Here is a 56256-nt window from a genome sequence, read left to right as displayed (position 1 = left end):
GTGTGGGAACGCTCCACCGGCCGGCCCGTCCACAACGCGATCGTGTGGCAGGACACCCGCACCGATCGCCTGGTCGAGCAGCTCGCCGGCGACGCGGGCGTGGACCGGTATCGCAAGGCCACGGGCCTGCCGCTGTCGACGTACTTCGCGGGCCCGAAGGTGCGGTGGATCCTCGACAACGTCGAGGGCGCCCGGGAGAAGGCGGAGGCCGGCGAGCTCGCGTTCGGGACGGTGGACAGCTGGATCCTGTGGAACCTCACCGGCGGCACCGGCGCGGGCAACCGGCAGCCGGGAGTGCATCTCACCGACGTCACCAACGCCTCTCGCACGATGCTCATGAATCTCGAGACGCTGCAATGGGATCCGGACATCTGCGCGGACTTCGGGATCCCGATGTCGATGCTGCCGGAGATCCGCAGCTCGTCGGAGATCTACGGGTACGCCCGCGAACGCGGGCCGCTCGCCGGCGTCCCGGTGGCGGGCATCCTCGGCGACCAGCAGGCCGCGACGTTCGGCCAGGCGTGCCTGTCGCCGGGCGAGGCGAAGAACACCTACGGGACCGGGAACTTCCTGCTCCTCAACACCGGGACGACGCCGGTCCGGAGCGAGCACGGGCTGCTGACCACCGTCTGCTACCGCGTCGGCGACGCCCCGGCGGTGTATGCCCTCGAGGGTTCGATCGCGGTCACGGGGTCGCTCGTGCAGTGGATGCGCGACAATCTCGGGCTCATCCGCACGGCCGCGGAGATCGAGGATCTCGCCGCGACCGTCCCCGACAACGGCGGCGCGTACTTCGTGCCGGCGTTCTCCGGCCTGTTCGCGCCGCGGTGGCGCCCCGACGCGCGCGGCGTGATCGCCGGGCTCACCCGCTTCGTCAACCGGGGGCACCTGGCGCGCGCCGCGCTCGAGGCGACCGCCTACCAGACCCGCGAGGTGATCGAGGCGATGCACGCCGACTCCGGCGTCGAGTTGCACACCCTGAAGGTGGACGGCGGGATGGTCGTCAACGAAACCCTGATGCAGTTCCAATCGGACATCCTCGGCGCCCCGGTGGTCCGGCCCGTGGTCGCCGAGACCACCGCGCTCGGCGCGGCCTACGCGGCGGGCCTGGCGGTCGGCTTCTGGGACGGCGAGGACGACATCCGGCGCAACTGGGCGGCCGGCCGCACCTGGGAACCGAAGATGGACGCCGCCGAGCGGGAGCGGCTCTACGCCGAGTGGAACAAGGCGGTCGAGCGGACCTACGGCTGGGCCTGAGCCGCGTTACGCACGGGCCGTCCTGTGCTGCAGGGCGCGCACGGCGCGGCCGAGCCGGCGCGCCGCCTCGGCGAGGTCGGCCTCCCCGGCGGTGGCGAAGCACAGCCGTGCAGTGCGACCGTGGTCCCCGGACACCGCGAAGGCGGTCCCCGGCACGAACGCGACACCGTGCTCGGCCGCGACGGGCAGCAACTCGGCCGTGTCGAGCTCACCGGCGAACCGCACCCAGGTGAACATGCCGCCGCGCACGGCGGAGGAGACGACCGCGTCGCCGAACTCCGCGGCGAGGGCGGTCGACAGCGCCGTGGCCCGGGCGCCGTAGGTGCCCCGGAGCCGGTCGAGATGCCCGGCGTACCAGGGCCCGTCGGCGAGGAGCGCGGCGGCGATCGCCTGGGTCAGGGACGAGCCGCACAGATCGGCGCCCTGTTTCAGCAGCTCCACGGCCGCGCACAGCCGCCGGTCGCCGTGCAGCCAGCCCACCCGTAATGCCGGGGCGAGGGTCTTCGAGGCACTCGAGAGCCGGACGACGCGGTCCGACCAGGACGCGACGGGCGCCGGAGGTGCCTGTCCGAACCACAGCTCGCCGTACGGATCGTCCTCGACGACGCGGAATCCGTACCGGTCGGCGAGGGCCGCGAGGTGCCGGCGCCGAGCCGCGGACAACACGACCCCGCGCGGGTTGTGGAGCGTGGCGACGGTGTGCACGAGCACCGGCCACTCCCCCGCCGCCAGGAGGCGTTCGAGCGCCTCCGTGTCCATGCCGTCGTCGTCGAGCGGTACCGGGACCACGCGGGCCTCGGCGGCGTGGAAGACCTGCAGCGCACCGGTGTACGCGGGCTCCTCGACGATCACCGTGTCACCCGGGTCGAGCAGCACCTGAGCGAGCAGGCTCAGCGCCTGCTGGGAGCCGTGGGTGACGACGACCTCGTCCGGGTGGACGGCGCGTCCGAGCCGCTCGCCCTCCCGCGCGGCGAGCACGGCGCGCAGGTCGCCGCGACCGGAGGTCGCGGCGTACTGGGCGGCAGCCGGGTCACGGAGCACGGTGGCGGCCGCGTCGGCGATCTCCGCGGTGGGCAGCAGCTCGGGCGCGGGGAGCCCGCCGGCGAGGCTGAGGACGTCCGGTCGGGCGGTCAGGGCGAGCAGATCACGGATGGCGGAGCTGCGCAGGCCGCGCAACCTGCGGGCGGTGCGGATACTGCCCTCGACGGACACGGGAACTCCTGGACGGGTTGAGAGAAGACCTCTTTCGTCCCGGGTCCGCGGTCGGCGCGAGGCTGTCGATGACGGACCGGATCCGGTCCTCGCCCCACCGTAGCACCACCTGCCCATAGCGTGGAATGCGGATCCCACACTATGGAACCCTGATCCGGTGGGGCGAAGCCGGCGCGGGAGCCGCGGCGCGCCGGCCTCGGGGAACCTTCATCCCGAAACGTGCTCACCCGGCAGGGGGTGCAGCACCCGCGTACGCATCGCATCGGCAGCGACGTCACGCGGGTCGGTGAGGTAGTACTCCCGGAACGGCCCCTCGGCCGCGAGACCGCGCTCGTCGAGCCACCCGAACAGTGCGTGGTAGGCGACCGGCAGCAGCGCGACCGGACCGACGAAGTCCACGCCCGCGAAAGTCCCGCCCGGCAGCGTCGTCGTGGCAGTTTCCGCACGTCCGAGCGGGGACCGCAACTCGAGACCGACGCCGAACTGCACCACGCCGTCGAGGGTGGCCGGGTACTGCCCCACCACCGGCGCGTCGGTGGGCAGCCCGGCGCTCGACGCGTCGGCCAGCAGCGCCGTCACGAGGTTCGTCACATCCGAATCCAGAGATTCGGCGGTCGATTCCCCATTGCGCCACAAGACCGTTCGATCCTCGATCCAGTGCCGGCGCACGGCGAGGCCGCCGGCTTCGGCCTCGGCGAGGGAGGCGACGAGGGCGAGCGCCCGGTGCTTACGGGCGGCCTCGCGCTCGATCCGTTCCCGCTCCGCGGCGAGGACGACCTCGGTGTGTCCGGGGTCCTGCAGGAGGAGACGGATCGCGGGGACGGATACCTCGGCTCTGCGCAATACCGCGATGCGCAGAGCCGAGGCGAGCTGCTCGCGCGAGTAGTACCGGTATCCGGTACGCGGATCGACCCGGCCTGGAGCGAGCAGCCGTTCGCGGTCGTAGTGGCGCAGCGTCCTGACGCTCAGCCGGGACATCCGCGCGAACTCGCCGATGCTCAGCCATCCGTCGGCCGGGCTCACCCGGTCACCACCGCCCCGCTTCCGGCAACCTCCGGCGCGTACGGGATCACCGTGATGACGTCGACGAGCAGGCCGTCGGGATCGACGGTCATGAAGTGCCGCTGCCCGAAGTCCTCGTCGCGCAGTTCCAACGCGACCGGGAGTGCGAGGTCGCCGGCGCGCGCATACACGGCGTCCACGTCGTCGACCTCCACCGAGATCAGCACGCCGGCGGGAGCGGAGAGGTGGGGTCGGGGAATCGTCTCGTGGCCGCGTGCCACGAGACCGAGCTGCACGGTCTCGTCGGTCGCCGCCTGCAGCTGCGCATACCAGCCGCTGTCGAAAACCACACGCAGACCGAGCAGCCCGGCATAGAAGTCGCGGCTGCGGGCGACGTCGTGAGCGGGGACCACGGGGAAGATGCTGTTCGTTCGCATGCGTCCACCGTCGACCCTCCCCCAGCGAGAGAGTCAAGAACGTCGACGCCGGTCATCCCGCTCAGTCCAGGTGGTCGTCGTGCCGCATCAGCTGGCGCGCCGCCTCGGTGATCGACCCGGTCAGCGACGGGTACACCGAGAAGGTGTGGGCGAGATCGTCGACGCTGAGATTGTTCTGCACCGCGATCGCGATGGGCAGGATCAGCTCCGAGGCGGTGGGGGCGACCACCACGCCACCGATCACGACGCCGGTGGCGGGACGGCAGAAGATCTTCACGAAGCCGCGGCGCAGCCCCGACATCTTCGCACGGGGATTGGTGTGCAGCGGCAGCATCACGGTGCGGGCCGGCACCTCGCCGTTGTCGATCGCGGCCTGGCTGACGCCGACCGTGGCGATCTCGGGCCGCGTGAACACCGCCGAGGCGACGGTCTTGAGCCGGATCGGGCTCACCCCCTCGCCGAGGGCGTGGTACATCGCGATGCGGCCCTGCATCGCGGCCACCGACGCCAGCGGCAGCAGCCCGGTGCAGTCGCCGGCGGCGTAGATTCCCGAGACGGACGTGCGCGAGACCCGGTCGACCTGGAGGTAACCGCCCCGGTCGAGTTGCAGGCCGACCTTCTCGAGCCCGAGGTCGGAGGTGTTCGGCACCGAGCCGACCGTCATCAGGGCATGGCTGCCCTCGACGATGCGCCCGTCGGCCAGCTTGACCCGGATCCCGTTCGCGGTGCGCTCGACGGCGTCGGCACGGGCGTGCTTGACCAGGTTCACGCCCCGCTCGGCGAAGGCGTCCTCGAGCACGAGGGCGGCGTCCTCGTCCTCGTGCGGCAGCACCCGGTCGCGGCTCGAGACCAGCGTCACCTGGACACCGACCTCCGTGTAGGCGGAGACGAATTCGGCGCCGGTGACACCGGAACCGACGACCACGAGGTGCTCGGGCAGCGCGTCGAGGTCGTAGAGCTGACGCCAGTTGAGGATGCGGTCGCCGTCCGGCTCCGCGCCGGGCAGCACCCGCGGGCTCGCGCCGGTCGCGATGAGCACGACGTCGGCGTCGAGGATCCGCTCCTCGCCCGTGAAGAGGTTGGCGCGCACCTGGTGCGCCGCCATCCCGACCTGGCTGTCGATGAGCTCGCCGCGGCCGCTGAGCAACTGCACGCCGGCCGCCTCGAGCTTGGTGCGGATGTCCGCGGACTGCGCGCGGGCGAGGCTCTTGACCCGGGCGTTGACCTCGGGCAGCGCCACCCCGGAGCTTTCGAGCTGGACGCCGAGGTCGGCGGCTCGGCGCATGTCGGTGCGGATGCCGGTGGACGCGATGAACGTCTTGGACGGCACGCAGTCGAAGAGCACGCAGGCACCGCCGACCCCGTCCGAATCGATCAGTGACACGGTCGCGCCGTACTGAGCCGCCACCAGCGCCGCCTCGTAGCCCGCAGGGCCGCCGCCGATGATCACGATCCGGGTCATTGTTCTCCTCTGTATCGATTCCGAGATGGTCCTCGGTCCGGGTGTGCGGGCGCCGGGGTTGCCGAACGTCCGCAGACACGCTATGCCACCGGCCCCGTCCTGCGCACGCGGACTCGGCCACGCAGCGGCCAGCGCCCCGTGTCCTGCGCCGGACGGTCAGCCATTAGCCTGTACCCCGTGCCGATCTACGCCGCCTACGGCTCCAACATGCATCCCGAGCAGATGCTGCAGCGCTGCCCGCATTCGCCGATGGCCGGAACCGGCTGGCTCCACGGCTGGCGGCTGACGTTCAGCGGCGGCGACATCGGCTGGGAGGGTGCGCTCGCCACCGTCGTCGAGGATCCCGACTCGAAGGTGTTCGTGGTGCTGTACGACGTACCCGACGAGGACGAACGCAGCCTCGACCGGTGGGAGGGCTCCGAACTCGGCATCCACCGCAAGATCCGGCTGCGCGTGGACACCGACGACGGTCCCGTGCTCGCCTGGCTGTACGTCCTCGACGCGTACGAGGGCGGCCTGCCGTCGGCCCGCTACCTGGGCGTGATGGCCGACGCCGCCGAGATCGCGGGAGCCCCCGCCGACTACGTGCGCGACCTGCGCACCCGCAACAGCCGCAACGTCGGGCCGGGCCGGCCCGACAGCTTCTAGTCCCCGGCCGGCCGGTCCGGGTAGAACGGCACGGGGACGCCGACCCGCAGCGTCACCGGATCCCCGGCCTGCACGTCGTGCGACGCGGCCCGCTGCGCCCGGATCGTCTGCCCGGCGCCGGTCACCCGCACCTCCGTCAGTGCCCCGCCGAAGGCGATGTCGAGCACGGTGAACTTCGACGGCTCGTCGGCCGCGGCGACCTGCACCTGTTCCGGGCGCACGAGCACGTGACCCTTGCCGTGGGCCGGGGCGGCGAGCGGGACCGCACCGATCACCGTGTGCGCGCGGTCGCCGTCCGCATCGGCGTCGAGCACGACCGAATCCCCCACGAATGCGCCCACCTCGAGCGTCGCGGGCCACCGATAGACCTCCTCCGGGGTGCCCACCTGGGCGACACGCCCGCCGAGCATCACCGCGACCGTGTCCGCGATGGCCAGGGCCTCGGCCTGGTCGTGGGTGACCAGCACGGAGGCGACCTCCTGGTCCCGCAGCAGGGCGCGGACCTCGGCGCGCAGACTGGCCCGCAGCCCGGCGTCGAGGGCGCTGAACGGCTCGTCGAGCAGTACGACGGACGGGTTCGGGGCCAGCGCCCGCGCCAGCGCGATGCGCTGCTGCTGGCCGCCGGACAACTGCGACGGCTTGCGCTGACCGGTGCCGGCCAGGCCGACCAGGTCGAGCAGTTCCGCCACGCGGCGGTGCCGGACGGACTTCTGCCGCACCATCGATCGCCACGTCGGCTGCACCAGCCCGTAGCCGACGTTGCGCGCCACGCTCAGATGCGGGAAGAGCGCACCCTCCTGCGGCACCAGCCCCACCCCCCGGCGCTCCGGCGGCAGAGCCGTGAGGTCGCGTCCGTCCGCGACGACGCGCCCCGCGCTCGCCGGGTGCAGACCCGCGACGACGCGCAGCAGCGTGGTCTTGCCCCCGCCCGAGGGCCCGAGTACGGCCAGCAACGCGCCTCGCTCCACCGTCAGCGAGACGTCGCTGACGACCTCGGTCCGCCCGTACCGGGCGCATACGCCCTCGATGGAGAGCCCGCTCATTCCTCACCGCCACTTTCCGCATCGACCCGGCCCCGCAACAGTCGGCCCAGCACCAGCGACGGCAGCGCGGCGATGAGCACCAGGATCGCGGCGTACGGGGCCGCCGAACCGTATTCGAGGGTCTCGGTGTACTTCCACATCCGTGACGCCAGGGTGTCCTCCCCGATCGGCACGAGCAACAACGTCGCGGGCAGTTCCTTCGCGATGGTGAGGAACGCCAGCGCCGCGCCCGCCACGACACCGGGCGCGGCCAGCGGGATCATCACCCGGACGCCGGTCCGCAGCCGTCCGCTGCCGAGGGTCGCGGACGCGTCCTCGAGGCCGAGCGGGATCGAGGCGACGGCCGCGCGGATCGACCCGACGGCGAGCGGCAGGAACAACACCGCGTAGCCGATCACGAGCATCGGGGTGTGCTGGTACCACTGCGGCAGCAGCCGGATACCGAAGAAGACCAGAGCCAGACCCACGGTGATGCCGGGCAGCGCGAACCCGACGTAGGAGGCGCTCTCGGTGAACCGCGCCACCGGCGAGGTCGAACGCGCCGCCAGGGTGCCCACCGGCAGGGCCAGCGCCGTCGTCAGCAACGCCCCCAGGGCCGCCACCCACAGCGTGTACGTCGTCGCCGTCCAGATCCCCGCCCAGTCGATCGCCGCCTGCTGCGAGAACCACAACCAGCGCGCAAGTCCGGCCAGCGGCACGCCGACGCTCACCACCAGCACGACGGCGAGGAACGCCAGGGCTGTCCACCGCTGCCCGCCCAGCGGCACGGCCGCGGCGGCTCGTGGGGCGCCGGAACCGACGCGCGCGGTGGCCCCGCGGCGCACCCGGCGCTCGGAGACCGTCAGCGCGACGGCGAGAACGACGAGCACCAAGCCGAACACCGCGGCCGGGGTGCGGTCGAGCAGCCCCCGGTAGCTGCCGTAGATGGCGAGGGTGAAGGCCTCGTACCGCATCAGCGCGACGGCGCCGAAGTCGCTGAGGGTGTACAGCGCCACCAGCAGGCCGCCGGCCGCCGCGGTCGGCCACACCTGACGCAGGGTCACGGTGAGCGTGGTGCGCAGCCGGGACCGGCCGAGGGTGCGGGCCACCTCCTCGAGTCCCGGATCGACCGAGGCCAGCGCGGCGGACACCGGCAGGTACACGTACGGGAAGCTCGCCGCGGTGAGGACCAGCGCGGCCCCCGCGAAACCCGCGAGGCCGGGGAACTGGGCGATGTAGACGAAGCCGGACACGTACGACGGGATGGCGAGCGGAACACTCAGCGCCAGGGCGAACCACCGCCGGCCGGGCAGGTCGGTGCGTGCCGTGAGCCACGCGGCGGTGACGCCGATCACGAGGCAGGCGACGGTGACGGTGAGCGCGAGAATGCCGCTGCGCCACACCAGATCGAGGGTGCGCTGCCGGAACACCAGCGACCACACGCGGTCGGGGCCGTCTGCGAACGCACGCATGACCAGGTGTGCCACCGGGGCGAGCGCGAACACCGAGACACCCAGCGCAGCCAGCGTGAGAACGGGCCGGCTGCGCCGGGTGGGACGGAGAGCGGCGAGCTGGATCAGATGAATCCCAGCTCCTGCAGCAACGCCTGGGTCTGCTCGAGCGAGGCGAGTTCGGCGAGTTCGATGTCGGAGTTGCCGATCTCCGACAGCGGACGCAGCTGGTCCTTGGTCTCGACGCCCTCGACGACCGGGTACTCGGCCGTCTCGTCGGCGAAGTAGGCCTGGGCCTCGGGCGAGAGCAGCGCGGCGACGAACTGCTCCGCCTGCTCCTTCTGGTCCGTGGTCTTCAGCACGCCGGCCCCGGCGATGTTCACCAGCGCGCCCGGATCACCGGCCTGGAAGTAGTAGACCTGCACGTTCAGGTTCTCGGCACCGCGCTCGTCCGCGAGGCCGTACCAGTAGTAGTGGTTGGTCAGGCCGAGGGTGACCTGGCCGGTGTCCACACCCTCCATCAGCGGGCCGTTGCCCTCGAAGGCCACCGGCTCGTTGGCCTTGAAGGCCTCGAGCCAGGCGCGGGCCCCGTCCTCGCCGCGCGCGACGCGCAGCCCGGTGACGAACGCCTGGAACGACGCGTTGGTCGGGGCGAAGCCGATCTGGCCCTTCCACTTCGGGTCCAGCAGGCCGTCGATGCCGGTGGGCAGATCCTGCGGCTGCACCTTCTCGTCGTTGTAGACGAGCACGCGGGCGCGCGCGGAGGTCGCCACCCAGGTGCCGTCGGCGGCGCGGTAGTCGGCGGGAACCAGCTCGGTCACCGACGCCGGCAGCGTCTCGAGCAGCCCCGCCTGGTCCAGCAGGCCGAGCGCACCGGCGTCCTGGGTGAACACCACGTCGGCCGGCGAGGAGCCGCCCTCCTCGACCAGCTTTCCGGTGATCTCGGGGGTGCTGCCGTAGACGACGTCGACCTCGAAGCCGAGGGTGCCCTCGAGCTGGTCGATCAGCGGCCCGACCAGGTTCTCGCTGCGCCCGGAGTACAGGGTGAGCGCACCGGTGGAACCGCCCTCGGACTCACCCGATCCCGAGTCGCTGCCGCACGCGGCCAACACGGCGGCGACGACCCCGGCCGACAGTACGGCGACAGCTCTGCGTCGAAAATGCATCCGGACCTCCTGGCGTGAGCGACGACTCACAGGCAACGTACAGGTTGTGCAAGCCTAACCTGATCCCAGGACCAGGTTCGTCATCACCCGTAGGCCGACGGCCAGGGCCCGCTCGTCGAGATCGAAGTCGGGCTGGTGGATGTCGAGCTTCGGCCCGGTCCCCCGCCACACACCCAGCCGGGCCATCGCCCCCGGAACCTGCTCGAGGTACCAGGAGAAGTCCTCCCCACCCCCGGACTGCGGGGTGTCCGCCAGCGCGTCCGGGTCGATCGCGCGCACCGCGTCCTCGACCATCCGGGCCGACACCTCGTCGTTGACGACGGGCGGCACACCGCGCCGGTAGTCCAGCTCGTAGCTCAGGCCGGTCGGCGCGAGCAGACCGTGCACGATCTCGCGCACCATCGGCTCGAGCAGCTCCCACGTCTCGTGGTCGCCGGTGCGGACGGTGCCGGTCAGCATGCCGGTGCGGGGAATCGCATTCGCGGCCTTGCCCGCCGTCACCGCGCCCCACACCATCACCGTGCTCGTGCGCGGGTCGATGCGCCGGCTGAGCATGCCCGGCAGCCCGGTGATCACGGTGCCGAGCCCGTACACCAGATCGCCCGTCAGGTGCGGGCGGGAGGTGTGCCCGCCCGGCGAGTCGAGGACCAGCTCGACCGTGTCGGCGGCCGAGGTGATCGCCCCGACCCGCACCCCGACCCGGCCCGCCTCGAGCCGCGGATCGCAGTGCAACGCGAAGATCCGGGCCACCCCCTCGAGCGCGCCCGCGGCGACCACGTCGAGCGCGCCGCCCGGCATCACCTCTTCGGCCGGCTGGAAGATCAGCCGCACACCCACCGGCAGCTCGGGCACCGAGTGCAGCGCCAGCGCCGTGCCGAGCAGGACGGTGGTGTGTGCGTCGTGCCCGCAGGCGTGTGTCACGCCCGGCACGGTGGAGGCGAACGGCAGGCCCGTCAGCTCCTGCATGGGCAACGCGTCCATGTCGGCACGCAGGGCGATCCGCGGACCCTCGGGGCCGAGATCGCAGATCAGGCCCGTGCCGCGCGGCAGCACCTTCGGTTCGAGCCCGGCGGCGGCGAGCGTGCTCCCGACGAACTCGGTGGTGGCGTACTCCTGACGGGCCAGTTCGGGATTGGCGTGGATGTGCCGGCGCCACGCCGACAGGTCGTCGGTGTGCTCGCCCAGCCACTTCTCGATGTACGGGTTCATCGGCGCGCCACGTTCTCGAGCAGCCGTGCACGCTGCGTGGGATCGGTCGCCGCCCGGGCCGCCGTCGCGGCGAGCGCGCGGGCGCCGTCGAGGACGGCGAGGTCCGCCGAGGCGGTGACGCACGCGGCGGCGAACGCCGCCTGGTGGGTCACCGCCCCACCCGAGTCGAGACCGATCACCGGGTGGATACCCGGCACCACGTTCGTCACGTTTCCCATGTCCGTGCTGCCCAGCGGGCGCGATCCTTCCTCCTCGACGGGCAGCGGCGTGCGCCCGAGACCGATGATCTCCTCACGATAAGCCCGGACCAGCCACGGGTCGGGAGTCAGTTCGGTATAGGTCGGCGACACGGTGCGGATCTCGTGCGTGCAGCCGGCGGCGAGAGCCCCGGCGGCGAAGCAGTTCCCGGCGCGCTCGGACAGGTCGGCGAGGGAGTCCGCGGTCGTCGCCCGCAGGTAGTACAGCAGTTCGGTGTGCGCGGGCACGATGTTCGGGGCGGTGCCGCCGTCGCTGACGATGCCGTGGATCTGCTGGCCGGGCAGCAGATGCTGACGCAGCAGGCCGACGGCGACCTGCGCGACGGTCGCGGCGTCGGCGGCGTTGCGGCCGTATTCGGGGGCGGCGGAGGCGTGCGCCTCGCGACCGGTGTAGGTGACGGCGATGTCGGCGAGGGCCAGCGACGTCGCCCCGGTGATGTCGAACGGGCCCGGGTGCACCATCAGGGCCATGCCGACGTCGGCGAACACGCCGCGCTCGAGCATGAGCACCTTGCCGCCGCCGGTCTCCTCGGCGGGCGTGCCGATGACGCGGACGGTGATGCCGAGGGCGTCGGCGACCGCGGCGAGACCCAGGCCCGCGCCGGCGGCGGCGGCGGCGATGATGTTGTGCCCGCACGCGTGCCCGATGCCGGGCAGGGCGTCGTATTCGGCGCAGATGCCGACGACGAGTTCCCCGCTGCCGAACCGGGCGTCGAACGCGGTGGGCAGATCGGCGATCCCGGTGCGGACCTCGAATCCGCCGCCGCGCAGCAGTTCGACGATCTTCGCGGCGCTGCGGTGTTCGTCGAAGGCCAGCTCCGGCTCGGCGTGGATCGAATGCGACAGGGCGATCAGGCCGTCCGACGCAGCCTCGATCGCCCTGTCCGCATCGCTCGTCACCCGCTCAGTCTGGCACGGGCGGAACGAGGGCACCTCACCCGAGGCGGAAGTTCGACTCGTCCGTCTTCGTCTCGAGCGCCGCGATCAGCGGCGCGTGCAGACCGCGCTTGATGCCCGCCAGGTTGGCGCCCCGGGTGCCGGTCAGGGCGGCGGCCCGCTCGACGGCGGCGGCCAGCACGGTGTCGCCGTCGACGGCGCGATCGACGATGCCCGCCGCGAGGGCGTCACCACCGCCGAACCGGCGGCCGGTCGTGGTCGCCTCGACCGCGGCCTGGATCGGCAGCCGCTCGCGCAGCAGTGCGGACATGCCCACGGTGAACGGCATGTTCAGCGACACCTCGGGCAGGCACCAGAAGCCGCGGTCGGCCCGCATCACGCGGAAGTCGTGGGTCAGCGCGAGCATCGCACCGGCACCGAACGCATGGCCCTGCACCGCCGCGACGGTGGCCGCGGGGAAGGTGAGGATCCGCCCGTACAACTCGTGGACGGAATCGAGGTAACCCGGCAGCCCGGGGAGGTTCCCGAAGATCCAGTCGGTGTCGAGGCCGTTGCTCCAGAACTTCCCGGTGGCCGCGGTGACGAGCGCCGCGGGGCCGTCGTGCGCGACGACCTCGTCGAGCAGCGCGTGGACGGCGGAGAGCCAGTCGGGGTGGAAGCGGTTCTCGGTGTCGCCGCCGGAGCGGTCGCCGAGGTGGAGGACGAAGACGTCGCCGTCGCGTTCGAGGTATGGCATGCGGAGAGGATAGCGCCAGAACCTACCGGTGAGTAACAACACGGTTGGCGCTAGGGTCGACCGACATGGGAGCACCCGACGCCATCGCCGATCCCCCTGCCGAGGCCGCCCGCGCCGCCGCGGCACTCGCCGAGCGCACCGGCGTGCCCGAGCACTCCGTCGCGGTGGTGCTCGGCTCCGGCTGGCGCGCCGCGGTGGAGCGCTTCGGCACGGCGGTCGCCGACGTTCCGATGAGCGAACTGCCGGGATTCGCCCCGCCCACCGCCGAAGGACATTCGGGCACCGTGCATTCGGTGCGGGTCGGCGAGACCCCGGTGCTGCTCCTCGCGGGCCGCACCCACGCCTACGAAGGGCACGACCTGAGCCGCGTCGTGCATCCGGTGCGCACCGCCGTCGCCGCCGGCGCGCGCACCGTCGTGCTCACCAACGCCGCCGGCGGCATCCGGCCCGATCACGCGGTCGGTCAGCCGGTCCTGATCTCGGACCACCTCAACCTCACCGGGCGCTCGCCGCTCGTCGGCGCCCAGTTCGTCGACCTCGTCGACGCCTACTGCCCGAGGTTGCGCGCCCTCGCCCGCGAGATCGACCCCACCCTCGGCGAGGGCGTGTACGCCGGCCTGCCCGGCCCGCACTACGAGACCCCCGCCGAGATCCGCATGTTGCGCACCCTCGGCGCGGACCTGGTGGGCATGTCCACCGTCCACGAGACCATCGCCGCGCGTGCCGCCGGCGCCCGGGTCCTCGGCATCTCCCTGGTCACCAACGCCGCGGCGGGGATCACCGGCGAGCACCTCGACCACCACGAGGTCCTTGCGGCGGGACGGGCCGCCGCCACCCGCATGGGCGACCTGCTGCGTGAGCTGGCGGGCCGGCTGTGACCCTGCGCTTCGGCACCGCCGGGCTGCGCGGCCCCGTCGGCGACGGCCCGGACTGCATGAACGAGGACGTGGTCGTCCGCACCACCGCGGGCCTGGCCCGCTGGCTCGACGCGCGCGGCTCCGGCGGCGGCACCGTGGTCGTCGGCCGCGACGCGCGCACCGGATCGGCCGAGTTCTTCGCCGCCGCCACAGAGGTTCTCGCGGCCGCCGGTTTCGACGTCGTGGCGTTGCCGCGCCCGCTCCCGACCCCGGTGACGGCGTACGCCGTGCGGACGCTCGACGCGGTCGCGGGTGTGCAGATCACCGCGTCGCACAACCCGGCCACGGACAACGGCTACAAGGTCTACACCCGCGGCGGCGCACAACTGGTCGAGCCGGACGACCGGGAGATCGAGGCGGCGATCGACGCCGTCGGCGACGCGGCGTCGGTGCCGCGCGTCACCGTCGCACCCGCGGGGGACGAACTGGTGGCACGGTATCTCGCGCGCGTCGCGTCGCTGCCGCGCTCCGCGGCGCGGGAACTCCGCGTCGCACTGACGCCGCTGCACGGCGTCGGCGGGGAGACCGCGGTGGCAGCCCTGCGCGCGGCCGGCTTCGGCGACGTGCATGTCGTCGACGCACAGTTCGCGCCCGACCCGCGCTTTCCCACCGTCGAGTTCCCCAACCCGGAGGAGCCGGGGTCCGCCGACGCCCTGCTCGCGCTCGCTGCCGAGGTCGGCGCCGACATCGCCGTCGCCCTCGATCCCGATGCCGACCGGTGTGCCGTGGGCGTCCCCACGCCCGACGGCTGGCGGATGCTGCGTGGCGACGAGACCGGGGTGCTGCTGGGCGACCGGATTCTCGCGGGGGCCCCGCGCGGTGCACTGGTGGCGACGACGATCGTCTCCTCGTCCCTGCTCGGCAAGCTCGCCGCCGCGCGGGGCGCCCGCTACGCGCAGACCCTCACGGGCTTCAAGTGGCTCGCCCGCGCGGGCGACGGGCTGGTGTACGCGTACGAAGAGGCCCTCGGACACTGCGTCGACCCGGATGCGGTGCGCGACAAGGACGGCATCGCCACGGCGATCGTCGTCGCGGACTACGCCGCGGAGCTGAAGGCCCGGCGGCGCACGCTCGTCGACGCTCTCGACGCCCTGTACCGCGAATTCGGGCTGCATCTCGGCGATCAGGTCTCGATCCGGGTGACCGACCTCGCGCGGATCGGGGCGATCATGAGCCGGCTGCGGTCCGCGCTGCCGGCCGAACTCGCCGGGGAGCCGGTCACGGCCACCGACCTCGCGACGGCGGCCGGCCCGCTGCGCACGGACGCGGTGGTACTCGAGGGGGCGTCGGTGCGCGTCGTGGTGCGGCCCTCGGGCACCGAGCCGAAGCTCAAGTGCTATCTCGAGGCGGTCGCCCCGGACGGTGACCGCGGCGGCGCGACGGCGCGCCTACGGGCGTTGCGCGCGTGGGCATCCGCGCTGAGCGACGGGTAACCACGCACGTCGGTGCCGGCGGTGCCCGCGTGTCGCGGTCACAGCCGGCACCGGAGCGACGACGATTCTCAAAGGCGGTGCGGCACCCCGTATGTGATGACGGTGTCGTTGTTCGAGGTGACAGCCCTGGCGTACGGGCGGATCGTGACCGGGCCGAGCGCTCCCGAGACCGAGCCGTGGACTCCCGCGAGCCGGACGGTCGCCGCCCTGCCGTCGAACTCCATGTCCTGGACGAATGCCACGTCGGTGATGCCGCCGGGCGCAAGATCGACCTCGATCTCCTGGGAGGGGATGATCGAACCGCCGATCGTCGCGCCGGTGCTCGCGTCGAGCCCGAGCGCGAACTCGGGGGCGAGCTCGACGCCGATGCCGAACTCGTTGCCAACCTCCCAGTCGAGGCTGGGGGTGTTGATGTGCACGATGGCACCGTTGAGGGCGACGGGATAGCCGATCTGGTATCCGATGGTCAGTTTGGTGTCCTGGAAGGAATCCGCGTCCGGCCCGGTGATGTTGACCGATACGACCTCGTCGTGGAAGAACTCGAAGCTGACGGGCGAGCTGTCGAGCGGCGGATAGGACTGGATCGACGTGTCGGCCTGGAGCACTTCGATGGCGTTGTTGTTGCCGAGGGGCAGCGTCCGGGCATTGTCGACAGCGGCTCCGGCACTGCCGGACCCCACCACCATGCCCAGCACTGCGGCCGCACCGAGTGCGGTGGCCCGGGCGCACTGTCGAAACCTGTTGCCGGAGAAGGTGTTGATCATCGAGCGGACCTCATTTTCGTGGACGGTCGAGGGCAGTGGACGAACCAACCGATCTCGGCGAGCGTAACCACAGAAGCCCCGTCCGGAAGGCGAGTTGATCATCTTCGCCGAAACGAGACGGAATCGGCCGGACACACCGCCGCTCCGGACCGGACCCCCTCACGTCCGGCACCGCGACCGGAATCTCTTCCTGTCCTGCGGTTTCGCGGGTTCCGGGCCGGATGCCGGCGAGGCGCGCAATGCCGCGGAGCCGACCCGCACCAGATCCCAAAAGAAACTCTATTGTAATCCTGTCACACAACAGACAAAGAGGACATACAAGACTATCTCGGCGCCGATGCGGATCGCTGGTGCGGCGCAAGCGGATCCGCGAGCCGCCTCAGCGAGGTCCGAACTGGCGGTCGCCGGCGTCCCCGAGTCCCGGGACGATGTACCTGTCCTCGTTGAGTCCCTCGTCGATCGTCGCGGTCACCAACCGGACCGGATGACCGGAGTCGGCGAGCGCCGCCACCCCCTCCGGGGCCGCGACCACGCACACCGCGGTGACGTCGGTTGCTCCGCGCGTGACCAGCAGCTCGATCGTGTGGACCATGGAGCCGCCGGTGGCGAGCATCGGGTCGAGCACGTAGACCGGCAGGCCGGACAGGTCGTCCGGGAGCGACTCGAGGTACGGCACCGGCTCGAACGTCTTCTCGTCCCGGGCCAACCCCACGAAGCCCACGCGCGCCTGCGGGATCAGCGCGTGCGCCTGCTCCACCATGCCGAGCCCCGCGCGCAGCACCGGCACCAGCAGCGGGGGCTGCTGCAGGCGCACACCGGTCGTGCTCGCGACGGGCGTGCGCACCTCGAACTGCTCCACCGGGGCGTCCCGGATCGCCTCGTAGATCAGCATCTGGGTAAGCCGGCGCAGCGCGTACCGGAAGGCGGCGCTGTCGCTGCGCTCGTCACGCAGGGTCGTGAGGAGAGCGGCGGCGAGCGGATGGTCGACGACGAGCGAATCCATGCCGGAAGGATAGAACGCGGCCACCGTGTGCCTGCCGCCGAGTGGGGCCGCGGACCACCCGCCCTCGGGCGGCGATCGACGGTCCGTGCCTGCCGGGTTCTCCGTCGCGGTTCTCCGTCTCGGCGCGAAGCCCACCGCAGGTGTGCCATCGTGACAGTCGGGCGTGCGGGGAGACGGGACGGGTGCGCATGTGGGAATTCGTCGACGAGCGGAAGGCGCAGATCGCCTTCAGCGCCTACCAGCACGTGAGCCTGGTCGTGCAGGCCGTCCTCCTCGCCACGATCGTCGCCGTCGTGATCGCGGTGATCGTCACGCGCGTCCCGCGGCTCGAACCGGTGGCGAACGCGCTCAGCGCCATCGGTCTGACGATCCCGTCGTTCGCCCTGCTCGGCATCCTGATCCCGCTCGTCGGAATCGGCGTCACCCCGGCTTTCATCGCCGTGGCGTTCTACGCGGCGCTGCCCGTGCTGCGTAATGCGGTCGTCGGCCTGCAGGGCGTCGACCGGGCGCTCGTCGAGTCGGCGCGAGGCCTCGGCATGGGCGAGGTCGGCACCCTCACCCGCGTACGGCTCCCCCTGGCCTGGCCGGTCATCCTCGCCGGGGTACGGGTCTCCACCCAGATGTCCATGGGGGTCGCCGCCATCGCCGCCTACGTCCTCGGCCCCGGCCTGGGCTCGTTCATCTTCACGGGCCTGTCCCAGATCGGTGGCGCCAACGCCCTGAATTCCGCGCTCGTGGGCACGGTGGGCGTGGTCGTGCTCGCCCTCGCTCTCGACGCACTGCTCCTCGCGATCGGCAAGGTCACCGTCTCGAAGGGAATCCGAGCCCGATGAACACGCCAGCACATTCCGCCGGGGGCATCAGCGGCACCGACATCGACCTGGTCGACGTGGTGAAGACCTTCCCCGGTCAGGCCCGGCCCGCCGTCGACGGACTGAGCCTGCACATCCCGGCGGGCGAGATCGTGATGTTCGTCGGTCCGTCCGGTTGCGGCAAGACCACGTCGCTGAAGATGATCAACCGGCTCGTCGAACCCACCTCCGGCACCATCCTGATCGGGGGTGAGGACGTCCGTTCCGCGGACGTCGACGACCTGCGCCGGCGGATCGGGTACGTGATCCAGGGCGGCAGCCTCTTCCCGCACATGACGGTCGCCCAGAACATCTCGATCGTGCCCCGGCTGCTGGGCTGGGACAAGCGACGGACCGCGGACCGGGTCGTGGAGCTGCTCGAACTGGTCAACCTGGATCCCGGCAAGTACTGCGACCGGTACCCGCGGGAGCTCTCCGGCGGCCAGCAGCAGCGGGTCGGCGTCGCGCGGGGCCTGGCCGCCGACCCGCCCGTGGTGCTGATGGACGAGCCGTTCGGGGCGGTCGATCCGATCACCCGGCACCGGCTGCAGGACGAGCTGCTGCGCATCCACGAGGAACTGCGCAAGACGATCGTGTGCGTCACCCACGACATCGACGAGGCCGTGAAGCTGGGCAACCGCATCCTGATCATGGAGGAGGGCGCGCACGTCGCCCAGTACGACACCCCCGAGGTGATCCTCTCGGCACCGGCGAACCGGTTCGTCGAGAAGTTCGTCGGCGCCGGGTCCACCCTCAAGCAGCTGTCCCTCAGCCGGGTCGACGACCTCGACCTCGCCGACGGCACCACCGCCACCGTGGGAAGCCCCGCCGCCGAGGCTGTCTCCCGCGCCGCGGCGAACGACGACGACACCGTCGTGGTCCTCGACCAGCGACGGCGGCCGGTGGCGTGGCTGTGGGTGCACGAGCTCGAGGGCGCCGAGTCCGTCCCGGCCGGCGAACCGCAAGGCGTGATCACGCTCGATCGGCACGCCACGTTGAACGATGCGCTCGACGCGATGCTCACCTCGGCGCACGGGGCCGCGATCGTGACCGGCCGGCACGACGAATTCCTCGGATTGGTGAACTTCGAGTCCGTCACCAACCGGATCCGCCCCACCGGTCCACGCTCGGCGGGGCCCGGCGCCGACGACACCGGGAGCCGCATATGAGCCTCGACGCCGAGCCGGCCGCGCCGTCGCGCGCCGCGGGAACCGGGACACGCTCGCGCGACGCCGGCGCGGGGCGTGAGAACACGGGGCTGCTCGTCGTCATCCCCGTCCTGGTGGCGGTGGTGTTCGCCGCGTGGGCACTGTGGCGGGGCAACGCCGACCTCGACTCGATCGAGGCCCGGCAACTCGACTGGACCACGATCACGACCCTGCTCTGGCAACACGTCGGGCTCACCGTGGTCTCGGCGATCCTCGTCGTGGCGGTGGCCGTCCCGCTCGGCATCGCCCTGACCCGGCCGAGGTCACGCGCACTCGCACCCGTGGCGGTGGGGATCGCCAACGCGGGCCAGGCGGCCCCGGCCATCGGCCTGATCGTGTTGCTCGCGATCTGGCTCGGCTTCGGATTCGGAACGGCGGTCGTCGCCCTGACCCTGTACGCCGTCCTTCCGGTGCTGCGGAACACGATCACCGGGATCGAGGGCATCGACCCCACGCTCGTCGAGGCCGGCCGCGGAATCGGCATGTCCGGCGCCGGGGTGCTGCTGCGCGTCGAACTGCCGCTCGCCGTACCGGTGATCATGACCGGCGTGCGCACCGCCCTCGTCCTGCTCGTGGGCACCGCCACCTTGGCCACGTTCATCAACGCCGGCGGCCTCGGTTCCCTCATCGTCACCGGCATCACCCTCTTCCGGTATCCGGTGCTCGTCAGCGGGGCCCTGCTCGTGGCGCTGCTCGCCCTGCTCATCGACTGGGCGGGCCGGGTCCTCGAACTCACGGTGCAACCGAAGGGGCTGCGCCGGTGACCCGGATCCTGCTGCCCCGCATCGTCGGATCCCTGCTCGTCGCGGCGACCCTGACCGCCTGCGGACTCGGAACCGCCGGCGGCTTCGTCCCCACCGGCGAGCTCGCCGGTCCCCTGCAGTCCGTCCAACGGCTCGACGGGGCGAGCGTCGCGGTCGGGTCGAAGAACTTCTCGGAAGGAGTCCTGCTCGGGAAGATGGCGGTGATCCTTCTGCGCTCGGCCGGTGCGGACGTCACGGATCTGACCAACATCCCCGGCAGCGCCAGTTCCCGCCAGGCGCAGCTCGAGGGACAGGTCGACCTCCAGTGGGAGTACACCGGAACGGCCTGGATCGCCTACCTCGGACACGAGGAGGCCATCCCGGACGAGCAGGCCCAGTACCAGGCCGTGCGCGACGAGGACCTGCGCGAGAACGATCTGGCGTGGCTGCCGCCCGCCCCCATGAACAACACCTACGGCTTCGCGGCCACCAGCCGCAACGCCCAGCGCCTCGGCGTGGACTCGCTCTCCGACATCGCGAACATCCCGGTCGCCGAACGCACCTTCTGCGTGGAATCCGAGTTCGCCAACCGCAACGACGGCCTGCAGCCGATGCTCGAGACGTACGGGATCCCCCTCGGCTCCGGGGTCCCGCGGGAGAACATCAAGACCCTGGACACCGGGGCGATCTACGAGGCGACGGCCCGGGGCGAATGCAACTTCGGGGAGGTGTTCACCACGGACGGACGGATCGAGGCGCTCGATCTCGCGGTGCTCGAGGACGACCGCACGTTCTTCCCCATCTACAACGTGGCCGTCGTCGTCCGCGAGGAGACCCTCACCGAGAATCCGCAGATCGCCGACCTGTTCGCACCCGTCACCCGGGAGCTGACCGACGAGACCCTCATCGAGCTGAACGGGCAGATCGACGTCGACGGCCGGGAGCCGGCCGAGGTGGCCTACGACTGGCTCGTGGAGAAGGGCTTCATCGAGTAGGACGGGGTGTGCGTGATGGCCGAACGCGCCGAGGCGGCGCCGCGCCTCACCGGCCGGATCCTCCTGACCGTTCTCGGTCCCGCGATCGCCTACGCGATCGCGGCCGTCGACCCGCTGATGCTGACCCTCAATCTGTCCACCGTGGGCCGCGGTCTCGACGTTCCCGCCGACCGGATCGGGATGCTCGCCGCCGCCTCCACCCTCATGGTGGCCGCATCCGTCCTCGCGGTCGGGACTCTCGGCGACCGGTTCGGGCTCGCGCGCATGCTCGTGTGGGCCCTCGTCGCCAACATCGCCGTCGGGTTGCTGTCGTCGCTGGCGCCGAACTATCCGGTGCTGCTGCTGATGCGCTTCCTGGACGGCCTGGCGCTGACCGCGCTGCTGGGACTGTCGCTGGCGCTCGTCACCGCCTCCGTTCCGGCCGAACTGCGGTCGACGGCTCTCGGCGTCCTCATGGCCGTCGACACGGTCCTGTACGGCATCACTCCGGCGGTCGGCGGGTGGGTCGTGGAGACGTTCGGCTGGCGATCGCTGTTCCTCGTCACCCCGCCGCTCGCGCTGCTCGCGCTGACACTGATCGTCCGGTTCGTCGACGAACCACCGCGCCGGGCCGCGGGCGGAGTCGACGTCCTCGGTGTGAGTCTGTTCGGGGTGGCGCTGCTCGGCCTGGTGGCGGGGATCGGAGCGGTGCCCGACGGGCTCACCGAACCGCGCGCCTGGGTGCCTCTGAGCGTCAGCGTCGCCGCCGCCGCGACGTTCGTGTGGCACGAACGCAGGACGCCGGAGCCGGCCCTGAACCTGTCGCTGTTCGGGCGCCGCGCCTTCGTCCTCGCGGTGCTCGCGGTCCTGACCGTGAACCTGCTCGCGGCCGGTCTGGGAACCGTGCTCGGCCAGCTCGGCGACTACGTGCTGGGCATGTCCTCGCAGGCCGTCGGACTGCTGTACCTTCCCGGCACGCTCGTGATCGCCGCGGCGAGCGTGCTGGCCGGCCGGATGATCGCCGCGCACACCGCGCGCCCGGTGCTGGTGACCGGACTGTTGGTCATCGTGCTGAGCGGCCTCGTGACGGCGGCGACGGTCGCCCCGACGATGACGGTCGCGGCGCTCGTCGTGGCGACGTGGACCAGCAATCTGGGCGGATTCGTGGCCGGAACCGCGACCGCCGACACGATCCTCTCGCAGGCCGAGACCGGCAACACCGGGTCGATCGCCGCCGTCCAGCCGGCGTTCGGAATGATGGGCTACGCCCTCGGCCCGACCGTCTACATCCTGCTGCTCGACGCGTTCTACCGGCGAGAAGTGCTCGAGGACGCCGAAACTCGCGGCATCTCGGTCCAGGAGGCGGAGCAGGCCGAGCACGCCGTCACGTTGACGATGTCCCACAGCGGCGGCCCCACCGGGTACGACCCCAACCTGGTGCAGCTCGCCCACGGGCTGACCCTCGGCGTCGACTTCACCGAGGGCGTCGCGACCACCATGCTGATCGTCTCGGCGCTGCCGCTCGTCGTCGCGGTGCTGGTCTTCTTCCTCATGCCGCGACGACCCGACGGCGCCGGCGCGCGCACGCCGTGACGGCGGATCCGCCACTGCCGTGCGCGGATTCGTGCGCCCGGTTCCGGGGCCGGTGCTCCTCGCGGCCGGCCCCGACGGTTGCGGTGTCCCTCCGGAACGGGTTCAGTGCACCAGCTTCAGCCCGATCACGCCCCCGACGATCATGCCCAGGAACACGACTTTCGACGCCGACACCGCCTCCTCGCCCGTGGCCATCGCGAACGCCACGGTGAGCACCGCACCGATCCCCACCCACACCGCGTAGGACGTCCCCACCGGCAGCCGGCGCATGGCATACGCCAGTCCCGCCATGCTCGCGACCAACGCCGCGACGAACACCACCGACGGGCCGAGCCGGCTGAGTCCCCGGGACCGATCCAACGCGGTGGCCCACACCGCCTCCAGCACCCCGGACACCACCAGAACCAACCACGACATCACAGCCTCCGACGGGCCGTCTTGTCGCACACCGGGTACGGCGCCCCTCGTCCGGGAGCCCGGTGAGGCAGGCTCGCGTCCACGGTCCCACACCCCGTGACGGGGAACAAGTTCGCCCTCTGCGTGGCGGGACAGCGGGACGCGCTCGCCCGTGGCGTCCGTACCGCGGGGCCGCAGGGAACCGGGCCGCCGCCCGCTGCGTCCAAGCGGTGGAAGGACGATCCGTTTCCACGGAGGGGAGCAGGCCGAATGGACGCAGGCACCGGCAACGGCAACGGCAACCACGAGGTGGTACGCGCCCGGCCCGGGACGATCGCGGCGTTCGGGCACACCGCCGCGGCCCTGGGCGAGCGGCTGCACGACGCCGCCGCCGACGCACGCGCGGCCGATCCGGCACCGCTCGCGACGGTGTTCGGCCCGGTCGGCGCCGAGTTCCTCGCCGCGTTCGCGGCCACCCACCGCGGCCACGGAGCGGAACTGACCCGTCTCGGTGACACCTTCGACGCCATGGGCGCGATCGCGGGTGCCACCGCGGCCGCCTACGAACGCGTCGTCGCCGCCCAGGCGGCACGGCTGAACGCCGCCGGGGCCCCGCGGTGACCGCGGCGCCGGGGGCGGATCTGCTCACCGCTCCCCTGGCCGAGCTGTTGTCGGCGTTCGGCGCCGGAGCGGTCGGCACCGACCCGGCCGCCGTGCTGCGGTCGTGCGCCGAACTGGTCGACGGCGTGCACTCGGTGGGCCGGGTTGCGCTGGGCGAACTCGCGTGGGACTGGGCGGGGGCCGCGGCGGAGACGGCCGTGCGCAGCGGCGAGCGGGCGCTCGCCGACCTCGTCGCCGCCGCCGACCGCGGGACGGCCATCGCCGACGTCGCGGCGGACGCGACCACGACCGTCCTGACCGGTGCAGCCGAAATCGCCCGGCTGATCGAATCGTTCACGACGCTGGCCGAGCGCTCCGCTCCCCTGGCGGCGCTACCGCAGGGGCAGATGATGTTGCTGGTCGCGGCGATCGAGCACATCGCGGCCGGGCTCGACGTGCTTACCCGGGTCACCTCGTCGCTCGCCGAGCAGACGACCAGGATGGCGGAGCTGATGCCCTCGGAGCCCGCACCGGCAGCACCGACGGCCGGCGATCCGGCCGCCTCACCGGCCGGCGAGCTGCGGGCCTTCGGCGGCAACGGCACCGAGGTGCGGCTGCCCGACGGCAGCGTTGCCGTGGCACCCAATCGGGCGGCGGCCGAGGCGGTGCGTCACGCGCTCTCCCAGCAGGGCACGCCCTACGTGTGGGGTGGCACCGCACCGGGGCAGGGCCTCGACTGCAGCGGCCTGACCCAGTGGGCGTACGGGCAGGCCGGGGTGCAGATTCCGCGCCTTGCGCAGGAGCAGGACGTCGGCACCCCCGTCGAGGCGAGCGCGGTGCAGCCCGGCGACCTCGCGGTGTGGGACGGGCACGTCGCGATGATCGTCGGAAACGGCCTCATGGTCGAGGCCGGCGACCCGGTGCAGCTGTCGCCGATCCGGACCACGAACAGCGGGATGGGGTTCCAGGGCTTCTTCCGTCCCACCGGCCCCACCGGCTAGGCCGGGAACCGAGGGGCGCGGCGTCGCGTCCAACCCGGTATGGACACCGCGGAGACGACCATCACGACGGCGACCGCCCGGAACCGGTCCGGCACCGTCTCGGTGCGCACCACCGAACAGGGCCTGCCCGTCGACCTGCACATCGATCAGAGCGAACTACGTTACGGGGCAGCACAACTGGCCGAACAGATCGTGTCGCTGTGCCGTCGCGCGACACTCGAGGCCGCCGCGCTGCACCGAGAGGAGCTGGCGGGCAGGGGAATGCCGGAGGGACTGCTGAACCGGCTGGGACTGCCCACCCACGACGACGTGCAGCGCGCACGCCGCGACGACGCGCGGACGGCCGGCTCTCCGTCGGCGACCGGGTGGTGAGCGCGATGTCGGCGAGCGATCAGCGGATCACGGAGATCGTGGACGGTGTGCGCACGCGGCTCGGGGCCCTGCAGGACTGTGTGGCCGCACTCGGCGTGGTGTCGGGCGCCGCGACGAGCCCGGACGGCCTCGTGCGGGCCGAGGTGGACGGCAACGGCGCCCTGACCCGGCTGTGGCTCGACGAGGCGCTGAGCGGGCTCCACGCGCGCGACGTGGCGGCATCGATCCTGGCCACGACGCACGAGGCGGCACGGGCCGCCGCCGCCGAACGAGCTCGTCTGCTCGGGGAACTCCGCGGTGCACTCGGGTGACGGTCGTCTCATCGGCGCCCAGCTATGTCTTCGGCCGGGACATGGCTAGGCTTGGCGACCATGGCTGGAGACATCGTCCCGATCGAGCTCGGTCTCACCGACGGCGACGTCGTGACCCTCTGGGCGCCGCGGTGGCGCGAGGGCGACGACGAATGGGAGGCGTTCCTCGGCCACGGTGACGATCTGTACGCGTTCGGTGCGGTGGCCGAGCTCGTCGCGTTCGTCCGCTCCGGCGCCGACAACGACCTCGTCGAGCATCCGGCCTGGCCGGTGGTCGCGAAACTCTCCGCGGAGGAGTTCGAGCCGGACGAGAGCCATTCGTACGACCTGATCGGCGTGCCGGAACTGGTGGCGGACGACGCGGACCCGGAGTCCGTCGCCGAACTGCAGAACACGTTCGACATCGTCTCCGTCCTCGGCGACGTGTGCGAGCTCGAGTCGGTGACGAAGTTCTTCGAACGGGCGGAGATCGAGGCGCTGCTGAGCCACGGTGTCGCGGCGTTCGAGGGCCGCGAGGGCGGGGAGCTGTGGAACCGGGTCGGCTCCGCCGTCGCCGAGGACTGGGACGGGGTGATCGACGCGCTCGACGCCGTCGTGACGTCCCCCGAGGTCGACGCCGGGCTCGTCGCCGAGGCCGAGGCGGAACTCGTCGCGGCCGAGGAGAACATCGTCGAGGCCGAGGACGCCGCCGAGGAGGCGGAGGACGAGGAATACGAGTTCGTCGACGGGGACGAGAACGAGGACACGAGCTTCTGGACGGCGGTCGGAATCGACCCGGTCAAGATCATCGCCTCCGACGGCACGTGGTTCACCCTGCGCTGCTACCTCGACGACGACGCGCTGTTCCTCGGCCGCGACGGGACGATCCTCGTGTTCCCCACGGAGCGGGCGCTGGCGCGCTACCTGGCCGACCACCACGACCACGATCTGGCGGCGCTCAGCACCTACGACGACATCCGGCACGCGGCGACGGACGGTTCCCTCGAGGTCGAGGTGACGGACGAGAACGTGTACGTGCTGCCCGGGATCGCGGACGACATCGAGCACGGTACGGAGGCGGTGGACGCCGATCAGTTGGATCTGGCGGTCGAACTGTTCACCGACGCCGCGAACTACGCCGAGGACGACAGCACCGACGCCGCGCTGGCCGGGTCGACGGAGCTGGGCTGGTTCGTCAACTACGTGCTCGAGCCGGATCCGACGCGGCTCGCGCCCAGCGCGCCGTTCACCGCGGAGGCCGAGGCGTGGCGGGCTCTCGAGCGGGAGTTCGAGACCCGGCTGCACAAGCACTGATCGTCCGGCGGAGCACCCGCCCGACCACCGGCGGGGCGAACAGCGTCCCGGGCGGATCCACCATCGCCGCGACGCGGAAGAATGCGCGGACCACCTCGGGATCCTGCGCGGCGGCGGCGTGGACGAGCGGCAGGTAGCGGTTGGCCAGGCGCACTTTCGCGCTGCGCCGGCCCTCGACCTGCGGCCAGGCGAGGTCGCCGCCGGTGGCCATGTCCCAGGGCACGTCGACGACCTTCGCCATATCCCGGAACCATCGATGCGGGTCCGGCTCCCGGCCGCCCTTCAGGTGTTCGGCGAGCAGCCCGGCTTCGAACGCCGCGATGCTCATTCCCTGCGCGTAGATCGGGTTGAAACTGCATGCGGCGTCGCCGGTCACCAGCAGTCCCTCCGGCAGCCGCCGGCACCGTTCGTAGCGCTGCCGCCGACTCGCCGGAAAGTGGTACGACCGGGGCGCGTCGAGCGGCTCGGCGTCCCGGATCGCGTCGTACACGTCCGGGCGGGGCAGGGACCGCAGGAAGTCCACCCAGCCGTCCGGCGAGGACGGGGGCCGGTGCCCGAGCATGCCCACCGCCGTCACGAGGCAGCGACCGTTCTCGATCGCCTGGATGGCGGCACCGCGCGGGTACAGCGGCGACGGCGCGAGCAGAATCCCCAGGTCGCCGCCCATGAGTGCCGGATCGGAGGCGTAGGTGCGCGTGACGTACGTGAGGTCGACGCGCACCTCCTCCCGCTCGGGCGGGTGGTATCCGAGCCGCTCGAGCCACGCCGGGGTTCGCGAACCACGGCCGGTGGCGTCGACGACGAGATCGGCGTCGAGAACCTCCTCGACGCTGCCGTCCGCCCGGCGGAGCACGCGCACGCCGGTGACCTTTCGGCCGTCCCGGCTCACGGTCAATCCCAGCGCGTCGCAACGATCGACGATCCGCACTCCGGGACGTGCGGCGACGCGGGACCGCACCCGATGTTCGAGATTCGGCCGGCTCGCGCTCACCGCCGTCAGGTCGCTCTCCGCCTGCCGGAGGCGGTGGCCACCGAGATACCAGCGCACGTCGCCGCACTGGTCCACCATCGGTGCACCGTCGCCGGCGAGATCGGCGGTGAGCCCGGGCAGCAGTTCCTCCATCGCGCGCATCCCGCCGGCCACCAGCACATGGATGTGCCGACCCTGCGGTACGCAGCGCCGTGCCGCGGCACCGTCCGGCAGTCTGTCGTGATCGATCACCACCACGTCCGAGTACGCATCCGACAACACCCGCGCGGCGAGCAGACCGGCCGTTCCCGCGCCGAGGACCACGGCGCGATCACCGATACGTGTCACCATTTCCGGCACCTCCTCGTTCGAGTGCGAGAAGCATGCGTCCGGAATCTGCTCGGTCACCAGTCCGTTCGGTGCTCGGTTGTGCTCACTGCCGGCGGCCGTACACCTCCTGGTCCCACAGCCACGACACGATCCGCTCCACCCCGGTGGCCAGGTGCCTCCGATAGGTGCTGAACGGCAGTCCGAGCGCTGCCGCGGGCGACTCCTGGGTCGCCGCCGGCCGCAGATACGTCCGGTCCACGGCCCGCAGCAGTTTGTCGTCGCGGGGATGGTCGGCGAGGGTGGCGACCGCGTCGCGCAGCACCTGCTCGAGCAGCGCGACGTCGGGTTCACCGGCGCCGGCCCGGTCGTGGAGCACCCGGGTGCGCAGCAGGGGATTGCGGGCGAGCAGAGCGTGCTGCCGCAGGTCGTGCAGGCCCTGCTTGACCGACTGCGCGAACTCGGGTTGGGAGAGTACGAGCAGCACGGGTGCGCTGGGCACCGGCGGCGACGGACCGCGGGCCAGCGCCCGTTCCGTCACCCGTTCGAGCCAGGCGCCGACCGGGACGCGCCGGAAATCGTGGGCGAACAGGCCGAATCGGCGGGGACCGACGACGAAGTCGCCGCCGTCGACCCGTGGGAGGTCGGCGACGGCGAAGTAGTCGTCCCACCGGTCCGGCTCGGCCAGGACGAGCACGTCGTAGGCGAGGCCCCGGGTGGTGAGGTATCGCTGCATCGTGAGGATCGGGACCGCGTTGAGCGTCGGCGAGGGATCCTGGTACGTCTCCCGGTCCACGACGAATCGGGTCTGGGTGACGACGTCGCCCTCGCGCACCGGCGTGCCTCGCCGCGCGGCCCGCCATGCCGCCGCGGCCCCGGGGTCGCGGTCCCGGTCCTCTTCGGAGGCGCGGGTGAGGTCCAGCAGCCCGATCACTCCGCGGACGGTTCCGTCCGGGCAGCGCAGAACGAAGAAGCCGTCCGGTTGCCGGTCGAGCCACCGCTGCGCGAGCCGGGCGGACTCGGCTCCCTCCGCGGTCCGGATCAGCTCGACGACCGCCGCGTGCTCGGCGGCGGTGGCGGGTTCCGGATAGTACCGGCCCCAGCTCTCCCACTGCACCGGCGAGAGCACGCCGGCGAGGTGACGGAACACGAACTTCAGGTCGAAGATCGCCTGCTGTTGCCGTCGGCCGGTCGCCGAGTCGAGGGTTCGGTGGATGTGCCGCCACACCCGGCGGAAGACGTCGGCATAGCTGTCGGCGTCCCGCCACCACAGGTCGGCGTCGATGACGTCCCGGGCCAGGTCGTGGGGATGCAGGCCGTCGGCCCCGGTCTCGACGAACGAGAGGCCCCGAAGCCACCGGAATGCGTCGTGGGCGCAGTCGTCGCCGGTGCCCAGCGCGTCCCGCAGGAGCGATTCGGTGGTCACGCGTGCGAGTGCGCACACTTCCAGGGCCCGGCGATGCACGGTGCCCGGTTCCTCGTCGACGAACCGGCGCAGCAGCGTCCCCACGAGGTCGGGACTCAGCGGATCCGCGTCGGCACGTCCGCCGCGGAGCACCGCGTCGGCGAGCAACGACAGCGCCAGCGGATGGCCGTGTGCCACGCGGCAGAGGCGGTCGTGCAGGTCGTCCCGGACCCCGACGGCGCGCAGGTAGTCGACGCTCTCCCGGGGTGCGAGATTGCGCATCGACACCACCCGCAGCAGATCGCCCCATGCGAGGTCCGAGCGCCACTGCGGCGACGGCGGACTCCGCCCCGCGATCACGGTCACCGCGCTGTCCGGCAACCGCGGCAACAGATCCCGGCGGATCCAGCCGTCGATCGGTGCGAGTGCCTCGTACGTGTCGATCACCATCACCAGCCGTTGCCCGGAGGCGGTGGCGATTCGATCCGCGTCCAGGTCGAGATGCTCCGCCAACGAGGCGAGCACGGCGGCCGGGGCGGGAACGAGGTCCCGCCCGTCGAGACGCACGAGGACCGAACCGGCCCCGACGGCGAGATCGGCCACCTCGTCGAGCAGGCTCGTCTTACCGATCCCTCCGGGCCCGTACAGGTACAGCACCGAGAACGGGGGCCGGGGCGAGTCGAGGGCGGCACGTACGAGTTCGAGCTCGGCCGAACGACCGACGAACCGGCGCCGCCGGCGCGCGGCGAGCACGTCGCCGAGAGTTGCCGAGGGCGGGACGCGATCGCCCATACCTCGACCCTACGAGGTGAGGTCCGCCGAGGGTACTGTCCGACGAGGGGACTGTCAGCCGATCAGGACGGCGTAGCCGGGCTTGATCACGTCGTCGATGAGCTCGAGCCGCTGGTCGAACGGCAGGAACGCGGACTTCATCGCGTTGATCGTGAACCGCTCCAGGTCGGACCACCCGTACCCGAACGTCTCGACCAGCCGCATCATCTCCTTGCTCATCGTCGTGTCGCTCATCAGGCGGTTGTCGGTGTTGACGGTGACCCGGAACCGCAGGCGCGCCAGCAGGTCGAACGGATGCTGCTCGAGGGTGTCCACGGCGCCGGTCTGCACGTTCGAACTCGGGCACAGCTCGAGCGGGATCCGCTTGTCGCGGACGTAGTTCGCCAGCAGGCCGAGGGTGGCGGCGCCGTCCGCGGCGACGGTGATGTCGTCGACGATGCGCACGCCGTGGCCGAGGCGGTCGGTGCCGCAGAACGCGATGGCCTCGTGGATGGACGGCAGCCCGAAGGCCTCCCCCGCGTGGATCGTGAAGTGCGCGTTGGCGGCGCGCATGTACTCGAAGGCGTCGAGATGCCGGCTCGGTGGGTAGCCGGCCTCGGCACCGGCGATGTCGAACCCGACGACGCCGCGGTCGCGGAACCGCACCGCGAGTTCGGCGATCTCCCGGGACCGGGCCGCGTGCCGCATCGCGGTGAGCAGCAGCCGCACCCGGATCGGCTGGGCGCCGGAGGCCTCCACCGCGGACTCCCCCGACCGGAACCCCTCGAGCACGTGCTCGACCACGGAGTCCAGGTCCAGCCCCCGCTCGAGGTGCTGCTCGGGAGCGAAGCGGACCTCGGCGTAGACGACGCCGTCGGCGGCGAGGTCGAGCACGCATTCGCGGGCGACCCGCTCGAGGCCGTCCGGGGTCTGCATGACGGCCACGGTGTGCGCGAACGTCTCGAGGTACCGCTCGAGCGAGCCGCTGTCGGCCGAGTCCCGGAACCAGCGCGCCAGCTCGGGTTCCGTGCCGGCCGGCAGCCGGTAGCCGCAGGCATCGGCCAGCTCGAGTACGGTTCCCGGCCGCAGACCGCCGTCGAGGTGGTCGTGCAGAAGCACTTTCGGCGCGGTCCGCAGCGCGGATTCGGTCAGTGTCGTCGTCGCCGGCTCCGTCATGCCCCGACGGTAGTCGGCTAGGCGGTGATCCGCTCGACGACGAGCGGCCGTGTCGCCGGCGTGGAGTCGGAGATGTGCACGCCCTCACCGAGCGTCGCCATCGCGGCGGGGAACTTCGCCGGGGTGTCGGTGTGCAGGGTGGCGATCACGTCCCCGGCGCGGACCCGGTCCCCCGGCTTGACGTGCAGCTCGATCCCCGCCGCGGCCTGCACGGGTTCGCCCTGCCGTTCGCGGCCGGCGCCGAGCCGCCACGCGGCCACACCCACCGCCATCGCGTCGAGTTCGGCGAGCACGCCGTCGCCGGGTGCGCGCAGCACCTCGGTGTGCCGGGCGACCGGCAGGGGCGCGTCGGGGTCGCCGCCCTGCGCGGCGATCATCGCGCGCCACCGGTCCATGGCGGTGCCGTCGCGCAACTTGTCCGCGGGGTCGACGTCGTCCCGGCCGACGGCGGCGAGCATCTCGCGGGCGAGGGCGAGGGTCAGCTCGACCACGTCGGGCGGGCCGTCGCCGGCGAGCACCTCGACGGCCTCCCGCACCTCGAGGGCGTTGCCCGCGGTCCGGCCGAGCGGGACGTCCATCCGGGTGAGGAGCGCGACGGTGTGCAGCCCTTCGTCCTCGCCCAGCTCGACCATGGTGCGGGCGAGTTCCCGGGCGTCGCCGAGGTCCTTCATGAAGGCCCCGGAACCGACCTTGACGTCGAGGACGAGGGCGCCGGTGCCCTCGGCGATCTTCTTGCTCATGATCGAGCTGGCGATCAGGGGGATGGACTCGACGGTGCCGGTGACGTCGCGCAGGGCGTAGAGCCGGCGGTCGGCCGGGGCGAGGTCGGCGCCGGCCGCGCAGACGACGGCGCCGACCGCCGGGTCGGCGAGGATTTCGGCGATCTCGGCGATGCTCAGCTCGGCGCGCCAGCCCGGGATCGATTCGAGCTTGTCGAGGGTGCCGCCGGTGTGGCCGAGTCCGCGGCCGGAGAGCTGCGGCACGGCGACGCCGCAGGCGGCGACGAGCGGGGCCAGCGGAAGGGTGATCTTGTCGCCCACACCGCCGGTGGAGTGTTTGTCGACGGTGGGCAGGCCCAGGCCGGTGAAGTCCAGCCGCCGGCCCGAGTCGATCATGGCGGTGGTCCAGCGGGCCGTCTCGGCGCGCGTCATGCCCCGGAAGTAGACGGCCATCGCGAGGGCGGCCATCTGCTCGTCGGCGACGACACCACGCGTGAACGCCTCGATGATCCAGTCGATCTCGGCTCCGCTGAGCTCCTTGCCGTCCCGTTTGCGGGTGATGATGGACAGGGCGTCAGGCACGGTCGGCACCTCCCGCCTCGCGCACCGCGTCCAGGTCACCGGGGCCGAACGCGTCGGGCAGCAGCTCGGCGATGGGGCGCGGACCGCGGCGCGTGTCGACCTCGAGCTCGGGGCCGCCGTGTTCGAGGAGGATCTGCCGGCAGCGTCCGCACGGGCTCAGGACGGCCCCGCGGGCATCGCAGACGGCGACGGCCCGCAACCGCCCGCCACCACCGGAAATCAAGTTACCGACCAGTACACATTCGGCGCACAGACCCACTCCGTGTGAGACATTTTCCACATTGCATCCGACGACGATCCGTCCGTCGTCCACCAGTGCCGCGGCCCCCACGGGGAATCGGGAGTAGGGCGCGTACGCGCGGCCCATCACCTCATGTGCTTTGGCGCGCAAGGTTTTCCAGTCTACGTCCGGCATGGTTGTCCATCCTGTCACGGTGGCCGATTCCACGGTTCACCGGCCCGGCCGGGCCAGATCACAGTTGGAAAGGCAAACCTAACTTGTTATTTGGAGGCCGTACGAACCGCTACTCGAATTAGTTCCCGACTTTCGGATAGGACTAAAGTCGGTCCAAGTCGGTTCAGGTTCACGTCGAGCCCGTGCTGCGGAATCCCCCAGAGGCTGGAGAGGCTCGACGCGTCCACCATTGACGTTGGAGGCACAGCACTCGATGAGCAGCACGACTGAAGCCGCTCCCGCACCGGGGCGCACACGGTCGCTTTACCGGGGAGACCCGGGCATGTGGTCCTGGGTTCTGCACCGGATCACAGGCGTGGCGACATTCTTCTTCCTTTTCGTTCACGTCCTGGACACGGCACTCGTCCGGGTCAATCCCGAGACCTACGACAGTGTCATCGAGACCTACAAGAATCCCGTCGTCGGTCTCATGGAGCTCGGGTTGGTGGCGATGGTGCTCTACCACGCCCTCAACGGCCTGCGCGTGATGCTCGTGGACTTCTGGTCCAAGGGCCCGCAGTACCAGCGGGTGATGCTCTGGACGATCCTGGCGATCTGGTTCGTGGTGATGATCCCCGCCGCCGGTCGCATCTTCTACAACATGTTTGCGGGGCACTGACATGAGCGCAGCGACGAAGAATTGGGCACTGACATGACTGAAGCGAAGACTCTGGGCACGGCGTACGACCGCCCGGCCAGCCTGGACAACCCGCGCTCCCCGCGCCGCGCCGCGAAGAACAACTTCGAGCTCTACGCGTGGCTGTTCATGCGCCTGTCCGGCCTTGCACTGATCATCCTGGTGCTCGGCCACCTGTTCATCATGCTGATGCTGGACGAGGGCGTGCACCGCATCAACTTCGCGTTCGTCGCCGGCCGCTGGTCCAGCCCGTTCTGGCAGTTCTGGGACCTGACGATGCTCTGGCTCGCCCAGCTGCACGGCGGCAACGGCCTGCGCACGGTCATCGCGGACTACTCCCGCAAGGACTCGACCCGATTCTGGCTCAACACGATCCTGGTCGTGTCGATGATCCTGATCATGGGCCTGGGCACCTATGTGATCTTCACCTTCGACCCCAACATCGTTGCGAGCTAGGGGAGCTACGACTTCATGCAGGAACATCGTTATGACGTGGTCATCGTCGGTGCCGGCGGCGCCGGCATGCGTGCGGCCATCGAGGCCGGCCCCCGCGCCCGCACCGCAGTTCTGACCAAGCTCTACCCCACCCGCAGCCACACCGGCGCCGCCCAGGGCGGCATGTGCGCCGCCCTCGCGAACGTCGAGGAGGACAACTGGGAGTGGCACACCTTCGACACCGTCAAGGGTGGCGACTACCTGGTCGACCAGGACGCGGCGGAGATCATGGCCAAGGAGGCCATCGATGCGGTGCTGGACCTCGAGAAGATGGGGCTTCCGTTCAACCGCACGCCCGAGGGCAAGATCGACCAGCGCCGGTTCGGTGGCCACACCCGTGACCACGGCAAGGCCCCGGTGCGTCGCGCCTGCTACGCGGCCGACCGCACCGGCCACATGATCCTGCAGACGCTCTACCAGAACTGCGTCAAGCACGACGTGGAGTTCTTCAACGAGTTCTACGCGCTCGACATCGCGCTGACGGAAACCCCCGAAGGCCCCGTCGCGACCGGCGTCATCGCGTACGAGCTCGCCACCGGCGAGATTCACGTCTTCCATGCCAAGTCGATCGTGTTCGCGACCGGCGGCTCGGGCCGCATGTACAAGACGACGTCCAACGCGCACACCCTCACCGGTGACGGCATGGGCATCATCTTCCGCAAGGGCCTGCCGCTCGAGGACATGGAGTTCCACCAGTTCCATCCGACGGGACTCGCGGGCCTGGGCATCCTGATCTCCGAGGCCGTGCGCGGCGAGGGCGGCATCCTCCGCAACGCCGACGGCGAGCGCTTCATGGAGCGCTACGCCCCCACCATCAAGGACCTCGCGCCCCGCGACATCGTCGCCCGCTCGATGGTGCTCGAGGTGCTCGAGGGCCGCGGCGCCGGCCCGAACAAGGACTACGTCTACATCGACGTGACCCACCTCGGTGAGGACGTCCTCGAGGAGAAGCTCCCGGACATCACCGAGTTCGCCCGCACCTACCTCGGCGTCGACCCTGTCACCGAGCTCGTGCCGGTGTACCCGACCTGCCACTACGTGATGGGCGGCATCCCCACCAAGATCAACGGTGAGGTGCTGCGCAACAACGAGGACGAGGTCCCGGGCCTCTACGCCGCCGGCGAGTGCGCCTGCGTCTCCGTCCACGGCGCCAACCGCCTCGGCACCAACTCGCTGCTCGACATCAACGTGTTCGGCCGCCGCGCCGGCATCGCGGCCGCCGAGTACGCGAACACCCACGACCACGTGGACCTGCCGGAGGACCCGGCCCGCAACGTCGTGGAGTGGCTCGAGCGGATCCTGGGTGCCGGTGGCAAGGAGCGCGTGGCGGACATCCGCAGCGAGCTGCAGCAGTCCATGGACAACAACGCCTCGGTGTTCCGCACCGAGGAGACGCTCAGCAAGGCGCTCGAGGACATCCACGCCCTGAAGGAGCGGTACAAGAACATCACCGTCCAGGACAAGGGCAAGCGCTACAACAGCGACCTGCTCGAGGCCGTCGAGCTGGGCTTCCTGCTCGAAATGGCCGAGGTCACCGTCGCCGGTGCGCTCAACCGGAAGGAGTCGCGCGGCGGCCATGCCCGCGAGGACTACCCGACGCGCGACGACGAGAACTTCCTCAAGCACACCATGGCCTACAAGGAGGGGACGGAGCTGATCTCCCCCATCCGCCTGGACTACAAGCCGGTGGTGCAGACCCGCTACGAGCCGATGGAGCGGAAGTACTGATGACAACCCTCGAGAAGAACGAAGCCGACGTCTCGAACCTGCCTCCCGTGCCAGAGGGTGCCACCATGGTCACCCTCAAGATCGCGCGGTTCAACCCCGAGGACGGCAAGGGTCAGCACTGGGACAGCTTCCAGGTTCCGGCGCTGCCGTCGGACCGCATGCTCAACCTGCTGCTGTACGTGAAGGGCTACCTCGACGGCACCCTCACGTTCCGCCGCAGCTGCGCGCACGGCGTGTGCGGCTCGGACGCCATGCGGATCAACGGCGTCAACCGCCTGGCCTGCAAGATCCTGATGAAGGACATGCTGCCCAAGGACGGCAAGCCGGTGACCATCACCGTCGAGCCGATCCGCGGCCTGCCGGTCGAGAAGGACCTCGTCGTCGACATGGAACCCTTCTTCGACGCGTTCCGCGCGGTGAAGCCGTTCCTCATCGCCACCGGCAACGAGCCGACCCGCGAGCGGATCCAGTCGCAGGCCGACCGGGCCCGCTTCGACGACACCACCAAGTGCATCCTGTGCGCGTGCTGCACCACCTCGTGCCCGGTGTACTGGAACGACGGCAGCTACTTCGGCCCCGCCGCGATCGTCAACGCGCACCGGTTCATCTTCGACAGCCGTGACGAGGGTGCCGCCGAGCGCCTCGACATCCTCAACGACGTCGAGGGCGTGTGGCGCTGCCGCACCACCTTCAACTGCACCGACGCGTGCCCCCGTGGCATCCAGGTGACGAAGGCGATCCAGGAGGTCAAGCGCGCGCTGCTGTTCGCCCGCTGATCTGCTTCTGCTCCACGGTGAAGGTTCCCGTCACCCGGTTCCACCGGGCGACGGGGACCTTCACCCGTTTCAGGGAACCACCACGCCGCGGCCGCGGATGCTGCCCTCGCGCAGCCGCCGGTACGCCGCCGGCCCCTCGTCGAGGGTGAACGTCTCGGTGTGGATGTCCAGCCGGCCGGCGCGGGCCAGCGCGACGACCTCCATCAGTTCCGACCGGGTGCCCCAGTACGGGGTCACGACGGAGGCGCCGAACGGGATCATGAAGAACCCGACCTTGGCGTGTGCGCCGGCGTGGATGCCCACGACCGAGATGTGCCCGTCGACCGCGACCACCTGCTGCGCCGTGTCGATCGTCGACTGGGCGCCGACGAAGTCGAACACCGCCGTCGCGCCCTGACCGCCGGTCAGTTCCCGGATCGCGGCCGCCGCACCGGCGCCCGACTTCACCGCCGCGTCGGCGCCGACCTCGCGGGCGAGGGCGAGACGGTCGTCGTCGAGGTCGACGGCGATCACGCGGGCCGCGCTGACGGCGCGCAGGATCTGGATGCCGACGTGGCCGAGCCCGCCGACACCGATGACGACGGCCGTCGAGCCCGGCCCCAGCAGCGGCAGGACCCGGGAGATCGCGTGGTACGGCGTCAGACCGGCGTCGGTGAGCGGCGCCGCGGCGACCGGGTCGAGGTCTCCGATCGGGACGAGGTGGCGCGCCGAATCGACGATCATGTACTCGGCCATCGACCCGGGCGAGCCGAGACCGGGTGGCGTGATGCCCAGGTCGGCGGCGCGGGTGCAGTAGTTCTCCCGGCCGCGCGCGCAGGCGTGGCACGCACCGCAGCCCCACGGCCCGTACACGGCGACGGCGTCCCCCACCCCGAATCCCGTGACGCCCTCGCCGAGTTCGGCGACGGTGCCGACACCCTCGTGGCCGAGGGTGAGCGGCAGGCCGTAGGCGTACTGCGCCGCCGGCATGTCCATCACGAAGATGTCCGAGTGGCACAGCCCGGCCGCGGTGACCTTCAGCAGGATCTCACCCGGCCCGGGCGTCGGGGTGGGGATGTCGACAACGACCGGCTCGGAGCCGATCTCGGTGTACTGGACGGCTTTCATGCGCCCGACTCTACGGCCGGGGGTGCGTGCCCGCCCGATACTGCAGCGAATCTTCCGCTGCGCGACGCCGGCCGTTCCGGCCCCGGACGTCAGGCGACACGGACGAGCATCTTGCCGACGTTGCGCCCGCGCATCAGGTCGAGGAAGGCATCGACCGAGTTGTCGATCCCGTCGACGATCGTCTCGTCGAACACCACGTCGCCGGCGGCGAGCCACGGCCCCATCTTCGCCGCGAATTCGGGGAAGAGGTGGGTGTAGTGGCCGAGGGTGAAGCCCTGCAGGGTCAGGCCGCGGGTGATGATGTTGGCCATGTTGTCCGGCCCGGGCGTGCGCTCGGTGTTGTTGTACAGGGCGATCGCGCCGCACAGGGCGGCCCGGCCACCGTCGCGCAGGACGTCGAGCGCGGCTTCGAGGTGGTCGCCACCGACGTTGTCGAAGTACACGTCGATGCCGTCGGGTGCCGCACGGCGGAGCTGGCGCCGCACGGGCGCCGACTTGTAGTCGAACGCGTCGTCGTAGCCGTAGCGCTCGGTGAGCATCGCGACCTTGCTCTCGGAGCCGGCGGAGCCGAGCACCCGGCTCGCACCCTCGAGCCGGGCGATCTGTCCGGCGGCGGTGCCCACCGCTCCGGCGGCCCCGGAGACGAAGACGGTGTCACCCGGCTGCATGCGGGCGATGTGCATCAGACCGACGTAGGCGGTCAGCCCCGTCAGGCCGAGGATGCCGAGGTAGGCGGAAATCGGAACCCCCGGAAGCTCGTCGACCACACGGAAGGCCCTGGCGTCGCCCTGCGCGACGTCGCGCCAGCCCAGATCGTGCAGCACGACCGAGTCGACGGGGTGGGCCGGCGACGTCGACTCCACGACGCGGCCGACGGCGCCGCCGGTCATGGTCTCGCCCAGGGCGAACGGCGGGATGTAGGACTTGACGTCGTTCATCCGTCCCCGCATGTAGGGGTCGACCGAGACGAACTCGTTGACGACGCGGACCTGGTTCGGACCGAGGTCGGGCAGGTCGACCGTCACGGCGCGGAAGTCGTCGTGCGACGGCCAGCCGACGGGGCGCCGGACCAGTTGGATCTGGGTGCTAGAGGTCACCGGGTGTGAACCTTCCTCACGTCTCGAGCCGCTGGGACCGTCCCGGCAGCTCCGGAGTATTGAACTGACCTTTCCAATATATACTGGACCGGTCATTGCACAACGGAGATCGGAAGGGCGCATGGGACGGCCACCGGGGTTCGACACCGCCGACGTCGTGGAACAGGCACGGGACTTGTTCTGGGACAAGGGTTTCGAGGCCACCTCCGTCCCCGAGCTCGAGCGGGCGACGGGCCTGAACCGATCGAGCCTCTACAACGCCTTCACCAGCAAGCGCGGGTTGTTCGACGCCGCCGTTCGCGACTACCTCGACCGCGTCGTGGGACCCCGGCTGCGCGTCCTCACCGACGAACCGACCGCCCCCGATGCGGCGGCGCGCTACTTCCGGGCGCTGGCCCGCACCGTCGCGGCCCTACCGGACGACTCGCCGCGCCGCGGCTGCCTGCTCCTCAACAGCGCAGCCGGCCTCGCCGCGCACGACGAGACGCAACGCGCGGTCGTCACCGCCTACCGCACCGAGCTGGCGACCGCGTTCGCGCACGCGCTGCGCGCCCTCGATCCCGCCGCCGACGACGAGACGCTCGCCCGGCGGGTGCGGGTACTGACGTCGCTGTCGACGAGCACCCTGCTCCTCGCCCGCGTCGACCGCGACGAGGCGGTCGCTACCGCCGAAACCGCGATCGCGCAGCTCGACGAATGGCGCGCGAGCGCTCGCTGAGCAGGACCCCGCCGAGCGCTCCGGCACCGACGAGCGCCAGACCGCCCCGCAGCCCGGGCCCCTCGTGCACCTCCACGCGCGGCGTGATCCGTGCCGGCTCCGGGGGCGGCACGTGAGCCATGACCAGATTCTCCTTGGACGATGCCGCCCACGCCGTGGCGAACAACACCATCCGGGCGGTCAGGTTCGCGAACACCAGCACACCGAGAATCGGGCCGAACGCCACCCCGGCGGGGCCGCTGGTGACCCGGGAGAGGTAGATCGAACCGACCTGCTTGAAGACCTCGAACGCCACGGCGGCGAGCAGACCGGCGCGCATCGCGCTGCGGAAGGTGACGGGTTCCCGGGGCAGCCGGGCGATCACCCAGGTGAACAGTACCCACGTCGCGCACACGGAAATGGCGATCGTCGCCACCGTCAGTGCGACGCCGATCCCGGGCACGTTCTCGAGCCGCAGCAGACCGACGAAGAAGTCCATGACCGGTCCGCTGCTCGCGGCCGACAGGGCGAGCGACGCCACGATGGCGAGGCCGAGGCCGAGGAGGGTCAGCACGTCGTTGACCTTGGTGCGCACGAACCCCGTCTTGCCGTGCGGATGGTCCCACATCGCCGTGAGCGCGTCCCGCAGGTTGGTGATCCAGCCGATCCCTGCGTATGCGGCGGTGAGCAGACCGACGGTGCCCACGGCGCTGCGGGAGGCGATCGCGGAGTCCACCAGGCCCTGCACCGTCGCACCGAGTTCGCCGGGGATGTTCTGGGCGATCGCGGTCTGCAGCTGTTCGAGGGTCTCGGGCCGGCCCGCGAGCACGAAACCGGCAATCGAGAACGACAGCATCAGGATGGGAATCAGGGACAGCACACTGAAATACGTGATCCCCGCGGCGTAGTAGTCGCCCTTCTGCTCCTGGTATCGCAGGCCGGCCCGCACCAGATGGTCGAGTGCCGGATGCGCCGCGCGCTGCCGCTCGAGAAACCCCGGTTTCGACGGTTCGGTGGAATCGTCGGCCATCGGTGGGCAACTCCTTCCGCGTTCCGCCGCCCGTGTGCTGCGTCCGGCGCACGCCCCGGCTCACTTGCGGGGCAGGAATCCCACCTTGTCATAGACCTGGCCGAGTGTCCGGGAAGCCACCTCGCGGGCCTGGTCGGCGCCGGTCGACAGGATGCGCAGCAGTTCCGCCTCGTCGGCGAGGTACTCGTCCACCTTCGCCTGCAACGGGATGACGAACTCGGTGAGCACCTCCGCGGTGTCGGCCTTGAGGTCGCCGTACCCCTTGCCCGCATAGCCGGCGACGAGTTCGTCGACCGGCCGGCCGGACAGGGCGGCCTGGATGGTGAGCAGGTTGCTCACGCCGGGCTTGTTCTCGAGGTCGAAGCGGATCTCGCGCTCGTTGTCCGTCACCGCCGACTTGATCTTCTTCGCCGACACCTTCGGATCGTCGAGCAGGTTGATCAGGCCGGCCGGGGTGGCCGCGGACTTGCTCATCTTCGCAGTGGGGTTCTGCAGGTCGTAGATCTTGGCGGTGCCCTTGATGATCTGCGGCTCGGGAACGACGAACGTCTTGCCGAACCGGGTGTTGAACCGCTGCGCGAGATCACGGGTCAGCTCGAGGTGCTGGCGCTGGTCCTCCCCCACCGGCACACGCTGCGGGCGGTACAGCAGGATGTCCGCCGCCATCAGCACCGGATAGGTGAACAGGCCCACGCTGGCGTGCTCGGTCCCCTCCTTGGCGGACTTGTCCTTGAACTGCGTCATCCGGCCGGCCTCGCCGAAACCGGTGATGCAGCTCAGAACCCACGCCAGCTCGGCGTGCTCGGGCACCTGGCTCTGGACGAACAGCACCGACCGGTCCGGGTCGATGCCGACGGCGAGCAGCTGAGCGGCGGCGCGGAGGGTGCGCCGGCGCAGCCCCTTCGGATCCTGCGGCACGGTGATCGCGTGCAGATCGGGGATGAAGTAGTAGGCGTCGAACTCGTCCTGCAACGGAACCCACTGTTGCAGCGCGCCGAGGAAGTTTCCGAGGTGGAACGAGTCGGAGGTCGGCTGGATACCCGACAGCACCCGGGGCCGGGCGGTCGGCGCGGTGGTGTTCTCTTCTGCAGTGCTCGCCATGGTTGTCGATACTTTCACGTGCGCGGAGAGCCGCTCGCGGGAGGTCGGCTCCGATCGGCGGATCCGCCCGGATCAGCGGAACTGCACGGTAACCGGGGCGTGGTCCGACCACCGCTCGGCATAGGTGGCGGCACGCTCGACGCGGGCCTCCTTCGCCCGCTCGGCCAGTTCCGCCGTCACGAGGTGGTAGTCGATCCGCCAGCCGGCGTCGGTGTCGAACGCCTTGCCCCGGTAGGACCACCACGAGTACGGGCCGTCGACGTCCGGGTGCAGGGCGCGCACCACGTCGACCCAGCGGCCGTCGGCGAGCAGCGTGTCGAGCCATGCGCGCTCGCTCGGCAGGAATCCGGACTTCTTGACGTTGCCCTTCCAGTTCTTGATGTCGCGCTCGGTGTGGGCGATGTTCCAGTCCCCGCACACCACCATGTGCCGGGCCGCGGCCCCGGCCTCGGCGGCGCGGTGGTTCAGGTGCGTGGCGAACGACGCCATGAACCGCTCCTTCTCCTCCTGCTTCGGGGTGCCGGCCTCGCCGGTGGGCAGGTACAGGCTGCCGACGGTCACGTCCCCGAAGTCGGCCTCGACGTACCGGCCGGAGGCCGCGAACTCGTCCTCGTCGAACCCGATGCGCGAGGCGTCGGCCGGGCGCCGCGACAGGATCGCGACCCCGGCACGGCCCTTGGCCTCCGATTCGGCGGACACCACGTACCACCCGGCGTCGAGGGCGGGCGCGATCGCCGCGTGGAACTGCTGCTCGGTGGCGCGCACCTCCTGCAGGCACACGATGTCGGCCTGCGCGGTGGCCAGCCACGCGAGCAGGCCCTTGCCGGCGGCGGCACGGACGCCGTTGACGTTGACGGTGGTGATGACGTGAGGCACGACGGTCACGGTAGCCGACGGGCCGGACCCGAAACGACGACGGGACGCCCCGGTGCGGGGCGTCCCGTCGTGTGCGGTCCGTGCGTCAGGCGCGGGCCTTCTGGAGGTTCTCGTCGAGCGCGGCGAGGAACTCCTCGGTGGTCAGCCATGCCTGCTCGGGGCCGATGAGCAGGGCGAGGTCCTTGGTCATCTGTCCCGCTTCGACGGTCTTGATGACGACGTCCTCGAGCTGCTGCGCGAAGTCGATGACCTCGGGGGTGTTGTCGAGCTTGCCGCGGTGCTCGAGGCCACGGGTCCAGGCGAAGATCGACGCGATCGGGTTGGTCGACGTCGGCTTGCCCGCCTGATGCTGCCGGAAGTGCCGGGTGACGGTTCCGTGCGCGGCCTCGGCCTCGACGGTCCTGCCGTCCGGGGTCATGAGCACGGACGTCATCAGGCCCAGCGAGCCGTAGCCCTGCGCGACGGTGTCGGACTGGACGTCGCCGTCGTAGTTCTTGCAGGCCCAGACGTAGCCACCCTCCCACTTGAGCGAGGAGGCGACCATGTCGTCGATGAGGCGGTGCTCGTAGGTCAGGCCCGCGGCATCGAACTCGGCCTTGAACTCTTCCTCGAAGATCCGCTGGAACTCGTCCTTGAACATGCCGTCGTAGGCCTTGAGGATCGTGTTCTTGGTGGAGAGGTAGACCGGGTAGTTCTGCTGCAGACCGTAGGACAGCGAGGCCCGCGCGAAGTCCTGGATGGACTTCTTGTAGTTGTACATCCCCATGACGACGCCGCCGTCCTCGGGGATATGGCACACCTCGTGCTGGATCGGCTCACTGCCGTCCTCCGGCGTGAAGGTGATGGTGACGGTGCCCGGGCGGTCGACCTTGAAGTCGGTGGCGCGGTACTGGTCACCGAAGGCGTGACGGCCGACGATGACCGGCTTGGTCCAGCCGGGCACCAGGCGGGGCACGTTGGAGATGATGATCGGGGCACGGAAGATGGTGCCGCCCAGGATGTTACGGATCGTGCCGTTGGGCGAGCGCCACATCTTCTTCAGGCCGAACTCCTCGACCCGGGCCTCGTCGGGAGTGATTGTGGCGCACTTGACGCCGACGCCGTGCTTCTTGATGGCGTTGGCTGCGTCGACGGTGACCTGGTCGTCGGTTGCATCGCGGTGCTCGATGCCGAGGTCGTAGTACTCGAGATTCACATCCAGGTAGGGATGGATCAGCTTGTCTTTGATGAACTGCCAGATGATGCGGGTCATCTCGTCGCCGTCGAGTTCGACGACCGTTCCTTCAACCTTGATCTTGGACATGTGCGCTTCGCGTCCTCCTAGGAAGTGTCCCTGGTCCCAAGTCGATCGCACTTTGTGGGTGCGATCGTGGTCGGCTCAATGAACCATTTATGGCGTGCTCACACGTGCGGAACACGATCCAAACAAGACGAGCGTACTGCTATCGACCCGGTCCGCCAAGCGGGCCCCGGGCTACCGGCGGGTAACTTTCGCCTGCTCAGGCGCCTCCCGCCGGGAGGTATGGGTCGCCTACCGAAGCATCCGTTCGAGCCGCTAGACTCGCGCCAGGTCATGAGTACCAGCGTGAAGCCCCGGCTTGCTGGTCGGCAACCCTCCGGCCAGGGTGGGGTGCTCCGGGTGATGACCCGGTCGTCCGGCGCCACGCCGCACGACAAGCCGGTCCGATGGAGGTATTCGTCATGAGGGTTGTGATCATGAGCTGTCGCCCCTAGCCGCCCCGACCTCCCGACCACGGCCAGAAGGACATCATGACCGACAGCGAGAACACCCGGCGCGAAGACGGCTGGAGCTTCGAGACCAAGCAGATCCACGTGGGCCAGCCCGGCGGCGGCGACACCCGCGCCCGCGCCCTGCCGATCTACCAGACCACCAGCTACACCTTCGACAGCACCGACCACGCCGCCGCCCTGTTCGGCCTCACCGAACCGGGCAACATCTACACCCGCATCATGAACCCCACCCAGGACGCGGTCGAACAACGCATCGCCGCCCTCGAAGGCGGCGCCGCCGCCCTGCTGCTGTCCTCCGGCCAGGCCGCCGAAACCTTCGCCGTGCTCAACCTCGCCGCCGCCGGCGACCACCTCGTCTCCAGCCCCTACCTCTACGGCGGCACCTACAACCTGTTCCACTACACCCTGCCCCGACTCGGCATCGAGGTCACCTTCGTCGACGACCCCGACGACCTCGACCAGTGGCGCGCCGCGATCCGCCCCACCACCCGCGCCTTCTACGGCGAAACCATCGCCAACCCCAAGAACCACCTCCTCGACCTGCCGGGCATCTCCGGGGTGGCCCACGAGCACCACCTGCCGCTGATCGTCGACAACACCGTCGCCACCCCCTACCTGATCCGCCCCCTCGAGCACGGCGCCGACATCGTCGTGCACTCGGCCACCAAATACCTCGGCGGCCACGGCACCGCCATCGCCGGCGTCCTCGTCGACGGCGGCACCTTCGACTGGACCGCCACCGGCCCCGACGGCACCGCGCGGCACCCCCAGTTCGTCACCCCCGACCCCAGCTACCACGGCGTGGTCTACGCCGACCTCGGCGCCCCCGCCTACGCCCTCAAGGCCCGCGTGCAACTGCTGCGCGACCTCGGCTCCGCGGTGTCCCCGTTCAACGCCTTCCTCATCGCCCAGGGCCTGGAAACCCTGTCGCTGCGCATGGAACGGCACGTCGCCAACGCCGCCCGCGTCGCCGAATTCCTCACCACCCGCCCCGAGGTCACCGCGGTGTCCTACGCCGGCCTGCCCTCCTCCCCCTGGTACCGGCGCGGCCGGCAGCTCGCCCCCCGCGGCACCGGCGCCATCGTCACCTTCGAACTCGCCGGCGGCGTCGACGCCGGCAAGAAGTTCGTCGACGCACTGACCCTGCACAGCCACGTCGCCAACATCGGCGACGTCCGCTCGCTGGTCATCCACCCCGCCTCCACCACCCACTCCCAGCTCACCGCCACCGAGCAACTCGCCGCCGGCGTCACCCCCGGCCAGGTCCGCCTCGCCGTGGGCATCGAAGGCATCGACGACATCCTCGCCGACATCACCACCGGCCTCGAGGCGGTCGCGTCTTGACGGCGCGCGTCGACCGGCGCCACGTGGAGCTGCCGCCGGAGGACGGCCGTCTGGGCACGGTCGACATCGGGCCGCTGGCGCTGGAGAGCGGCGCGACCCTGCCCGACGTGACGGTGGCGGTGCAACGGTGGGGCAGGCTGTCGCCGACCCGCGACAACGTCGTCCTCGTCGAACACGCCCTCACCGGGGACTCGCACGTGACCGGCCCCGCCGGGCCCGAGCACCCGTCGCCGGGCTGGTGGTCCGGGATGGTCGGTCCCGGTGCGCCGATCGACACCGACCGGTGGTGCGTCGTGGCGACGAACGTGCTGGGCGGCTGCCGCGGCACCACCGGGCCCGGTTCGACCGCCCCGGACGGCAAGGCGTGGGGCTCCCGGTTCCCCGGCATCACGGTGCGCGACCAGGTCGCCGCCGAGGTCGCCCTCGCCGACGCGCTCGGCATCGACAGGTTCGCCGCCGTGACCGGAGGGTCCATGGGCGGCATGCGGACGCTCGAATGGATCGTCGGATATCCGGAACGGGTGCGGGCGGCCCTGGTCCTGGCGGTGGGCGCCCGCGCCACCGCCGACCAGATCGGCACCCAGACCACGCAGATCGCCGCAATCACCGCCGACCCGGACTGGCAAGGCGGGGACTACTACGGAACCGGACGGGTGCCGCGGGCCGGACTGGGCATCGCACGGCGGATCGCGCACCTGACGTACCGGACCGAGGGCGAGCTCGACACCCGCTTCGCCAACTCCCCCCAGGGGAGTGAAAACCCTTGGAACGGTGGCCGATACGCGGTGCAGAGCTACCTGGAGCACCAGGCCGACAAGCTCGTCGCCCGCTTCGATCCCGGTACCTACGTGGCGCTCACCCAGGCGATGAACCGGCACGACGTCGGGCACGGCCGGGGCGGCGTGGCCGCCGCGCTCGGATCCACCCCGGTGCCGACGATCGTCGCCGGCGTGGACTCCGACCGCCTGTACCCGCTGCGGCTGCAGCAGGAGATCGCCGACGGGCTGCCCGGCTGCGACGGGCTGCGTGTCCTCGAGTCCCGGGACGGTCACGACGGCTTCCTCACAGAGGCCGACGCCGTCGCCAAGCTCCTGTCCGAGCTCGTCACCCTCGCGCGGGGCTGAGAACCGCGTGCCGCCGGGCCGCCGAGGCCCGGCGGTTCAGCCGGTGCCGAGAGGATCGATCGAGACCGCCAGGGCGATGATGAGACCGCCCACCACGAGGAGCGCGGACACGTCGAAGGTCCGGCTGCGCACGGCGAGCACGCCGACCAGGTCCTCGGGCACCCACAGGCGCAGCAGGCCGGCGAGCAGGGTGGCGCTGCCGAAGACGAACGCACCGCGGCGCCACCGATCCGCCACGACGAGGATCACCGCCGCGGCGATGACGACCGTCACCGCCAGCAGCGGCAGATTCCGCCGGGCCAGACGCACCCAGCGCTGCGCGCCGGCCAGTTGCACCACCGGGTCAGCGGCCGGCGAGCTGTTCGGCTCGCTCGACCACGTTCGCCAGCAGGAACGCACGGGTCAGGGGGCCGACACCGCCGGGATTGGGCGAGAGGAACCCGGCGACCTCTCGGACGTCGTCGGCGACGTCGCCGCGCAGGCCCTCCGGCGTCCGGCTCACACCCACGTCCAGGACCGCCGCACCCGGCTTGACCATGTCGGCGGTGATCAGTCCCGGCACACCGGCGGCGGCGACGACGATGTCCGCGCGCCGCACCTCCGCGGCGAGATCCTTCGTGCCGGTGTGGCAGAGGGTCACGGTGGCGTTCTCGCTGCGCCGGGTGAGCAGCAGCCCGATCGGCCGGCCGACGGTGACGCCGCGGCCCACGACGGCCACGTGGGCGCCCGCGATCGGAACCTCGTAGCGGCGCAGCAGGTGCACGATGCCGCGCGGGGTGCACGGCAGCGCCGCCTCCTTGCCGAGGACGAGGCGCCCGAGGTTGATCGGGTGCAGCCCGTCGGCGTCCTTGTCGGGGTCGATCCGCTCGAGCGCGGCGTTCTCGTCGAGGTGCTTCGGGAGCGGCAGCTGCACGATGTAGCCGGTGCAGGCGGGGTCGGCGTTCAGCTCGTCGATGACCGCCTCGAGCTCCTCCTGCGTCGTGGCGGCGGGCAGGTCGCGGCGGATGGAGGTGATGCCGACCTTGGCGCAGTCGTTGTGCTTGCCGCGCACATACGCCGCGGATCCCGGGTCGTCGCCGACGAGAACGGTGCCGAGGCCGGGGGTGATGCCCTTCGCCTTCAGCGCGGCCACGCGGGCCTTCAGGTCCTCGAAAATCTCGTCGCGGGTCGCTTTGCCGTCCAGGATCGTCGCAGTCACGACCGCCATTGTCTCAGGTCGTCCAGCCGGGGCGGAGACAGCCTCACCACAGCCGGTCCCGCCCCGGGCCGGGCACGCCGCGTCGGCGACTCGGCCGGACGGCCGCGCACGACGGTCCGACCCGGGAGCGGCTGCCGGCGAACGACCCGGAGACACCGACTGGCAAGCTGGATCGGTGTTCCGAGTGATGTTCCACGAGCCGTGTATCCCGCCCAACACAGGCAATGCGATCCGCATGGTCGCCGGGACCGGATGCGAGCTGCATCTGGTGGAGCCGCTCGGATTCGATCTCTCCGAACCCAAGTTGCGGCGCGCCGGCCTGGACTACCACGATCTGGCGTCGGTGTCCGTGCACAAGAACCTCGAGGCCGCCTGGGCCGCGCTGCGGCCGGAGCGGGTATACGCGTTCACCGCGCACGCGAGCGTGTCGTACGCCGCGCTCGAGTACCGGCCCGGTGACGTGTTCCTCTTCGGGCCGGAACCGACCGGACTGTCCGACGAGGTGCTCGCCGACCCGCACGTCACCGCCACGGTGCGGATTCCGATGCTGCCGGGCCGGCGCTCGCTGAACCTGTCGAACGCGGCGGCGGTGGTCACGTACGAGGCGTGGCGCCAGCACGGCTTCGCGGGCGCGGTCTGAGCCGGTCCGGCAGCGAACCCATCCACTCCGGTGGCCGCTCCGAATGCCCACCGACGCCGCGTGCGGAGCCTCGTCGTGGGGAAACGCCGCAACTGTGGGAACGTGGAACGGGGAGGTGAGACGTCGTGACTCTAGTCGTGCTGGTCGACCGCGACGGTCGGGAAGTCGGGACGGCCGAGAAGGTGGCGGCGCACCGCCCCCCGGCCCCGCTGCATCGCGCATTCTCGGCATTCCTGCTCGATGCCGACGACAACGTGCTGCTGCAGCGCAGAAGCCTGGACAAGTACCACTTCGCCGGCCTGTGGGCCAACAGCTGCTGCGGACATCCGCTGCCGGGCGAGAGCGTGCTCGACGCCGCGGCCCGGCGCAGCTGGGACGAACTGGGCGTGCGCCCGTCGGACCTGCAGGAGGTGGCCTCGGTCGTCTACTCCGCCCACGATCCGGACTCGTCGCTGATGGAGCACGAGTTCGACCACGTGGTCGTCGGACGCGTCACCACGGCTCCTCGTCCCGTTCCGAGCGAAGTGGCCGAGGTGCGGTTCCAGTCCCTCGCCGAGGTGGTACGCGAGGTGGAACAGACCCCGCAGGTGTTCGCGCCCTGGATGCCGCATGTCCTCGGCGCGGTGCTGCCGGCGCTGACCCGATAGGCCGTCAGCCGGCGGGCACGTCCGTGGCGGTGGCCCGCATCCGGGCCACACCGGCCCGGATGCGGGCCCGGACCGTCGCGACGGGCAGATCGAGGCGATCGGCGATCTGCCCGCAGGTCATTCCCTCGTAGTAGGCGAGATACAGCGGCTCACCGTGCCCGCACCCGGGCGGCGTCGCCTCGGCCGCGGCCGGGACCCCGGCGTGCGGCCGGCCGGCCCGTGAGCGGATCCGGTCGGCGGCCCGGCGGTGCGCGAGCGCCGACAGCCAGGCCAGGGGGGATCCGACCTGTGGGGCATAGCGGTCGGCCGTGTGCCACACCTGCTCGAACACCTCGCGGGTGACGTCCTCGGCGTCGGTGCCGCCGCGCACGACTCGGAGGACGATGCCATGCACCTGTGCGACGGTGAGGTCGTAGAGCGCCGCGAAGGCGGCACGGTCCTTTCCCGCGACCCGGACCAGGAGGGGCCGGAGGCGGTCGTCCCCGACCGGGCCGGACCCCTCGGTCCCCGCGTCCGGCGCGCGCTTCGGGGGCGTCGGCGAGCCCGTCGTCGCAGTCATACGAACGACTGTAGACATCCCACCCTCCCGTCGCCGGGTTCGTTTTTCCTTGCGTTGCAGGAAGATCGGACTTCGTATCAATTCGTTATACGTCGTTACGCTTCCGTGATCTTCCTGCGTCGGGCTCGACACCGGCGACGGGGATGCTCGGGACTCGCACCGCTCCGGTACACCCGGCGACACGCTCGCCGACCGGCTGTCGGGCGAACGACTCGGAGAACAGAGATGACGGCACCACGGATCCCCCACCGCCCGAAGGGCCCCTCGGCGCTGCTCGACGGCCCGCACGCAGGCATGATCCTCGCCGGCGGCGTCACGGTCGTGGGTGCGCTCGCCGCCGTGGCGGTGGCCGGCTCCGCGCTGCTGGCCGTCGCCCTCACGGCCATCGTCGCAGGTGCGGTGGCGGTCGTCGCCGCCGCGATCTGACGGCGACGAGGTGGAAACGCTCGACGCCGTCGAAGTACCGATCCGGCGCCTCGACGACGGACTGCTCGCGGCATCACTGGTACGCGCGTCCGGGCCGTTCCCCCGACGCCGGCCGCCCCACCGCGCGGTTCCGGCCGCCGACGTCTCCGTACTCGTCCCCGTCCACCTCGGACCGGACTCCGGCGCGCGCGACGCCCTCGGCCACGCCATGCGCGCGGCCGCCGAATCCCGCCGCGCCGGGCGGCTCGTGGCGGTCGACGAGGTGGGGGCCGATCCGCGGGCCTCGGCGCTGCTGGCGCTGCTCGAACCGGAGATCGTGATCCTCGCGTCCGGGATGCTGACCCGGCGGGCGGACAGCGACGTCGCGCCCACCCTCCATGCCGTGGCCGCGCACGTCGAACGTACGGGCGCCGTCCTGGTGGCCGACGGGGTCGACTCACTCCGGCACCGGCGGCGGGCACTCGAACTCGGGGCCACCCACGGCCTCGGCCGGCTGTATCCGCCGGCGCTGCGAGCCGAGCCCGCCGAGCGTTTCCCGCCGAGCCCGACGTGGAGCACACCCGACGTGGAGACGCCGACCCCCTACGCCACCGTGGCGTCCGGCCGCGTCCCGGTGCGCAGCACCGAGCATCTGCTGGCCCGGATGACCGCCACCCTGGAAGCTCACGCCGCCACCGCCGGTCCGGACACCCTGGTGCTCGGCACGTTCCGGCACCTCGACCACTTCTGCGCCTCCACCCGATCCCGCTGGTCGGGCATGGCCGGGGGCGTCGCCCACGCCGGCGCCTATGCAGTGGGAATGAAGGCCGGTGTGGAGTCCGGCGTCGTCCACACGCCCCTCGACCCGGCGGACCCGCTGGCCGAGGAGTGGAACGTCGTGGTCCTCGGGGCCCACTTCGCGGGCGTGCTCTCCGCGGTGAGCACCCACCATCGGCATCCCGCCGGGGACCGTGAGTTCGACTACGTCGTGTCCTACGACCGTCCGACCGTGGTGCGCTGCGCCCGCTCGATCCTGCGACGCGGCCCCTCCCCCGCCGCTCGGCGCGGGACCGGGTGACCGCCTCCGGGGCGACGGCCGGTCAGACCCCGGCTTCGATGTCGCGGCCGGACTGCTGCCACGCCACGGTGCCGCCGGCCACCGACACGGCGTTGATGCCGCGTCCGGCGAGATAGCTGGCCGCCTGCGAACTGCGCCCTCCGACCGCACAGATCACATAGACGGTGTCGGCGTCCGGGATCTCGTCGGCGCGGGCGACGAACTCGCTGAGCGGGATGAGCGTCACGCCGGGCACCCGCACCTGCAGGTACTCGTCGCGCTCACGGACGTCGATGACGGGTGCACCGGCGGCGAGCGCGGTGTCCAATGCGGCCAGGCCGACCTCACGCATCCTGGTCGTTCCTCTCCGGGTTCGGGGCTGGTTCCGGTTTGCCGCGCCGTGCGAGGAGCCGGACTACCACGTAGACGACGGCCGCGCACACGGCGAGAAACCCCACCCACGGTAGCGCCACCCCCAAAGCGACCACCGACCCGGCCAGCGCCGAGCGCAACGCGTCCCATCCGGCGAGGACTCCGTCCCAGAAGCTGTCCCGGTCCGCGCGGCGCTCTGCCGAGATGTCCACGGTCAGGGTGGACAGCTCGATCTGGTCGGCTAGGTAGCGCTGCTGGGCGACGAGGCCGTCGAGTTCGCCCTGGCGCTGCGCCAGCGCGTTCTCGGCCTCGATGAGGTCGGCGGTGCTCGCGGCCGAGGCCATCAGTGCGCGCAGCCGGTCCACCGACGACTGCAGGGCCGCGATCCGCGCCTCGAGATCGGTGTACTGGAGCGTGACGTCCTCGCGGGTGGTCGTCAGGCTGGTCACCTCGCCGAGACCGCGGATGTCCTCGATCGTTCCGGTGAGCCGGTCCGCCGGCACCCGGACGGTCAGCATGCTGCCGGCGCCCGGCTGCTCGGTGACCGAATCCACCCGGCCGCCCGCGGCCTCGACGAGCGTCACCACCTGTCGTCCGGCCGCGATCGGATCGTCGGCACGCAGAACCAGGTGCCCGGTGACGATCTCCTTGCGCGCGGTGGCCTGCGCGTCCGCGGGCGCGGATTCGCGGGTGCCGTCGGACAGGGAGGGCTGCGGCGGCGCCCCGTCACCTGGCCCACCGTCAGCCGGCCCCTCGCCGCCTCCGGCGCATCCGGCCAGGAACCACGCGAGCAGGGCGAGCAGGAGCACCAGGGGGCGTCGCATGCCGCAGGATGCTAACGGAAGTCGCGGGACTTTCCGATGATGCGCAGATCCATGCGCTGCAACCGGTCCGCCACCACCGTCACCGCTCCCTCCGCGTTCTGCACCCGCCCGCGCACGAGCAGCGCCGGTGCGGTGTGCGCGAGCGTGCGGTACCGCGCCCACAAGCCGACGGAGCACACCACGTTCACCATCCCGGTCTCGTCCTCGAGATTGAGGAACGTCACGCCCTCGGCGGTCGCGGGACGCTGCCGGTGCGTGACCGCGCCGCCCACGAGCACCCGGGCCCCGTCGGGGACCTGCAGCAGCCGCGCCGCCGGCACGACGCCGAGCGCGTCGAGCTGCGGCCGCAGGAACTGGGTGGGGTAGCTGTCCGGGGAGACTCCCGTCGCCCACACGTCCGCGGCGGACAGTTCGACATCGCTCATGCCGGGCAGCGCGGGGGCCTGCGTCGAAGCGCCGACGCCGGGTAGCCGGTCGGGCCGCTGCGCCGCTGCGGCGCTCGCCGACCACAGCGCCTCCCGGCGGGTGATGCCGAAGCACCCGAGGGCGCCGGCCGTGGCGAGGGCCTCGGCCTGGGCGGTGCTCAGCTCGACGCGCCGGGACAGGTCCGGGAACGACGTGTACGGGCCGTGCGCCGTGCGCTCGGCGACGATCCGTTCGGCGAGCGCGTCACCGAGGTGGCGGACCGCGCCGAGGCCGAGACGCACCTCCCGGCCCCGGTTCTCGGTGGTGGCGTGGGCGAGGCCCACGTTCACGTCGGGCCCGTGGACCACGACACCGTGACGGCGGGCGTCGGCGACGAGGGACTGCGGCGAGTAGAACCCCATCGGCTGCGCGCGCAGCAGGCCCGCGCAGAACGCCGCCGGATGATGCAGCTTGAACCATGCGGAATAGAACACCAGGGCGGCGAAACTCTGCGAATGACTTTCGGGGAAGCCGAAATTTGCGAAGGCATAGAGCTTCTCGTAGATGCGGTCGGCAACGTCGCCGGTGATGCCGTGCCGCTCGCGCATGCCGTCGTAGAGCCGGCCGCGCAGCCGTTCCATCTTCGCGGTGGAACGCTTGGCCCCCATCGCGCGCCGTAACCGGTCGGCCTCGGCGGCCGTGAACCCGGCGGCGTCGACAGCCATCTGCATCAGCTGTTCCTGGAACAGCGGGACCCCGAGGGTGCGTTTCAGGGCCTTCTCGAGGCAGGGGTGGTCGTAGGTGACGGGCTCGAGCCCGTTGCGGCGCCGGATGTACGGGTGCACGGACCCGCCCTGGATGGGACCGGGCCGGATGAGCGCCACCTCGACCACCAGGTCGTAGAAGACGCGCGGCTTCAGGCGCGGGAGGGTGGCCATCTGCGCGCGGGACTCGACCTGGAACACCCCGACGGCGTCGGCACGGCGCAGCATCTCGTACACCCCCTCCTCGGCGAGGTCGAGACGAGCGAGATCCACCGTGATCCCCTCGTGCTCGGCGACGAGGTCGATCATGTAGTGCAGCGCGGAGAGCATGCCCAGTCCGAGCAGGTCGAACTTGACCAGTCCCGCGGCCGCGCAGTCGTCCTTGTCCCACTGCAGCACGGTGCGGCCCGCCATGCGGGCCCATTCGACGGGGCACACGTCGGCGACGGGACGGTCGCAGATCACCATCCCGCCGGAGTGGATGCCGAGATGGCGCGGCAGGCCCTCGACCTGGGCGGCGAGCTCGAGGACGGGCGGGGGGATGTCGGTGTCGGTCTCCTGTTCCACGCCGTGCCACCGGGTGACCTGCCGGCTCCAGGCGTCCTGCTGGCCCTGCGCATAGCCGAGGGCCCGCGCCATGTCGCGGACGGCTGACTTGCCGCGGTAGGTGACGACGTTGGCGACCTGGGCGGCGTGCATGCGCCCGTACTTGGCGTAGACGTGCTGGATGGCTTCCTCGCGGCGGTCGGATTCGATGTCGATGTCGATGTCGGGGGGGCCGTCGCGCTCCGGGGAGAGGAATCGTTCGAAGAGCAGCTCGTTGCGGACCGGGTCGACGTTGGTGATGCCGATGGCGTAGCAGACGGCGGAGTTGGCGGCCGAACCTCGCCCCTGGCAGAGGATGTCGTTGTCCTTGCAGAAGGTGACGATGTCGTGCACCACGAGGAAGTAGCCGGGGAAGTTCAGCCGGCCGATGACGTCGAGTTCGTGCTCGATCTGCCGGTAGGCCGCCGGGTTGTCCTCGGGGGCGCCGTAGCGGTGCCGCGCCCCGCTCAGGGCGAGTTGGCGCAGTCGGCTGAGTTCGGTGTGCCCCTCGGGTACGTCGAACGGGGGCAGGTTCGGGGCGATGAGCCGCAGGTCGAAGGCACAGTCGCGGGCGAGTTCGGCGGCACGACGGACGGCGCCGGGGTGGGCGGCGAACAGTCGTGCCATCTCGGCGCCGGAACGCAGGTGGGCGCCACCGGTCGGGAGGAGCCGCCCCGCGGCCTCGTCGAGACTCTGCCGGTCGTGGATGGCGGCCAGGGCCGTCGCCAGACGCCGGCGGTGCGGCGTGGCGTAGTGGGCCGCCGTGCTGGCGATACACGAAAGGCCTTGATTGTCGGCAAGTTCCGCGAGCAGCGCGTTGCGCTCGTCGTCCTCGGGGAGGCCGTGGTGAGTGAGCTCGACCGTGACACGATCGGCGCCGAAGCGCTCGACGAGGTCGCGCAGTGCCGTCCCCGCCGCCTCGGGCCCCCCGACCTCGAGTGCCCGGCGGACGTGTCCGCGGCGGCAGCCGGTGAGAATCTGCCAGTGCCCGCCGGCCGCACCGGTGAGCGCGTCGTAGTCGTAGCGGGGCCTGCCCTTCTCCCCGCCCGCCAGGTGCGCGGCGGCAATCTCGCGGGACAACCGCCGATACCCCTCCTGCCCCCGCGCAAGGACCAGCAGGTGCGTCTCGTCCGCCGATCCGGCATCGAGGGAGAGCTCGGCACCGAACACGGTACGCATCCCCAGCTCGCGGGCGGCCTCGGCGAAGCGCACGACGCCGTAGAGGCCGTCGTGATCGGTGAGCGCAACGGCTTCGAGGCCGAGACGCACCGCCTCCTCCACGAATTCCTCGGGGCCGGAAGCGCCGTCGAGGAAGCTGAACGCCGAGTGGGCGTGCAGTTCGGCGTAGGGCACGGTAGGCCCGTCGGGCGGCCGGACACGCGGTTCGTACTCCCCCCGGGTGCGCGACCAGGCGGGACTGTCGCTGCCGTCACCGGGGAACTCCACGTCGCGCCGGGGCCGGCCCGACAGCACGCGTTCGAGCTCCGACCAGGTCGGCGGGCCACTCCCCCACCCCATCCGTCACCGCCTTCGGGTCGACCTCCTGCGCTCATCGTACATATGTTCGATTGGCTGGCCGACCACCCGCGGACGACGGTCACCGCCGCAGTTCCGCCGACGTCTCCAGCCGCCCCAGTTTGTGTGGGTTGTTGATCGCGTAGAGGCGGGTGATCCGGCCGCCCTCGACCACCAGACTCACTGCAGCGGCAGCGCCCTCGACCTCGAATCGTGCGCCCGGCATCCCGTTGAGCCAGGTGCCGGCCGCCACGAAGCCCGGGGCCTTGGCCAAGCGGATCAGCAACGCCGCCAGTTTCTCGGCTCCGGCGATCGGCTTCCGGGCAGCCGGCACCACCCCGCCGCCGTCGGCGATCGCCACCACGTCCGGGGCGAGCACCTCCATCAGAGCCTGCATGTCCCCCGTCGAGAGGGCAGTCATGAACGTCTCGACGACTGCCAGCTGCTCGGCCGGGTCCACCCGCATCCGCGGCCGCCGCGCCGTGACATGCCGGCGGGCACGGTGCGCGATCTGCCGGACCGCGGCCGGGGTCTTACCCACCACCTCGGCGATCTCGTCGTACGGCGTATCGAACACCTCACGCAGCACGAACACTGCCCGCTCGACCGGACCGAGGGTCTCCAGCACGGTGAGCATCGCGATCGAGACGCTCTCGGCGAGCTCGGCGTCCTCGGCCACATCGGGACTGGTGAGCAGCGGCTCGGGCAGCCATTCCCCGACGTACTCCTCGCGTTGCCGCGCCAGTGCCCGCAGCCGGTTGAGCGCCAGCCGAGTGACGATCCGGACCAGATAGGCCCGTGCGTCCCGCACCTCCGTCCGGTCCACGTCGGCCCACCGCAGCCACGTCTCCTGGACGACGTCCTCGGCGTCGGCAGCAGAGCCGAGCATCTCGTAGGCGACG

Annotated in this window: 56 protein-coding genes and 2 riboswitches (2 of these 58 cut by a window edge); of the genes, 25 read left to right on the top strand and 31 right to left on the bottom strand. The window is 71.3% G+C overall.

Features of this window, described 5'->3' with window-relative positions; all coding sequences use genetic code 11:
- Positions 1–1257, top strand: partial view of a glycerol kinase GlpK gene (glpK, locus tag JYA75_RS14285; protein WP_006939621.1) — the 3' portion only. The gene continues 258 nt to the left of window position 1, outside the view; 1257 of the gene's 1515 nt are visible here — the last part of the coding sequence; the start codon falls outside the window, past its left edge; it ends in the stop codon at positions 1255–1257.
- A 6-nt stretch (positions 1258–1263) separates the two neighbouring features.
- Here glpK and JYA75_RS14280 read toward each other — a convergent pair whose 3' ends face one another.
- From JYA75_RS14280 to JYA75_RS14265, 4 genes are all read right to left on the bottom strand, one after another.
- Positions 1264–2469 (bottom strand): PLP-dependent aminotransferase family protein, encoded by a 1206-nt coding sequence (locus tag JYA75_RS14280; protein ID WP_203330123.1) that lies wholly within the window; start codon positions 2467–2469, stop codon positions 1264–1266.
- Between the two features lie 207 nt (positions 2470–2676).
- Complete coding sequence (locus JYA75_RS14275; protein ID WP_065922376.1) at positions 2677–3492, bottom strand: MerR family transcriptional regulator; 816 nt, start codon at positions 3490–3492, stop codon at positions 2677–2679.
- On the bottom strand, positions 3489–3908 hold the full coding sequence (locus JYA75_RS14270) for a VOC family protein (RefSeq protein WP_203330122.1): 420 nt from the start codon (positions 3906–3908) through the stop codon (positions 3489–3491). The genes JYA75_RS14275 and JYA75_RS14270 overlap by 4 nt, the downstream gene beginning before the upstream one ends.
- Positions 3909–3969: 61 nt before the next feature.
- Complete coding sequence (locus tag JYA75_RS14265; protein WP_006939626.1) at positions 3970–5370, bottom strand: NAD(P)H-quinone dehydrogenase; 1401 nt, start codon at positions 5368–5370, stop codon at positions 3970–3972.
- Positions 5371–5547: 177 nt separating this feature from the next.
- Between JYA75_RS14265 and JYA75_RS14260 the strand changes: the two genes are divergently transcribed.
- Complete coding sequence (locus JYA75_RS14260) at positions 5548–6018, top strand: gamma-glutamylcyclotransferase (RefSeq protein ID WP_006939627.1); 471 nt, start codon at positions 5548–5550, stop codon at positions 6016–6018.
- On the opposite strand, the gene JYA75_RS14255 is transcribed toward JYA75_RS14260, so the two are convergent.
- From JYA75_RS14255 to JYA75_RS14230, 6 genes are all read right to left on the bottom strand, one after another.
- Positions 6015–7061, bottom strand: coding sequence for an ABC transporter ATP-binding protein (locus JYA75_RS14255; RefSeq protein ID WP_050035483.1), 1047 nt, complete (start codon positions 7059–7061; stop codon positions 6015–6017). The two genes, JYA75_RS14260 and JYA75_RS14255, sit on opposite strands and share 4 nt — an antisense overlap.
- On the bottom strand, positions 7058–8512 hold the full coding sequence (locus tag JYA75_RS14250; protein ID WP_170914114.1) for an iron ABC transporter permease: 1455 nt from the start codon (positions 8510–8512) through the stop codon (positions 7058–7060). The genes JYA75_RS14255 and JYA75_RS14250 overlap by 4 nt, the downstream gene beginning before the upstream one ends.
- Positions 8513–8616: 104 nt before the next feature.
- Entirely contained in the window at positions 8617–9657 is a 1041-nt protein-coding gene (locus JYA75_RS14245) for an iron ABC transporter substrate-binding protein (RefSeq protein WP_006939636.1), read from the bottom strand.
- A gap of 54 nt (positions 9658–9711) precedes the next feature.
- Positions 9712–10866 carry a M20 family metallopeptidase gene (locus JYA75_RS14240; protein ID WP_161995065.1) on the bottom strand — a complete coding sequence of 385 codons (1155 nt, stop codon included), beginning with the start codon at positions 10864–10866 and terminating at the stop codon, positions 9712–9714.
- Positions 10863–12023, bottom strand: a complete 1161-nt coding sequence (locus tag JYA75_RS14235; protein ID WP_065923430.1) for a M20 family metallopeptidase — start codon at positions 12021–12023, stop codon at positions 10863–10865. Before JYA75_RS14235 ends, JYA75_RS14240 begins: the two co-directional genes overlap by 4 nt.
- A 34-nt stretch (positions 12024–12057) precedes the next feature.
- Positions 12058–12756, bottom strand: coding sequence for an enoyl-CoA hydratase/isomerase family protein (locus JYA75_RS14230; RefSeq protein ID WP_006939639.1), 699 nt, complete (start codon positions 12754–12756; stop codon positions 12058–12060).
- Between the two features lie 65 nt (positions 12757–12821).
- Here JYA75_RS14230 and JYA75_RS14225 point away from each other — a divergent pair, with 65 nt between their 5' ends.
- A complete protein-coding gene (locus tag JYA75_RS14225) occupies positions 12822–13634 on the top strand; it encodes a purine-nucleoside phosphorylase (RefSeq protein ID WP_006939640.1) in 813 nt (270 codons plus the stop codon).
- Positions 13631–15106, top strand: coding sequence for a phospho-sugar mutase (locus JYA75_RS14220; protein WP_161995066.1), 1476 nt, complete (start codon positions 13631–13633; stop codon positions 15104–15106). Before JYA75_RS14225 ends, JYA75_RS14220 begins: the two co-directional genes overlap by 4 nt.
- A gap of 68 nt (positions 15107–15174) precedes the next feature.
- Here JYA75_RS14220 and JYA75_RS14215 read toward each other — a convergent pair whose 3' ends face one another.
- Both JYA75_RS14215 and upp read right to left on the bottom strand, forming a co-directional pair.
- Complete coding sequence (locus JYA75_RS14215) at positions 15175–15870, bottom strand: MspA family porin (protein WP_006939646.1); 696 nt, start codon at positions 15868–15870, stop codon at positions 15175–15177.
- Between the two features lie 379 nt (positions 15871–16249).
- Complete coding sequence (gene upp, locus JYA75_RS14210; RefSeq protein WP_203330121.1) at positions 16250–16873, bottom strand: uracil phosphoribosyltransferase; 624 nt, start codon at positions 16871–16873, stop codon at positions 16250–16252.
- A gap of 188 nt (positions 16874–17061) precedes the next feature.
- Here upp and JYA75_RS14205 point away from each other — a divergent pair, with 188 nt between their 5' ends.
- Genes JYA75_RS14205 through JYA75_RS14185 form a run of 5 tightly spaced genes read left to right on the top strand, consistent with a single transcriptional unit; the run spans position 17062 to position 22242 of the window.
- Positions 17062–17706 (top strand): ABC transporter permease, encoded by a 645-nt coding sequence (locus JYA75_RS14205; protein WP_029544703.1) that lies wholly within the window; start codon positions 17062–17064, stop codon positions 17704–17706.
- Positions 17703–18893: an ABC transporter ATP-binding protein gene (locus JYA75_RS14200; RefSeq protein WP_050035489.1), complete on the top strand. Its 1191-nt coding sequence runs from the start codon at positions 17703–17705 to the stop codon at positions 18891–18893. The genes JYA75_RS14205 and JYA75_RS14200 overlap by 4 nt, the downstream gene beginning before the upstream one ends.
- On the top strand, positions 18890–19696 hold the full coding sequence (locus JYA75_RS14195) for an ABC transporter permease (RefSeq protein WP_043801414.1): 807 nt from the start codon (positions 18890–18892) through the stop codon (positions 19694–19696). Before JYA75_RS14200 ends, JYA75_RS14195 begins: the two co-directional genes overlap by 4 nt.
- Positions 19693–20670: a glycine betaine ABC transporter substrate-binding protein gene (locus tag JYA75_RS14190; protein WP_006939655.1), complete on the top strand. Its 978-nt coding sequence runs from the start codon at positions 19693–19695 to the stop codon at positions 20668–20670. The genes JYA75_RS14195 and JYA75_RS14190 overlap by 4 nt, the downstream gene beginning before the upstream one ends.
- 15 nt (positions 20671–20685) lie before the next feature.
- A complete protein-coding gene (locus JYA75_RS14185) occupies positions 20686–22242 on the top strand; it encodes an MFS transporter (protein WP_050035490.1) in 1557 nt (518 codons plus the stop codon).
- 102 nt (positions 22243–22344) lie between these two features.
- Here JYA75_RS14185 and JYA75_RS14180 read toward each other — a convergent pair whose 3' ends face one another.
- Positions 22345–22659 (bottom strand): SMR family transporter, encoded by a 315-nt coding sequence (locus tag JYA75_RS14180; protein ID WP_006939659.1) that lies wholly within the window; start codon positions 22657–22659, stop codon positions 22345–22347.
- A gap of 10 nt (positions 22660–22669) precedes the next feature.
- Positions 22670–22737: riboswitch (guanidine-III (ykkC-III) riboswitch) on the bottom strand.
- Positions 22738–22908: 171 nt separating this feature from the next.
- Here JYA75_RS14180 and JYA75_RS14175 point away from each other — a divergent pair.
- The 5 genes from JYA75_RS14175 to JYA75_RS14155 are packed head-to-tail and all read left to right on the top strand — an operon-like array spanning position 22909 to position 26215.
- Positions 22909–23259 (top strand): hypothetical protein, encoded by a 351-nt coding sequence (locus JYA75_RS14175; protein WP_050035491.1) that lies wholly within the window; start codon positions 22909–22911, stop codon positions 23257–23259.
- A complete protein-coding gene (locus JYA75_RS14170) occupies positions 23256–24239 on the top strand; it encodes a C40 family peptidase (protein ID WP_029544713.1) in 984 nt (327 codons plus the stop codon). The genes JYA75_RS14175 and JYA75_RS14170 overlap by 4 nt, the downstream gene beginning before the upstream one ends.
- Positions 24240–24278: 39 nt before the next feature.
- Positions 24279–24611 (top strand): hypothetical protein, encoded by a 333-nt coding sequence (locus JYA75_RS14165; RefSeq protein ID WP_050035492.1) that lies wholly within the window; start codon positions 24279–24281, stop codon positions 24609–24611.
- Between the two features lie 5 nt (positions 24612–24616).
- Entirely contained in the window at positions 24617–24922 is a 306-nt protein-coding gene (locus JYA75_RS14160; RefSeq protein WP_006939673.1) for a YbaB/EbfC family nucleoid-associated protein, read from the top strand.
- 60 nt (positions 24923–24982) lie between these two features.
- Positions 24983–26215: a hypothetical protein gene (locus JYA75_RS14155; protein WP_006939675.1), complete on the top strand. Its 1233-nt coding sequence runs from the start codon at positions 24983–24985 to the stop codon at positions 26213–26215.
- Here the strand turns inward: JYA75_RS14155 and JYA75_RS14150 are convergent.
- The 5 genes from JYA75_RS14150 to JYA75_RS14130 all read right to left on the bottom strand — a co-directional run bounded on the left by JYA75_RS14150 (position 26148) and on the right by JYA75_RS14130 (position 32580).
- Positions 26148–27536, bottom strand: a complete 1389-nt coding sequence (locus JYA75_RS14150; RefSeq protein WP_202916584.1) for an FAD-binding protein — start codon at positions 27534–27536, stop codon at positions 26148–26150. The genes JYA75_RS14155 and JYA75_RS14150 overlap by 68 nt on opposite strands.
- Positions 27537–27618: 82 nt before the next feature.
- Positions 27619–29709, bottom strand: a complete 2091-nt coding sequence (locus tag JYA75_RS14145) for an ATP-binding protein (RefSeq protein ID WP_203330120.1) — start codon at positions 29707–29709, stop codon at positions 27619–27621.
- 54 nt (positions 29710–29763) lie between these two features.
- Positions 29764–30864: an adenosine deaminase gene (locus JYA75_RS14140; RefSeq protein ID WP_050035495.1), complete on the bottom strand. Its 1101-nt coding sequence runs from the start codon at positions 30862–30864 to the stop codon at positions 29764–29766.
- Positions 30865–30881: 17 nt separating this feature from the next.
- On the bottom strand, positions 30882–32165 hold the full coding sequence (locus tag JYA75_RS14135) for a thymidine phosphorylase (protein WP_006939678.1): 1284 nt from the start codon (positions 32163–32165) through the stop codon (positions 30882–30884).
- Positions 32158–32580, bottom strand: coding sequence for a cytidine deaminase (locus JYA75_RS14130; protein ID WP_029544723.1), 423 nt, complete (start codon positions 32578–32580; stop codon positions 32158–32160). Before JYA75_RS14130 ends, JYA75_RS14135 begins: the two co-directional genes overlap by 8 nt.
- Positions 32581–32833: 253 nt before the next feature.
- Here JYA75_RS14130 and sdhC point away from each other — a divergent pair, with 253 nt between their 5' ends.
- From sdhC to JYA75_RS14110, 4 genes are read left to right on the top strand one after another with little or no spacing between them, the layout of a single operon-like run.
- Positions 32834–33238, top strand: coding sequence for a succinate dehydrogenase, cytochrome b556 subunit (gene sdhC / locus JYA75_RS14125; RefSeq protein WP_072635622.1), 405 nt, complete (start codon positions 32834–32836; stop codon positions 33236–33238).
- A 33-nt stretch (positions 33239–33271) separates the two neighbouring features.
- On the top strand, positions 33272–33712 hold the full coding sequence (locus JYA75_RS14120) for a succinate dehydrogenase hydrophobic membrane anchor subunit (protein WP_029544728.1): 441 nt from the start codon (positions 33272–33274) through the stop codon (positions 33710–33712).
- A 15-nt stretch (positions 33713–33727) separates the two neighbouring features.
- On the top strand, positions 33728–35479 hold the full coding sequence (gene sdhA / locus JYA75_RS14115) for a succinate dehydrogenase flavoprotein subunit (RefSeq protein WP_006939688.1): 1752 nt from the start codon (positions 33728–33730) through the stop codon (positions 35477–35479).
- Positions 35479–36255, top strand: coding sequence for a succinate dehydrogenase iron-sulfur subunit (locus JYA75_RS14110; protein WP_003935736.1), 777 nt, complete (start codon positions 35479–35481; stop codon positions 36253–36255). Before sdhA ends, JYA75_RS14110 begins: the two co-directional genes overlap by 1 nt.
- 69 nt (positions 36256–36324) lie before the next feature.
- Here the strand turns inward: JYA75_RS14110 and JYA75_RS14105 are convergent, their stop codons facing one another.
- Both JYA75_RS14105 and JYA75_RS14100 read right to left on the bottom strand, forming a co-directional pair.
- On the bottom strand, positions 36325–37362 hold the full coding sequence (locus tag JYA75_RS14105; RefSeq protein WP_065922367.1) for an NAD(P)-dependent alcohol dehydrogenase: 1038 nt from the start codon (positions 37360–37362) through the stop codon (positions 36325–36327).
- An 89-nt stretch (positions 37363–37451) separates the two neighbouring features.
- Complete coding sequence (locus JYA75_RS14100; RefSeq protein WP_161995069.1) at positions 37452–38459, bottom strand: NADP-dependent oxidoreductase; 1008 nt, start codon at positions 38457–38459, stop codon at positions 37452–37454.
- Positions 38460–38580: 121 nt separating this feature from the next.
- Between JYA75_RS14100 and JYA75_RS14095 the strand changes: the two genes are divergently transcribed.
- Positions 38581–39177, top strand: a complete 597-nt coding sequence (locus JYA75_RS14095; protein WP_161995070.1) for a TetR/AcrR family transcriptional regulator — start codon at positions 38581–38583, stop codon at positions 39175–39177.
- Here JYA75_RS14095 and yhjD read toward each other — a convergent pair.
- The 4 genes from yhjD to JYA75_RS14075 form a co-directional block, all read right to left on the bottom strand.
- Positions 39122–40186 (bottom strand): inner membrane protein YhjD, encoded by a 1065-nt coding sequence (yhjD, locus tag JYA75_RS14090; protein ID WP_203330119.1) that lies wholly within the window; start codon positions 40184–40186, stop codon positions 39122–39124. The genes JYA75_RS14095 and yhjD overlap by 56 nt on opposite strands.
- Before the next feature lie 60 nt (positions 40187–40246).
- Positions 40247–41287 (bottom strand): tryptophan--tRNA ligase, encoded by a 1041-nt coding sequence (trpS, locus tag JYA75_RS14085; protein ID WP_161995785.1) that lies wholly within the window; start codon positions 41285–41287, stop codon positions 40247–40249.
- A gap of 72 nt (positions 41288–41359) precedes the next feature.
- Entirely contained in the window at positions 41360–42163 is an 804-nt protein-coding gene (locus JYA75_RS14080; protein WP_029544732.1) for an exodeoxyribonuclease III, read from the bottom strand.
- 85 nt (positions 42164–42248) lie between these two features.
- The gene (locus JYA75_RS14075) at positions 42249–43466 is read right to left on the bottom strand and encodes an NADP-dependent isocitrate dehydrogenase (protein ID WP_006939696.1); all 1218 of its coding nucleotides are present in this window, start codon (positions 43464–43466) and stop codon (positions 42249–42251) included.
- A 266-nt stretch (positions 43467–43732) separates the two neighbouring features.
- A riboswitch (SAM riboswitch) is annotated at positions 43733–43848 on the top strand.
- 85 nt (positions 43849–43933) lie between these two features.
- Here JYA75_RS14075 and JYA75_RS14070 point away from each other — a divergent pair.
- Complete coding sequence (locus JYA75_RS14070; protein WP_203330118.1) at positions 43934–45259, top strand: bifunctional o-acetylhomoserine/o-acetylserine sulfhydrylase; 1326 nt, start codon at positions 43934–43936, stop codon at positions 45257–45259.
- A complete protein-coding gene (locus tag JYA75_RS14065; RefSeq protein ID WP_029544736.1) occupies positions 45256–46383 on the top strand; it encodes a homoserine O-acetyltransferase in 1128 nt (375 codons plus the stop codon). The genes JYA75_RS14070 and JYA75_RS14065 overlap by 4 nt, the downstream gene beginning before the upstream one ends.
- Positions 46384–46419: 36 nt before the next feature.
- Here the strand turns inward: JYA75_RS14065 and JYA75_RS14060 are convergent, their stop codons facing one another.
- Positions 46420–46722 carry a DUF3017 domain-containing protein gene (locus JYA75_RS14060; protein WP_050035499.1) on the bottom strand — a complete coding sequence of 101 codons (303 nt, stop codon included), beginning with the start codon at positions 46720–46722 and terminating at the stop codon, positions 46420–46422.
- 4 nt (positions 46723–46726) lie between these two features.
- Positions 46727–47581, bottom strand: coding sequence for a bifunctional methylenetetrahydrofolate dehydrogenase/methenyltetrahydrofolate cyclohydrolase (locus tag JYA75_RS14055; RefSeq protein ID WP_185113681.1), 855 nt, complete (start codon positions 47579–47581; stop codon positions 46727–46729).
- Positions 47582–47756: 175 nt separating this feature from the next.
- Between JYA75_RS14055 and JYA75_RS14050 the strand changes: the two genes are divergently transcribed.
- Both JYA75_RS14050 and idi read left to right on the top strand, forming a co-directional pair.
- The gene (locus tag JYA75_RS14050; protein WP_050035501.1) at positions 47757–48221 is read left to right on the top strand and encodes a tRNA (cytidine(34)-2'-O)-methyltransferase; all 465 of its coding nucleotides are present in this window, start codon (positions 47757–47759) and stop codon (positions 48219–48221) included.
- A 125-nt stretch (positions 48222–48346) separates the two neighbouring features.
- The gene (gene idi / locus JYA75_RS14045; RefSeq protein WP_044476485.1) at positions 48347–48868 is read left to right on the top strand and encodes an isopentenyl-diphosphate Delta-isomerase; all 522 of its coding nucleotides are present in this window, start codon (positions 48347–48349) and stop codon (positions 48866–48868) included.
- Between the two features lie 4 nt (positions 48869–48872).
- On the opposite strand, the gene JYA75_RS14040 is transcribed toward idi, so the two are convergent.
- Positions 48873–49427, bottom strand: coding sequence for a sigma factor (locus tag JYA75_RS14040; RefSeq protein ID WP_050035502.1), 555 nt, complete (start codon positions 49425–49427; stop codon positions 48873–48875).
- Between the two features lie 225 nt (positions 49428–49652).
- Here JYA75_RS14040 and JYA75_RS14035 point away from each other — a divergent pair, with 225 nt between their 5' ends.
- Complete coding sequence (locus tag JYA75_RS14035) at positions 49653–49853, top strand: hypothetical protein (protein ID WP_029544747.1); 201 nt, start codon at positions 49653–49655, stop codon at positions 49851–49853.
- A 10-nt stretch (positions 49854–49863) separates the two neighbouring features.
- Positions 49864–50910, top strand: coding sequence for a DICT sensory domain-containing protein (locus tag JYA75_RS14030; RefSeq protein ID WP_050035503.1), 1047 nt, complete (start codon positions 49864–49866; stop codon positions 50908–50910).
- A 22-nt stretch (positions 50911–50932) separates the two neighbouring features.
- On the opposite strand, the gene JYA75_RS14025 is transcribed toward JYA75_RS14030, so the two are convergent.
- The 4 genes from JYA75_RS14025 to JYA75_RS14010 all read right to left on the bottom strand — a co-directional run.
- Entirely contained in the window at positions 50933–51241 is a 309-nt protein-coding gene (locus JYA75_RS14025) for a rhodanese-like domain-containing protein (protein ID WP_006945846.1), read from the bottom strand.
- Positions 51234–52085 carry a DUF4349 domain-containing protein gene (locus JYA75_RS14020; protein ID WP_006945844.1) on the bottom strand — a complete coding sequence of 284 codons (852 nt, stop codon included), beginning with the start codon at positions 52083–52085 and terminating at the stop codon, positions 51234–51236. Before JYA75_RS14020 ends, JYA75_RS14025 begins: the two co-directional genes overlap by 8 nt.
- A gap of 11 nt (positions 52086–52096) precedes the next feature.
- Complete coding sequence (locus tag JYA75_RS14015) at positions 52097–55357, bottom strand: error-prone DNA polymerase (RefSeq protein WP_203330117.1); 3261 nt, start codon at positions 55355–55357, stop codon at positions 52097–52099.
- A gap of 79 nt (positions 55358–55436) precedes the next feature.
- Positions 55437–56256 carry the 3' portion of an RNA polymerase sigma-70 factor gene (locus JYA75_RS14010; protein ID WP_029544753.1) on the bottom strand. The gene runs 44 nt beyond the window's last position, so only the last 820 of its 864 coding nucleotides appear in the window; the start codon falls outside the window, past its right edge; the stop codon is at positions 55437–55439.

Origin of the sequence: Rhodococcus sp. PSBB066 (assembly GCF_017068255.1) — a bacterium.
In the GTDB taxonomy this organism is placed as follows: domain Bacteria; phylum Actinomycetota; class Actinomycetes; order Mycobacteriales; family Mycobacteriaceae; genus Rhodococcus; species Rhodococcus aetherivorans.
This window is presented reverse-complemented; position numbering and strand designations above follow the sequence as displayed.

Bases quoted from the DNA above. Each gene is read 5' to 3' on its own strand.
- JYA75_RS14180 (WP_006939659.1), bottom strand. From the start codon at position 22,659: ATGTCGTGGTTGGTTCTGGTGGTGTCCGGGGTGCTGGAGGCGGTGTGG.
- JYA75_RS14270 (WP_203330122.1), bottom strand. From the start codon at position 3,908: ATGCGAACGAACAGCATCTTCCCCGTGGTCCCCGCTCACGACGTCGCC.
- JYA75_RS14160 (WP_006939673.1), top strand. From the start codon at position 24,617: ATGTCGGCGAGCGATCAGCGGATCACGGAGATCGTGGACGGTGTGCGC.
- JYA75_RS14095 (WP_161995070.1), top strand. From the start codon at position 38,581: ATGGGACGGCCACCGGGGTTCGACACCGCCGACGTCGTGGAACAGGCA.
- JYA75_RS14075 (WP_006939696.1), bottom strand. From the start codon at position 43,466: ATGTCCAAGATCAAGGTTGAAGGAACGGTCGTCGAACTCGACGGCGAC.
- JYA75_RS14025 (WP_006945846.1), bottom strand. From the start codon at position 51,241: ATGCGTGAGGTCGGCCTGGCCGCATTGGACACCGCGCTCGCCGCCGGT.
- JYA75_RS14250 (WP_170914114.1), bottom strand. From the start codon at position 8,512: ATGCGTGCGTTCGCAGACGGCCCCGACCGCGTGTGGTCGCTGGTGTTC.
- JYA75_RS14070 (WP_203330118.1), top strand. From the start codon at position 43,934: ATGACCGACAGCGAGAACACCCGGCGCGAAGACGGCTGGAGCTTCGAG.
- JYA75_RS14245 (WP_006939636.1), bottom strand. From the start codon at position 9,657: ATGCATTTTCGACGCAGAGCTGTCGCCGTACTGTCGGCCGGGGTCGTC.
- trpS (WP_161995785.1), bottom strand. From the start codon at position 41,287: ATGGCGAGCACTGCAGAAGAGAACACCACCGCGCCGACCGCCCGGCCC.
- JYA75_RS14230 (WP_006939639.1), bottom strand. From the start codon at position 12,756: ATGCCATACCTCGAACGCGACGGCGACGTCTTCGTCCTCCACCTCGGC.
- JYA75_RS14155 (WP_006939675.1), top strand. From the start codon at position 24,983: ATGGCTGGAGACATCGTCCCGATCGAGCTCGGTCTCACCGACGGCGAC.
- JYA75_RS14035 (WP_029544747.1), top strand. From the start codon at position 49,653: ATGACGGCACCACGGATCCCCCACCGCCCGAAGGGCCCCTCGGCGCTG.
- JYA75_RS14105 (WP_065922367.1), bottom strand. From the start codon at position 37,362: ATGAAAGCCGTCCAGTACACCGAGATCGGCTCCGAGCCGGTCGTTGTC.
- JYA75_RS14265 (WP_006939626.1), bottom strand. From the start codon at position 5,370: ATGACCCGGATCGTGATCATCGGCGGCGGCCCTGCGGGCTACGAGGCG.
- JYA75_RS14110 (WP_003935736.1), top strand. From the start codon at position 35,479: ATGACAACCCTCGAGAAGAACGAAGCCGACGTCTCGAACCTGCCTCCC.
- JYA75_RS14015 (WP_203330117.1), bottom strand. From the start codon at position 55,357: ATGGGGTGGGGGAGTGGCCCGCCGACCTGGTCGGAGCTCGAACGCGTG.
- JYA75_RS14130 (WP_029544723.1), bottom strand. From the start codon at position 32,580: ATGCCGGACGTAGACTGGAAAACCTTGCGCGCCAAAGCACATGAGGTG.
- sdhA (WP_006939688.1), top strand. From the start codon at position 33,728: ATGCAGGAACATCGTTATGACGTGGTCATCGTCGGTGCCGGCGGCGCC.
- JYA75_RS14255 (WP_050035483.1), bottom strand. From the start codon at position 7,061: ATGAGCGGGCTCTCCATCGAGGGCGTATGCGCCCGGTACGGGCGGACC.
- JYA75_RS14240 (WP_161995065.1), bottom strand. From the start codon at position 10,866: ATGAACCCGTACATCGAGAAGTGGCTGGGCGAGCACACCGACGACCTG.
- JYA75_RS14145 (WP_203330120.1), bottom strand. From the start codon at position 29,709: ATGGGCGATCGCGTCCCGCCCTCGGCAACTCTCGGCGACGTGCTCGCC.
- JYA75_RS14225 (WP_006939640.1), top strand. From the start codon at position 12,822: ATGGGAGCACCCGACGCCATCGCCGATCCCCCTGCCGAGGCCGCCCGC.
- JYA75_RS14165 (WP_050035492.1), top strand. From the start codon at position 24,279: ATGGACACCGCGGAGACGACCATCACGACGGCGACCGCCCGGAACCGG.
- JYA75_RS14120 (WP_029544728.1), top strand. From the start codon at position 33,272: ATGACTGAAGCGAAGACTCTGGGCACGGCGTACGACCGCCCGGCCAGC.
- JYA75_RS14175 (WP_050035491.1), top strand. From the start codon at position 22,909: ATGGACGCAGGCACCGGCAACGGCAACGGCAACCACGAGGTGGTACGC.
- JYA75_RS14150 (WP_202916584.1), bottom strand. From the start codon at position 27,536: ATGGTGACACGTATCGGTGATCGCGCCGTGGTCCTCGGCGCGGGAACG.
- JYA75_RS14205 (WP_029544703.1), top strand. From the start codon at position 17,062: ATGTGGGAATTCGTCGACGAGCGGAAGGCGCAGATCGCCTTCAGCGCC.
- JYA75_RS14020 (WP_006945844.1), bottom strand. From the start codon at position 52,085: ATGCGACGCCCCCTGGTGCTCCTGCTCGCCCTGCTCGCGTGGTTCCTG.
- JYA75_RS14185 (WP_050035490.1), top strand. From the start codon at position 20,686: ATGGCCGAACGCGCCGAGGCGGCGCCGCGCCTCACCGGCCGGATCCTC.
- JYA75_RS14040 (WP_050035502.1), bottom strand. From the start codon at position 49,427: ATGACTGCGACGACGGGCTCGCCGACGCCCCCGAAGCGCGCGCCGGAC.
- yhjD (WP_203330119.1), bottom strand. From the start codon at position 40,186: ATGGCCGACGATTCCACCGAACCGTCGAAACCGGGGTTTCTCGAGCGG.
- JYA75_RS14195 (WP_043801414.1), top strand. From the start codon at position 18,890: ATGAGCCTCGACGCCGAGCCGGCCGCGCCGTCGCGCGCCGCGGGAACC.
- JYA75_RS14140 (WP_050035495.1), bottom strand. From the start codon at position 30,864: ATGACGGAGCCGGCGACGACGACACTGACCGAATCCGCGCTGCGGACC.
- JYA75_RS14215 (WP_006939646.1), bottom strand. From the start codon at position 15,870: ATGATCAACACCTTCTCCGGCAACAGGTTTCGACAGTGCGCCCGGGCC.
- upp (WP_203330121.1), bottom strand. From the start codon at position 16,873: ATGGATTCGCTCGTCGTCGACCATCCGCTCGCCGCCGCTCTCCTCACG.
- sdhC (WP_072635622.1), top strand. From the start codon at position 32,834: ATGAGCAGCACGACTGAAGCCGCTCCCGCACCGGGGCGCACACGGTCG.
- JYA75_RS14200 (WP_050035489.1), top strand. From the start codon at position 17,703: ATGAACACGCCAGCACATTCCGCCGGGGGCATCAGCGGCACCGACATC.